The 55,612-nt window shown below is 63.7% G+C and carries 59 protein-coding genes, 1 tRNA gene and 1 pseudogene (1 of these 61 running past the window's edge); 45 read left to right on the top strand and 16 right to left on the bottom strand.

The window, feature by feature from the left end; translation table 11 throughout:
• Positions 1-142 carry the 3' portion of a CheR family methyltransferase gene (locus IVB01_RS27920; RefSeq protein ID WP_247495043.1) on the top strand. Its footprint begins 3,005 nt before the window's first position, so the window shows 142 of its 3,147 coding nt (coding positions 3,006-3,147); its start codon lies off the left edge, out of view; the stop codon is at positions 140-142.
• A gap of 430 nt (positions 143-572) precedes the next feature.
• On the top strand, positions 573-1,352 hold the full coding sequence (locus IVB01_RS27915; RefSeq protein WP_247495042.1) for a Crp/Fnr family transcriptional regulator: 780 nt from the start codon (positions 573-575) through the stop codon (positions 1,350-1,352).
• 4 nt (positions 1,353-1,356) lie between these two features.
• Here the strand turns inward: IVB01_RS27915 and IVB01_RS27910 are convergent, their stop codons facing one another.
• Positions 1,357-2,274: a hypothetical protein gene (locus tag IVB01_RS27910; protein ID WP_247495041.1), complete on the bottom strand. Its 918-nt coding sequence runs from the start codon at positions 2,272-2,274 to the stop codon at positions 1,357-1,359.
• A 25-nt stretch (positions 2,275-2,299) separates the two neighbouring features.
• Positions 2,300-2,596 (bottom strand): hypothetical protein, encoded by a 297-nt coding sequence (locus tag IVB01_RS27905; RefSeq protein ID WP_247495068.1) that lies wholly within the window; start codon positions 2,594-2,596, stop codon positions 2,300-2,302.
• A gap of 336 nt (positions 2,597-2,932) precedes the next feature.
• Here IVB01_RS27905 and IVB01_RS27900 point away from each other — a divergent pair, with 336 nt between their 5' ends.
• The 15 genes from IVB01_RS27900 (at position 2,933) to IVB01_RS27830 (ending at position 18,618) form a co-directional block, all read left to right on the top strand.
• The gene (locus IVB01_RS27900) at positions 2,933-4,033 is read left to right on the top strand and encodes an inositol-3-phosphate synthase (RefSeq protein WP_247495040.1); all 1,101 of its coding nucleotides are present in this window, start codon (positions 2,933-2,935) and stop codon (positions 4,031-4,033) included.
• Positions 4,033-4,629 carry a histidine phosphatase family protein gene (locus tag IVB01_RS27895; protein WP_247495039.1) on the top strand — a complete coding sequence of 199 codons (597 nt, stop codon included), beginning with the start codon at positions 4,033-4,035 and terminating at the stop codon, positions 4,627-4,629. Before IVB01_RS27900 ends, IVB01_RS27895 begins: the two co-directional genes overlap by 1 nt.
• Positions 4,626-5,726: a glycosyltransferase gene (locus IVB01_RS27890; RefSeq protein ID WP_247495038.1), complete on the top strand. Its 1,101-nt coding sequence runs from the start codon at positions 4,626-4,628 to the stop codon at positions 5,724-5,726. The genes IVB01_RS27895 and IVB01_RS27890 overlap by 4 nt, the downstream gene beginning before the upstream one ends.
• 3 nt (positions 5,727-5,729) lie before the next feature.
• Entirely contained in the window at positions 5,730-6,539 is an 810-nt protein-coding gene (locus tag IVB01_RS27885; RefSeq protein WP_247495037.1) for a nucleotidyltransferase family protein, read from the top strand.
• Complete coding sequence (locus tag IVB01_RS27880; protein ID WP_247495036.1) at positions 6,536-7,300, top strand: TIGR04290 family methyltransferase; 765 nt, start codon at positions 6,536-6,538, stop codon at positions 7,298-7,300. The genes IVB01_RS27885 and IVB01_RS27880 overlap by 4 nt, the downstream gene beginning before the upstream one ends.
• On the top strand, positions 7,300-8,250 hold the full coding sequence (locus IVB01_RS27875) for a beta-xylosidase (RefSeq protein WP_247495035.1): 951 nt from the start codon (positions 7,300-7,302) through the stop codon (positions 8,248-8,250). Before IVB01_RS27880 ends, IVB01_RS27875 begins: the two co-directional genes overlap by 1 nt.
• The gene (locus tag IVB01_RS27870; protein WP_247495034.1) at positions 8,238-9,443 is read left to right on the top strand and encodes a phosphopentomutase; all 1,206 of its coding nucleotides are present in this window, start codon (positions 8,238-8,240) and stop codon (positions 9,441-9,443) included. The genes IVB01_RS27875 and IVB01_RS27870 overlap by 13 nt, the downstream gene beginning before the upstream one ends.
• 205 nt (positions 9,444-9,648) lie before the next feature.
• Complete coding sequence (locus IVB01_RS27865; RefSeq protein WP_247495033.1) at positions 9,649-10,761, top strand: NAD-dependent epimerase/dehydratase family protein; 1,113 nt, start codon at positions 9,649-9,651, stop codon at positions 10,759-10,761.
• Positions 10,761-11,819: an NAD-dependent epimerase/dehydratase family protein gene (locus IVB01_RS27860; RefSeq protein ID WP_247495031.1), complete on the top strand. Its 1,059-nt coding sequence runs from the start codon at positions 10,761-10,763 to the stop codon at positions 11,817-11,819. The genes IVB01_RS27865 and IVB01_RS27860 overlap by 1 nt, the downstream gene beginning before the upstream one ends.
• Positions 11,816-13,102: a TIGR04295 family B12-binding domain-containing radical SAM protein gene (locus IVB01_RS27855; RefSeq protein ID WP_247495030.1), complete on the top strand. Its 1,287-nt coding sequence runs from the start codon at positions 11,816-11,818 to the stop codon at positions 13,100-13,102. Before IVB01_RS27860 ends, IVB01_RS27855 begins: the two co-directional genes overlap by 4 nt.
• Positions 13,099-14,211, top strand: a complete 1,113-nt coding sequence (locus tag IVB01_RS27850) for a glycosyltransferase family 4 protein (RefSeq protein ID WP_247495029.1) — start codon at positions 13,099-13,101, stop codon at positions 14,209-14,211. Before IVB01_RS27855 ends, IVB01_RS27850 begins: the two co-directional genes overlap by 4 nt.
• Positions 14,208-15,335 (top strand): glycosyltransferase, encoded by a 1,128-nt coding sequence (locus IVB01_RS27845; RefSeq protein WP_247495028.1) that lies wholly within the window; start codon positions 14,208-14,210, stop codon positions 15,333-15,335. Before IVB01_RS27850 ends, IVB01_RS27845 begins: the two co-directional genes overlap by 4 nt.
• Entirely contained in the window at positions 15,332-16,420 is a 1,089-nt protein-coding gene (locus tag IVB01_RS27840; RefSeq protein ID WP_247495027.1) for a glycosyltransferase, read from the top strand. The genes IVB01_RS27845 and IVB01_RS27840 overlap by 4 nt, the downstream gene beginning before the upstream one ends.
• Positions 16,417-17,541 (top strand): glycosyltransferase, encoded by a 1,125-nt coding sequence (locus IVB01_RS27835; RefSeq protein WP_247495026.1) that lies wholly within the window; start codon positions 16,417-16,419, stop codon positions 17,539-17,541. The genes IVB01_RS27840 and IVB01_RS27835 overlap by 4 nt, the downstream gene beginning before the upstream one ends.
• 12 nt (positions 17,542-17,553) lie before the next feature.
• Entirely contained in the window at positions 17,554-18,618 is a 1,065-nt protein-coding gene (locus tag IVB01_RS27830; RefSeq protein ID WP_247495025.1) for a UDP-glucuronic acid decarboxylase family protein, read from the top strand.
• A gap of 199 nt (positions 18,619-18,817) precedes the next feature.
• On the opposite strand, the pseudogene IVB01_RS27825 reads toward IVB01_RS27830, so the two are convergent.
• A pseudogene (locus IVB01_RS27825) lies at positions 18,818-19,280 on the bottom strand (metallophosphoesterase family protein).
• 40 nt (positions 19,281-19,320) lie between these two features.
• Positions 19,321-19,539: a hypothetical protein gene (locus tag IVB01_RS27820; protein WP_247495067.1), complete on the bottom strand. Its 219-nt coding sequence runs from the start codon at positions 19,537-19,539 to the stop codon at positions 19,321-19,323.
• Between the two features lie 146 nt (positions 19,540-19,685).
• Here IVB01_RS27820 and IVB01_RS35525 point away from each other — a divergent pair, with 146 nt between their 5' ends.
• The 12 genes from IVB01_RS35525 to IVB01_RS27765 all read left to right on the top strand — a co-directional run bounded on the left by IVB01_RS35525 (position 19,686) and on the right by IVB01_RS27765 (position 31,712).
• Positions 19,686-19,808, top strand: a complete 123-nt coding sequence (locus tag IVB01_RS35525; RefSeq protein ID WP_256464874.1) for a hypothetical protein — start codon at positions 19,686-19,688, stop codon at positions 19,806-19,808.
• Positions 19,809-19,877: 69 nt separating this feature from the next.
• Positions 19,878-20,888 (top strand): cytochrome c oxidase subunit II, encoded by a 1,011-nt coding sequence (gene coxB, locus IVB01_RS27815; RefSeq protein WP_247495024.1) that lies wholly within the window; start codon positions 19,878-19,880, stop codon positions 20,886-20,888.
• 2 nt (positions 20,889-20,890) lie between these two features.
• Entirely contained in the window at positions 20,891-22,798 is a 1,908-nt protein-coding gene (gene ctaD / locus IVB01_RS27810) for a cytochrome c oxidase subunit I (protein WP_247495023.1), read from the top strand.
• Entirely contained in the window at positions 22,795-23,394 is a 600-nt protein-coding gene (locus IVB01_RS27805; RefSeq protein WP_247495022.1) for a cytochrome c oxidase subunit 3, read from the top strand. The genes ctaD and IVB01_RS27805 overlap by 4 nt, the downstream gene beginning before the upstream one ends.
• Complete coding sequence (locus IVB01_RS27800; RefSeq protein WP_247495021.1) at positions 23,391-23,744, top strand: hypothetical protein; 354 nt, start codon at positions 23,391-23,393, stop codon at positions 23,742-23,744. The genes IVB01_RS27805 and IVB01_RS27800 overlap by 4 nt, the downstream gene beginning before the upstream one ends.
• On the top strand, positions 23,732-24,655 hold the full coding sequence (locus IVB01_RS27795; protein WP_247495020.1) for a cytochrome c oxidase assembly protein: 924 nt from the start codon (positions 23,732-23,734) through the stop codon (positions 24,653-24,655). Before IVB01_RS27800 ends, IVB01_RS27795 begins: the two co-directional genes overlap by 13 nt.
• 131 nt (positions 24,656-24,786) lie before the next feature.
• Positions 24,787-25,524, top strand: coding sequence for a heme-binding protein (locus IVB01_RS27790; RefSeq protein ID WP_247495066.1), 738 nt, complete (start codon positions 24,787-24,789; stop codon positions 25,522-25,524).
• 103 nt (positions 25,525-25,627) lie between these two features.
• Positions 25,628-27,475: a PQQ-dependent dehydrogenase, methanol/ethanol family gene (locus IVB01_RS27785; protein ID WP_256464873.1), complete on the top strand. Its 1,848-nt coding sequence runs from the start codon at positions 25,628-25,630 to the stop codon at positions 27,473-27,475.
• Positions 27,459-28,295: a substrate-binding domain-containing protein gene (locus IVB01_RS27780; protein WP_247495019.1), complete on the top strand. Its 837-nt coding sequence runs from the start codon at positions 27,459-27,461 to the stop codon at positions 28,293-28,295. The genes IVB01_RS27785 and IVB01_RS27780 overlap by 17 nt, the downstream gene beginning before the upstream one ends.
• Positions 28,295-28,918 (top strand): cytochrome c, encoded by a 624-nt coding sequence (locus IVB01_RS27775; RefSeq protein ID WP_247495018.1) that lies wholly within the window; start codon positions 28,295-28,297, stop codon positions 28,916-28,918. Before IVB01_RS27780 ends, IVB01_RS27775 begins: the two co-directional genes overlap by 1 nt.
• 17 nt (positions 28,919-28,935) lie before the next feature.
• A complete protein-coding gene (locus IVB01_RS27770; RefSeq protein WP_247495017.1) occupies positions 28,936-29,313 on the top strand; it encodes a c-type cytochrome in 378 nt (125 codons plus the stop codon).
• 5 nt (positions 29,314-29,318) lie between these two features.
• Positions 29,319-31,712 carry a glucose/quinate/shikimate family membrane-bound PQQ-dependent dehydrogenase gene (locus tag IVB01_RS27765; protein WP_247495016.1) on the top strand — a complete coding sequence of 798 codons (2,394 nt, stop codon included), beginning with the start codon at positions 29,319-29,321 and terminating at the stop codon, positions 31,710-31,712.
• Here IVB01_RS27765 and IVB01_RS27760 read toward each other — a convergent pair whose 3' ends face one another.
• Together IVB01_RS27760 and IVB01_RS27755 are read right to left on the bottom strand one after the other, a co-directional pair.
• On the bottom strand, positions 31,713-33,479 hold the full coding sequence (locus tag IVB01_RS27760) for an SDR family oxidoreductase (RefSeq protein WP_247495015.1): 1,767 nt from the start codon (positions 33,477-33,479) through the stop codon (positions 31,713-31,715).
• A 72-nt stretch (positions 33,480-33,551) separates the two neighbouring features.
• Positions 33,552-33,761, bottom strand: coding sequence for a hypothetical protein (locus IVB01_RS27755; RefSeq protein WP_247495014.1), 210 nt, complete (start codon positions 33,759-33,761; stop codon positions 33,552-33,554).
• 964 nt (positions 33,762-34,725) lie between these two features.
• Between IVB01_RS27755 and IVB01_RS27745 the strand changes: the two genes are divergently transcribed.
• Positions 34,726-35,976, top strand: a complete 1,251-nt coding sequence (locus IVB01_RS27745) for a hypothetical protein (RefSeq protein WP_247495013.1) — start codon at positions 34,726-34,728, stop codon at positions 35,974-35,976.
• Here the strand turns inward: IVB01_RS27745 and IVB01_RS27740 are convergent.
• The 4 genes from IVB01_RS27740 to IVB01_RS27725 all read right to left on the bottom strand — a co-directional run bounded on the left by IVB01_RS27740 (position 35,973) and on the right by IVB01_RS27725 (position 38,382).
• Positions 35,973-36,467, bottom strand: coding sequence for a GNAT family N-acetyltransferase (locus IVB01_RS27740; RefSeq protein WP_346659352.1), 495 nt, complete (start codon positions 36,465-36,467; stop codon positions 35,973-35,975). The genes IVB01_RS27745 and IVB01_RS27740 overlap by 4 nt on opposite strands.
• Positions 36,467-37,069, bottom strand: a complete 603-nt coding sequence (locus IVB01_RS27735; RefSeq protein ID WP_247495011.1) for a hypothetical protein — start codon at positions 37,067-37,069, stop codon at positions 36,467-36,469. Before IVB01_RS27735 ends, IVB01_RS27740 begins: the two co-directional genes overlap by 1 nt.
• Positions 37,051-38,133, bottom strand: a complete 1,083-nt coding sequence (locus IVB01_RS27730; protein ID WP_247495010.1) for a hypothetical protein — start codon at positions 38,131-38,133, stop codon at positions 37,051-37,053. The genes IVB01_RS27735 and IVB01_RS27730 overlap by 19 nt, the downstream gene beginning before the upstream one ends.
• 172 nt (positions 38,134-38,305) lie before the next feature.
• Positions 38,306-38,382, bottom strand: a tRNA-Pro gene (locus IVB01_RS27725).
• 68 nt (positions 38,383-38,450) lie between these two features.
• Between IVB01_RS27725 and IVB01_RS27720 the strand changes: the two genes are divergently transcribed.
• The 6 genes from IVB01_RS27720 (at position 38,451) to IVB01_RS27695 (ending at position 44,446) form a co-directional block, all read left to right on the top strand.
• A complete protein-coding gene (locus tag IVB01_RS27720) occupies positions 38,451-39,440 on the top strand; it encodes an L-threonylcarbamoyladenylate synthase (protein ID WP_247280327.1) in 990 nt (329 codons plus the stop codon).
• 101 nt (positions 39,441-39,541) lie between these two features.
• Positions 39,542-40,969, top strand: coding sequence for an FAD-binding oxidoreductase (locus IVB01_RS27715; RefSeq protein ID WP_247280326.1), 1,428 nt, complete (start codon positions 39,542-39,544; stop codon positions 40,967-40,969).
• Positions 40,966-41,409 (top strand): GNAT family acetyltransferase, encoded by a 444-nt coding sequence (locus IVB01_RS27710; RefSeq protein WP_247280325.1) that lies wholly within the window; start codon positions 40,966-40,968, stop codon positions 41,407-41,409. The genes IVB01_RS27715 and IVB01_RS27710 overlap by 4 nt, the downstream gene beginning before the upstream one ends.
• 9 nt (positions 41,410-41,418) lie before the next feature.
• Positions 41,419-42,000, top strand: a complete 582-nt coding sequence (locus IVB01_RS27705) for an NUDIX domain-containing protein (protein ID WP_247280324.1) — start codon at positions 41,419-41,421, stop codon at positions 41,998-42,000.
• Between the two features lie 286 nt (positions 42,001-42,286).
• Positions 42,287-43,216, top strand: coding sequence for a glycine reductase (locus IVB01_RS27700; protein WP_247495009.1), 930 nt, complete (start codon positions 42,287-42,289; stop codon positions 43,214-43,216).
• 39 nt (positions 43,217-43,255) lie between these two features.
• Complete coding sequence (locus IVB01_RS27695; protein ID WP_247280322.1) at positions 43,256-44,446, top strand: CoA transferase; 1,191 nt, start codon at positions 43,256-43,258, stop codon at positions 44,444-44,446.
• Positions 44,447-44,571: 125 nt separating this feature from the next.
• Here the strand turns inward: IVB01_RS27695 and IVB01_RS27690 are convergent, their stop codons facing one another.
• Entirely contained in the window at positions 44,572-45,330 is a 759-nt protein-coding gene (locus IVB01_RS27690; protein WP_247280321.1) for an SOS response-associated peptidase, read from the bottom strand.
• A 63-nt stretch (positions 45,331-45,393) separates the two neighbouring features.
• Here IVB01_RS27690 and IVB01_RS27685 point away from each other — a divergent pair, with 63 nt between their 5' ends.
• The 4 genes from IVB01_RS27685 (at position 45,394) to IVB01_RS27670 (ending at position 47,202) form a co-directional block, all read left to right on the top strand.
• Positions 45,394-45,894 carry a hypothetical protein gene (locus IVB01_RS27685; protein ID WP_247280320.1) on the top strand — a complete coding sequence of 167 codons (501 nt, stop codon included), beginning with the start codon at positions 45,394-45,396 and terminating at the stop codon, positions 45,892-45,894.
• 3 nt (positions 45,895-45,897) lie between these two features.
• Positions 45,898-46,332, top strand: a complete 435-nt coding sequence (locus IVB01_RS27680) for an NUDIX hydrolase (protein ID WP_247280319.1) — start codon at positions 45,898-45,900, stop codon at positions 46,330-46,332.
• Between the two features lie 46 nt (positions 46,333-46,378).
• Positions 46,379-46,756, top strand: a complete 378-nt coding sequence (locus IVB01_RS27675; RefSeq protein ID WP_247280318.1) for a TIGR02301 family protein — start codon at positions 46,379-46,381, stop codon at positions 46,754-46,756.
• Positions 46,757-46,935: 179 nt separating this feature from the next.
• A complete protein-coding gene (locus IVB01_RS27670) occupies positions 46,936-47,202 on the top strand; it encodes a hypothetical protein (protein ID WP_024341552.1) in 267 nt (88 codons plus the stop codon).
• A gap of 177 nt (positions 47,203-47,379) precedes the next feature.
• On the opposite strand, the gene IVB01_RS27665 is transcribed toward IVB01_RS27670, so the two are convergent.
• The 5 genes from IVB01_RS27665 to IVB01_RS27645 form a co-directional block, all read right to left on the bottom strand.
• The gene (locus IVB01_RS27665; RefSeq protein WP_247280317.1) at positions 47,380-47,700 is read right to left on the bottom strand and encodes a cupredoxin family copper-binding protein; all 321 of its coding nucleotides are present in this window, start codon (positions 47,698-47,700) and stop codon (positions 47,380-47,382) included.
• Between the two features lie 9 nt (positions 47,701-47,709).
• Positions 47,710-48,243 carry a DUF4142 domain-containing protein gene (locus IVB01_RS27660; RefSeq protein WP_247280316.1) on the bottom strand — a complete coding sequence of 178 codons (534 nt, stop codon included), beginning with the start codon at positions 48,241-48,243 and terminating at the stop codon, positions 47,710-47,712.
• 91 nt (positions 48,244-48,334) lie between these two features.
• A complete protein-coding gene (locus IVB01_RS27655) occupies positions 48,335-49,027 on the bottom strand; it encodes an RNA polymerase sigma factor (protein ID WP_247280315.1) in 693 nt (230 codons plus the stop codon).
• 107 nt (positions 49,028-49,134) lie between these two features.
• Positions 49,135-50,004, bottom strand: coding sequence for a sulfurtransferase (locus IVB01_RS27650; protein ID WP_247280314.1), 870 nt, complete (start codon positions 50,002-50,004; stop codon positions 49,135-49,137).
• A gap of 170 nt (positions 50,005-50,174) precedes the next feature.
• Positions 50,175-51,509 carry a dihydroorotase gene (locus IVB01_RS27645; RefSeq protein ID WP_247280313.1) on the bottom strand — a complete coding sequence of 445 codons (1,335 nt, stop codon included), beginning with the start codon at positions 51,507-51,509 and terminating at the stop codon, positions 50,175-50,177.
• Positions 51,510-51,610: 101 nt separating this feature from the next.
• On the opposite strand from IVB01_RS27645, the gene IVB01_RS27640 reads away from it, so the two are divergent.
• The 5 genes from IVB01_RS27640 to IVB01_RS27620 all read left to right on the top strand — a co-directional run bounded on the left by IVB01_RS27640 (position 51,611) and on the right by IVB01_RS27620 (position 55,606).
• Positions 51,611-52,492: a folate-binding protein gene (locus IVB01_RS27640; protein WP_247280312.1), complete on the top strand. Its 882-nt coding sequence runs from the start codon at positions 51,611-51,613 to the stop codon at positions 52,490-52,492.
• Positions 52,489-53,115 (top strand): DNA-3-methyladenine glycosylase I, encoded by a 627-nt coding sequence (locus tag IVB01_RS27635; protein WP_247280311.1) that lies wholly within the window; start codon positions 52,489-52,491, stop codon positions 53,113-53,115. The genes IVB01_RS27640 and IVB01_RS27635 overlap by 4 nt, the downstream gene beginning before the upstream one ends.
• The gene (locus IVB01_RS27630) at positions 53,112-53,726 is read left to right on the top strand and encodes an HD family hydrolase (protein WP_247280310.1); all 615 of its coding nucleotides are present in this window, start codon (positions 53,112-53,114) and stop codon (positions 53,724-53,726) included. Before IVB01_RS27635 ends, IVB01_RS27630 begins: the two co-directional genes overlap by 4 nt.
• 176 nt (positions 53,727-53,902) lie before the next feature.
• Complete coding sequence (locus IVB01_RS27625) at positions 53,903-54,409, top strand: protein tyrosine phosphatase (protein WP_247280309.1); 507 nt, start codon at positions 53,903-53,905, stop codon at positions 54,407-54,409.
• Positions 54,410-54,637: 228 nt separating this feature from the next.
• Positions 54,638-55,606 (top strand): NAD regulator, encoded by a 969-nt coding sequence (locus IVB01_RS27620; protein ID WP_247280308.1) that lies wholly within the window; start codon positions 54,638-54,640, stop codon positions 55,604-55,606.
• The last annotated feature ends 6 nt before the right edge of the window (positions 55,607-55,612 follow it).

Genomic DNA, 55,612 nt, shown 5'->3' with positions numbered 1-55,612 from the left:
CAACCTGATCGAGCGGGCGCTCGCACGCAGCTCGGGCGCAAAGATCGAATTTCGCTTCGGCGAAGACGGAATTTTGTGCCAGATCGAACTCCCGCTGTCGGGAGCAACTGATTTCGCCGCGAACCAGGAAGCGGGCGAATGACACCAGAAGCCGCAAGGCTTCTCGGGGCGGGCTGTCCGTCAGCGGCGCGCCTGTTATGTGATCATCATCCAAACGATCGCGATGACATCACCAGAAAGCCCGCGACCGCAGTGCCGATGAAGATGCATTCCCACGCGGTCCATGCCGCTGCTCCCCCGCTCTAGGCCGAGAGCTTTGACAGCTTGCGAGGAGTGAACATTAATATATGTGAATCGGCCGCTTCATTTTGAATCCGCGGAGATGAGATACGCATCCTACTGCCGTTCAGGTTCCGTGACTGCAGCAACGGATTTGTGAACCGATCGACAAATGTTGGATCGCCGATTACCTGCGACAGAGAGCGCCGCCGCCGGCAGACTTTAGCAAACGTTAATGTAAGTTTCGTCCGGCGTCCGCCAAATGGAAAGAGACAACATGTAATGGACACGCAATGCAAGCAGGGTTCGCTTTCTCCAAGCTCGCAGACCGATTGGCGAGTCTTACCGATCTGACCGCCCAAGATCTCGAGCAGCTGGCGGATATGCCGAGTGCCATTGCGCACGTTGGAGCTCATCAGGCGGTTCTGCGGCGCCATGACGAAACGGACAGTTGTTGTCTCGTGCTTCAAGGCTACCTCGCGTGGTACCTTGCCGAAGGCCAGCAAGGACAAATTACGTCCATACATGTTCCCGGCGACATTCCCGATCTGCACACGCTTTATCAACCGCATGCCGAAGGCAATCTTGTCGCGCTCGGATCTGCCGTCGTTGCCTTGGTTCCACACAGCTTCTTTCATGAGCTGTCCGCGAGATCCGCAGCAATGTCTCGCGCGCTGCTTCTCATGCAGCTCACTGATCTCGCGATCCAGCGAGACTGGACGTTGAACCTCGGCAGCCGCAATGCTCTCGCGCGTGTCGCCCATCTGATCTGCGAAATCACCGAGCGTCTCCAGGCCGTCGGACTTGCGAGAGACCTCAGTCTCGCATCGCCGTTCACACAGTCCGACCTCGCTGCAGCATGCGGCATATCTCCGGTGCACGCAAATCGCACCGTTCAGGAACTGCGGCGCCGCAACTTGCTGCGATGGCATGGAAAAATCATGACGATCGTGGACTTGCCGGGCCTGGTCCGTCTCGCGGGCTTCGATCCGGCCTATTTGCGGACCCGACCTCTCGCCGACAGACCGCCTTCGCAATGCGAGCCGGTATCGACAGCCGTCGCGGTCGCATGACTGATCATCCAGCCCGCCGCGTCAGTTCCGCGCGGGCGAGCAGCATCTGCCGCACCTCTTCGATAACGTCGTCCCAATTGCCTTGGGTCCTCTGGTGGAAAAGGCGCAAGCTCGGGTACCAGAACGTGCGAGGGCCGGAGATCGGCCAGCGCCAATCGCAGTCGGCATGCAGCAGCACCCATGCTTCACATCCCAGCGCCCCCGCGAGATGCGCGACCATGGTGTCAACGCAAATGACGAGGTCGAGCTGGCGGATCAGATGACCAAGAGCCACGATGTCGGGCGTGCTGATATCCCGCGCGATCGTCTCGGGGAGCGGCTCAGCCCCTCCTCCTCGCTGAAGCGAATATAAAGTTCTGCCGGCACCGGCAAGGCGTCTCAGCAGCGTCGGCGGAATGGCACGCCGCTTGTCCCAGGCACCAACCTCCCAGACCAGACCTGCGGCAACCTTCTGGAAATGGTGAAGTCGCCCCGCGGCTGCACCGCCCGGAGGCAGCGTCAGATAGGGCGCGCGCATCTCGACCGTTCCCCGCCCCGCCCTGATCGCGTGCGGAACCTCCATGATCTCGATATCCACATCGAACTCGGTGTCCGGTGTGCCGTCATGAAGTGGAATGGCGAGACTGACGCCTTCGACCCGCTCGACCAGAGGCAATAGCTCAGCCTGGCACCAGACCGTCACGCTGCGCGCTATCATCCTGAGCGCGGGCATGAAGCGCAGGAACTGCATGGTGTCGCCGAGCCCGTGATAGCAGCGGACCAGCAGGCGTTTGTTCGCCAGTTCCTCGCCGCGCCATATCCGTTGCAGATGGCGCGGACCAGTGTGCTTGGGGGTAGCGGCAAGCGCCGCCAGATCGCGATCGGCAATGGCCCAGGCGCGAGCGAAATCCCCCGCACGCATCGCCTCCGTCCAGCTGTTCATGCTGCCCACGTCGAGGGCATCCCTCCTAAGCTCTCACGAATTTATGAAAGCGACTGAGTTCGCCATCATTGGTCCGGTCCTGATGAAGGAACGCGATGCCGGCTTCATCGAACTTCTCGAAGAACTCGTCCCAGCTGATCCGGTCGAGGCCTTTATCGGGCGGATCGAAATCGATCCGCAGGATTCCGGCATGTCCATTCTCTTCCGTCGCCTTCACGGTTGCCGGGTTGCCGCCGCGTTCCTCCGCCCATTTTCGAATGACGTCATGGTCGGTCGTCTGCTGGGCTTCGCTGCTGTGCGTCTTTGCCTGACTTGAACTCATTTGACACCTTTTCTCGTTGGCGCTGGAACTCGACACGAAATCGAGCACGTCCGCTTTCGCTGAACGTCGGCCGGCATGATTTGTTCTTATTGCGATCGCCAGGCGCGGCGGGGCGGCACCATGGCCTTCATCTTCTTCTTGTTCTTCAACCAGGAAGAAGATCGTTCCTTGAAAACGTCGCCAGATTCTAATCCAGGTTAGTCTTATCGCTTTTTCTCGGCCCCCTGCGCCGATCATCCTGCTGCAAGCATGATCCGCACAGGAACGAACATACCTTCCGCACGTTCGCCGATCTACTTACGTTGACCGCGCTGCTTTTCCGGAGGGCATCAGTTCATGCATTCACGTCTTCAAGACAGGCAACGCGTGCGCGTCGGCATCGTCGGTGTCGGCAATTGTGCGAGCTCCCTGGTGCAGGGGCTGACCTACTACCGGAATGCGAAGTCGAACGAGCCGGTGCCCGGATTGATGAACGCCGACGTCGGCGGCTATCACATCAGCGACGTCCAGGTAGCGTCGGCATTCGACGTGAACGCCAACAAGGTCGGGCGCGACGTCGCCGAGGCGATCTGGGCGAGACCGAACAACACCCACCGCTTCGCCGACGTCGCCGCTACCGGCGTGATCGTGCAGCGCGGGCCGGTCATGGATGGCGTGGGCCGCTATCTGCGAGATGACATTCCAGTTTCCGATGCGCCCGAGGCGGACGTGGCGGAGGTGCTGGCGACGTCGCGAACCGACGTGCTGGTGTCCTATCTTCCGGTCGGCTCGCAGCAGGCCAGCGAATGGTATGCCGCCCGCGCGATCGAGGCAGGTTGCGGCTATGTCAACTGCATCCCGGTTTTCATCGCCTCCAATCCGGATTGGCGAGCCCGGTTCGAACAGGCCGGCCTGCCGATCATCGGCGACGACATCAAGAGCCAGGTCGGCGCCACGATCCTTCACCGCGTGCTCGCCAATCTGTTCCGCGACCGAGGCGTCCGCCTCGATCGCACCTATCAGCTCAACGTCGGCGGCAACACCGATTTCAAGAACATGCTCGAGCGCGAGCGACTGACGTCCAAGAAGATCTCGAAGACCCAGGCGGTCACGAGCCAGTTCGACGTCCCCATGGACGCCGACAACATCCATGTCGGGCCGAGCGATCATGTCCCGTGGCTCACCGACCGGAAACTCGCCTATATCCGGCTGGAGGGCACCACCTTTGGGGGCGTTCCCCTGAGCGCCGAGGTGAAGCTCGAGGTCTGGGATTCTCCAAATTCGGCGGGTGTCGTCATCGACGCGGTGCGTTGCGCCAAGCTCGCCATGGACCGCGGCACGGCCGGCGCACTGACCGGGCCTTCGAGCTACTTCATGAAATCGCCGCCGCAACAGTTCACCGACGAGGAAGCCGGGCGCCGAACCCGCGCCTTCATCGACGACAAGGCCTACGCGTAATGGCGAGAATCATTCATCTCGTGCGTCATGGTCATCACCCCCTGCTCGGCCGCACGCTGTGCGGCCGGATGAAGGGCGTCGCGCTCGACGAGCTCGGCTGCGAGGAGATCGCGCGCTGCGCCGATGTGATCAGCCCCCAGCCGACCCTCGTTCAATCGAGCCCACAGCGCCGCTGCCTGCAGTCAGCCTGCATCCTGGCCAGGCATTACAGTCTCGCGGTCGAGATCGTCCCCGCGCTCGATGAACTGGATTACGGCGATTGGACCGGGCGATCGTTTGACGACCTCGCCCGGGATCCGCGATGGTCGGTCTGGAACACGCAGCGCGGCACGAGTCGGCCACCCGGCGGCGAGAGCATGCGAGCTCTTCAGCGACGCGTCGTCGACCATCTCGAGCATCTGCGGAGCGACCCCGGCAGCGACTCTGTGGTCGTCGTCAGTCATGCAGAGCCGATCCGTGCCGCGCTCCTGCACTATCAGGGCATTGAACTCGACGACTTTCTCTCCGTCGAGATCGAACCGGGCAGCCTCAGCACGCTCACTGCCGATCACAACAAGATCAAGATCACCGGAATCAATCAGCGGGTAAGAGCGTGAGGATCGTCATATTCGGTCTGACTATCTCCTCCTCCTGGGGCAACGGTCACGCAACCTTGTGGCGGGGCCTCTGCAAGCACCTGGTGCAATTGGGGCACACCATCGTGTTTTTCGAGCGCGACACGCCGTATTATGCCGGCGCTCGGGATCTACACGAGCTGCCGGGTGGTCAGTTGAAGTTGTTTTCGGATTGGGAGTCCGTCCGCCCGGTCGCCAAGCAACATCTCCGCGATGCGGACGTCGCGATCGTCACGTCCTATTGCCCGGATGCAATCGCGGCGACCGACTTGATCCTCGAAGGACGCGCGATTCCGGTATTCTACGACCTCGACACTCCGGTGACGCTGTCGAGGATCGTGGCGGGAGAGGCAGTGCCGTATATCGGTCCGCGCGGCCTCAGGGATTTCGATCTGGTCCTGAGCTTCACCGGCGGCCCAGGCATCTCTCATGAATTCCGCTCGAGGCTCGGCGCGCGCCACATCGAGCCGCTCTATGGTCACGTCGATACCGACATTCATCGGCCGGTCGCACCGCAACCGCATTACGGTGCGGATCTGTCCTATCTCGGCACCTACTCCGATGATCGTCAGGGGACGCTCGAAGCGCTGTTCGTTGCGCCCGCGCGTAACAGGCACGATCTGCGCTTTCTGATCGGCGGCGCCCAGTATCCGGACGATTTTCCGTGGTCCCCGAACATCTATTTCGTCCGGCATCTGCCGCCGTCCGAACATGCCGCGTTCTTCGCTTCGTCCCGCCTGACGCTCAATGTCACGCGCCGGCCGATGGCCGAGATGGGGTGGTGCCCCTCCGGCCGTCTGTTCGAGGCCGCAGCCTGCGGAGTTCCTTTGCTCAGCGACGGTTGGGCAGGCATTGATACGTTCTTCGTCCCCGGCGACGAAATCCTGCTTGCGAAGACTGAAGACGATACGCAGGCCGCCTTGGCGATGCCTGATGCCGAGTTGCAACGCATCGCGCGACGGGGACGCGAGCGGACCATGGACCAGCACACATCGGACAAGCGAGCCAATGAACTTGTTGCGCTACTCGAACGCGCAGCGTCCGGCCGCATGTGCCAGCGGCAAACCGAGGAGGCCTAGACCATGTGGGGAATCGTCCCGGCTGCCGGTCGCGGCAGCCGCATCCAGCCGCTCGCCTTTTCAAAAGAACTGCTTCCCGTCGGCAGCCGCGGCGATGACGGCACCGCACGTCCTTGCGCGGTGTCCGAGTATCTCCTCGAGCGCTTGATCCTGGGCGGAGCCGACAAGATCTGCTTCGTCATTTCGCCGGGCAAGTCCGACATTCTCGAATATTTCGGCGACCATTACGGCACCGCCCAGCTCGCCTATGTCGTGCAGCCGGAGCCCCTTGGCTTGTGCGACGCCGTGTTCAGGGCGAGTACGGTTGTCGGCAGAGACGAGGACGTGATTGTCGGGCTGCCCGACACCGTCTGGTTTCCCGCCGCCGCCCTGCGCGCGCTGCCGGGCGCTGATCTGTCGTTCCTGCTGTTTCCCGTAGAACATCCGGAATTCTTCGACGCCGTGGTGCTTGATGGCGATCGTGTGACCGAAATCCAGGTCAAGCAACGCAACGCGAGCTCCAAATGGATCTGGGGCGCCTTCCGAATGTCCGCACGCGGGTTTCGCGAGCTGCAGGCTTTGTGGAATGAGCGCGACCGCTGCGATGAATATTTCGGAACGTTGGTCAATGCTTACCTCGCCGCCGGCGGCCACGGCACCGGGGTCAAAGCCGGCGAGTCCTATGTCGATGTCGGCACGATCGATGGCTATCGCACCGCGATGGCGCTGCTTGCCGAGACCAGCGCCGGCAATGGTCGTGCGCGCCTGTGGGCCGGCGCATCGGCGGAAACAACCCCGGCAGCACCCATGACAAACAACGGAGTGATCGCATGACCCGACCGGCCCTTTCCCGTGACGAAATCCGCCGGCGCGTCGATGCACTCGGTCCATGGTTTCACAATCTCGATCTCGATGGCGTCCCGACGGCGCCCACGCATTTTCTCGGCGACTATCCGAACGTCAAATGGCGACGGTTCTCCGGTGTCATTCCCGACCGGCTCGAAGGCAAGACCGTGCTGGACATCGGCTGCAACGCCGGCTTCTACGCGATGGAAATGAAGCGGCGTGGTGCCGAGCGCGTGCTCGGCCTCGACACCGACGAAGAGTATCTGGCGCAGGCCCGCTTCGCTGCGGAAGTCAACGGGCTGCGCATCGAATTCCGCAAGATGTCCGCCTACGACGTCGGGCAGCTCCGCGAAAAGTTCGACCTCGTGATCTTCATGGGTGTGCTCTATCACCTGCGGCATCCCCTGCTAGCGCTTGACCTGATCCACGAGCATGTCGCCGGCGATCTCCTGCTGTTCCAGTCGATGCTTCGCGGCGACAGCCAGGTCGAGCCGATCGAAAAGAACTATGACTTCTGGACCACGGATCAATTCGACGCTCCGGGTTATCCCAAGCTTCACTTCGTCGAGCACAAATATGCGGACGATCCCACCAACTGGTGGATTCCCAATCGTGCCTGCGTGGAAGCCATGCTTCGCAGCTCCGGCTTTGCCATCACGGCGCATCCTGAAGGCGAGGTCTATCTCTGCAGACGAACGGAGCGGCCGCAGACCGATGGCCCCGTTTATCCGTCGCGGAAGGTGGGCTGATGATCGAAGCTGCCAAGATCTGGAACGAGCCGAATAACAAATCGCATTGGGACCTCCTGATCGACCCGGACTGGGCGATGTTTGCCGACACCGCGATCGCCGCGGGCAAGGCTATCCGCACGGCACATCCGACCTTGCCGCGCGTGCTGGGCGGCATATCGCCGATCGATCCATCCTTCATCCGCAACATGCAGGCGCGCGGCGTTCTCGATCATGTCGATGCGGTGGCGGTGCATGGCTTTCCACTCGACTGGAATCTCTGGCAGATCGGGGAATGGCCGAACAAGCTCGAGGATATCAGGGCGGCGACTTCGCTCCCCGTCTGGGTCACCGAAGTCGGCGTTTCATCGTTCGGTGCTGAAGAGGTCCAGGCTTGGGGCCTGTCGCGCACCGCCGAGCTCCTGATCGGCTACGCACCGCGGATCCACTGGTACAGCCTTTACGACCTGCCCGCCGCCTGGGAGGCAACGACCCGGCACAAGGAAGCCGAAGGGTCCTCCTACTACCGGCATTTCCATATGGGGCTGCTACGGGAAGATGGCAGACCAAAACTCGCGCTGGACAAGTTCGGCCAATACGCGCGTGACCTCGGACTTTGCCAGTGGTTTCACTTTGAGGATCATCGCCTGCATCAGGCAGCCGAATGGATGCGCCGTCTTGGCGTGATCCATCTCCGGACGGGGCTCTCCTGGGCCGACAGTTTCCGTCCCAATGCCCTTGATTGGTTCGACCGCCAGATGGACGCCCTGGCCGAATTCCAGGTCACCGTGACATTCTGCTTCACGCCGGAACATCGCGGGATCGCGCCCCACCACACCAGCCCGCCCAAGGACGCGAACGAGTTCGCCGACTTCTGCGCCCTGATGGTCGAACGTTATTGCACGAGGACCGGGTTGGCACAGGCGGCCTCACCGCAACCGGCCGCGACGGAGCCGACATGCGTGCCCTGATCCTGGTGATGGATTCCGTCGGCATCGGCGCTGCGCCCGACGCTGCACGCTATGGCGATGAGGGCGCAGATACGGTCGGCCACATCGCCGAAGCCTGCCTCGCCGGCAAAGCCGACAATGCGAGCAGGGAGGGGCCGCTCCGTGTTCCCAACCTGCTCGCGCTCGGCCTTGGCCAAGCCTGCCAATTGGCCACCGGGCGCACACCGCCGGGCCTCGATGTTCGCGCCACGACATCGCAATTCGGATGTGCGACCGAGCTATCGAAAGGCAAGGACACCCCTTCAGGACATTGGGAAATCGCCGGCGTACCCGTCCCCTTCGAGTGGGGGTATTTTCCGAGAACCGTGCCCTGCTTTCCCGCCGACCTGATGCGGCGCCTGTGCGCGCAGGCCGATTTGCCCGGGATTCTCGGAAACTGCCATGCATCGGGGACACAGATCATCGCCGACTTTGGCGAGCGCCACATGCAGAGCGGCGAGCCGATCTGCTACACTTCCGCCGACAGTGTGTTCCAGATCGCGGCGCATGAGGACACCTTTGGGCTCGGACGCCTCTACGATGTCTGCCTGACCGCACGCAGACTGGTCGATCCCCTGAATATCGGTCGCGTCATTGCGCGGCCGTTCGTCGGCACTCCCAGCACCGGATTCAGGCGAACCGCGCACCGCCGTGATTTTTCCGTTCCTCCCCCGGAACGCACGATCCTGGACATCGCCGAAAGTGACGGTCGCGACATAGTATCCATCGGCAAAATCGACGACATCTTCGCGCACCGCGGAACCGGACGGAACACGCGAGGTGATGGCAACGATGCCCTCTTTGATGCCACCCTTGACGGACTGGACGGCCTGGCGGAGGGCGGACTCTTGTTTGCCAACTTCGTCGATTTCGATATGGCCTACGGCCATCGCAGGGACGTCGCCGGATATGCCGCCGCGCTCGAAGCGTTCGACGCAAGACTGCTGCAATTGCTCGACCGGCTGCGAAACGATGATCTCCTGATCATCACCGCGGATCACGGCTGCGATCCTACCTGGGCCGGCACTGATCACACGCGCGAACAGGTGCCTATTCTCGTGGCCAACGCCAAACGCGCTCATCGCATCGGTCGGCGGACTGGCTTTGCCGATATTGGAGCAACTGTCGCGAGGCATCTCGACCTACCGGCCCCGTTTCACGGCGTCGGTTTTTAAAAAGCTCGCTCAGCGATTCACCCAGGTTATTGACCCAGGTTAGAGAAATTTTCGTTTGTACATTTTGCAGGAACCAACATTCCTTGCACCGCTTCTAACTTCGAACGTGACTGGCGCGCGGGTCGCCCGACCGAGAGCAAAGCGCGCTTCCACACTCATCCGGGTCGATCCCGCAGGATCGGTCTCCATGCGCACGGAGCGGTGAATGACGCGAGTATTGATCACGGGTGGCGCGGGATTCATCGGATCGCATGTGGCCGACAGCCTTTTGGCCGCTGGCTACGAGGTCAGACTGCTCGACAATCTTTCGCCACAGGTCCACGGCGGCAACCGTCAGCGCCCCTCCTATCTCGCCGCCGACGCGGAGCTCATCATCGGAGACGTGACCGATGCCGACGCTGTCGAACGCGCTCTGCGAGGGACCGACATGGTCCTGCACCTCGCCTCCGCGGTCGGCGTCGGCCAGAGCATGTACGACATCGAGCCCTATGTCAGGACCAATGAGGTGGGCACCGCCGTGCTGCTGCAGGCGCTGTCAAAGCGTCCCGTCGAACGGCTGGTGGTGGCCTCCTCGATGAGCATCTATGGCGAAGGCCTCTATCGCAGCGCCGATCAAAGCGTGATCGCTTGTGACGAACGGCCGATCGAACAACTCCGCAACGGCGACTGGGAATTGCGCGACAAGGCCGGCAGTCCCCTTGAGCCTGTTCCCACTCCCGAGACGAAGCAGCCTTCGCTGAGCTCGATCTATGCGTTGAACAAATATGCGCAGGAGCGGATGTGCCTGATCACGGGCAAGGCGTACGGTATTCCGACCTTGGCGCTGCGCTTCTTCAACGTGTTCGGTCCTCGCCAGGCCCTCTCCAATCCCTACACCGGGGTGCTCGCGATCTTTGCCGCCCGGCTACTCAATGGACGACCGCCGCTGGTGTTCGAGGACGGCCTGCAGCGCCGCGATTTCGTTCATGTGCACGACGTGGCTCGTGCGTGCCGCATGGCACTCGAGGCTGATCACGCCCAGGACGTCTTCAACGTCGGTTCGGGCCAGAGCCGTAATATCTTATCGGTTGCCCAGGACCTAGCGGACGTCATGGGGCGGCCCGACGTCGAGCCCGAGATCACCCGAAAATACCGTGCAGGCGACATTCGACACTGCTTTGCCGATATCGGAAAATCTCGCGACGTGCTCGGTTTCGTTCCGCACATCCACTTCAAGGACGGCCTTGAAGAGCTGGCAGAATACCTTGCCGACCAGATCGCCGACGATCAAGCCGAGCGGGCTACCCGCGAGTTGCTGCAACGAGGATTGGTTGCGTGATGACTGACAACAGACCTGTTCTGATCACCGGAGGCTGCGGCTTCATCGGCTGCAATCTTGCCGACCGGCTCGCCGAACGGGGCGATAACGTGCTGGTACTCGACAACCTTGCCCGCGCTGGCGTGCGAGAGAATGCTCAGTGGCTGAAGTCGAGGCACCGAGACCGGGTGGCGGTGACCATCGCCGACATCCGCGAGCCAATTCCCGTCATCGATGCCGTCCGCGAAGCCCGTGCGGTTCTGCACCTGGCCGCGCAGGTCGCCGTCACCGACAGCGTGAGCGATCCCGCTTCCGATTTCGAGATCAATGCCCGCGGCACGCTGAACGTGCTTGAAGCCGTTCGCCTGCACAATCCGCCGGCGCCTGTCATCTTCGCCTCGACCAACAAGGTCTACGGTCGTCTGATCGACGACAGCGCGATCACGCTGTCCGGCCGGCGCTATGTGCCGACGAGTGACGGTCTGGCTGGCGGTGTTTCCGAAGAGACGCCGCTCGATTTCTATAGCCCCTACGGTTGCTCCAAGGGCACTGCGGACCAGTACGTTCACGATTACGCCCGCGTGTTCGGACTTCGTACGGTCGTGATGCGCATGAGCTGCATCTACGGCCCGCGTCAGTTCGGCACCGAGGACCAAGGCTGGATTGCACACTTTTTGCTGAGCGCGATTCGAGGAAATCCGCTCACGATCTATGGCGACGGCAAGCAGGTTCGCGACGCGCTCCACGTCTCGGATGCGGTCAATGCCTGGCTAGCAGCGCTTGATCGCATCGAGCTAGTCCGCGGACGGGTCTTCAATCTCGGTGGCGGTCCGCGCAATGCGATCAGTCTGCTAGAATTGATCGACCAGATTGGTGAGCTAACAGGCCGGGACGTCGCCTACAGTTTCGCTGACTGGCGTCCGGGCGATCAGCCCTGGTACGTCACGGATACAAGCGCCTCGTCCGCGGCGCTTGGCTGGGCGCCGCAGGTTGGGCTCGCGGAAGGACTTCGCTCGCTCCACACCTGGCTGTACAGCCGCTTCGGATCATCAGATAGCAGCCGCGAGGCCTTGGCATGACCCGGGTCGCCCTCATCAATCCCAACTGGGAGTTCGGCGGCAGCATTTATTTCGGCTGCCGATCGCCTCACCTGCCGCTGGAGCTCGGCATATCCGAACACCACCTGAAGGCGGCTGGACACGAGACGCTGCTGATTGACGCCCACATGTTCGACCTGTCGCTTACCGACATCGAAGCCGAGCTGCGCGCGTTCGATCCGGATCTGGTCGCCATCACCACAGCCCCGACCTATCTGTTCTGGCGTTGCGCCCCCCCTGAGCTCCGTGTGCCGCAGCAGCTCGCGCTTACGGTTCGGGACCTCGCACCTGTCCTGGTCGCGGTCGGCCCTCACGGCTCGACCACACCAAAGGCGGCGCTGAAAAAGCTCGGTGCCGACATCGTCATCATGGGCGAATGCGAGATCTCGTTGCTCCGCCTGGCCAACGGCGAACGCGACTTTGCTGGCCTGTGCCTTCGGGACGGAGCTTCCGTCCAGGTCAATGGTGGCCCCCAGGCTGCCCGCTTTACGGATCAGCCGCCGCTGCACTGGCCCGACGAGATGATTCGCCGGCATCACCATCACCATCATCGCTTTGAAGCCGAGCCGCTTGCACCTGGTGCCGAGGTCGAGGCCTCGCGAGGTTGTCCTTACAGCTGCACGTTCTGCGCCAAGGACAACTTCCGCAACGCCTATCGCAAGCGTCCGCCCGCTATCATTCTCGATGAGATCGACGGCCTCCGTAGCCAGGGCATCGAATATGTCTACTTCATCGACGAGATCTTTCTCCCGAACGCCGAGCTGCTGCAGGAGCTGACGACGCGGGATCTGAAATTCGGCGTGCAGACCCGGATCGACCTTTGGAAACCGGACATGCTCGCCCTGCTCGGCCGCGCCGGTTGCGTTTCGATCGAGGCCGGGATCGAGAGCCTGACAGTTGAGGGGCGCGCTGCGCTTGCCAAGAACTGCAGAATGAGCACCGATCAGCTGGCAGAGCGGCTGTCCGAAGCGCGTCGTCACGTTCCCTTCGTGCAGGCCAATTTGATTGAAATGCCCGAGGACGACGATCCGGTCGTGCAGCGCTGGCGTCGCCAGATGCAGGACGCCGGCGTCTGGGCCAATGACCCAGTCCCTCTCTATCCCTACCCGGGATCGCCGGACTACCGCAAATTATGGGGCGAGCCCGACGACTTCGCCTGGGAGCGCGCCCATCAGCATTATCTCGCGATGTTCGACCGGTTCAGCGACGTCCAGAACGATCGCCCCGTTCCGCTCGATGCACTCGAACTCCAGGTGGCGCCATGAGCCGCAGTTCGCACATCAGGCTGCTGATGACCACCGACACCGTGGGGGGCGTGTGGACCTATTCCTGCGGTCTCGCCTCCGATCTCGCAAACGCTGGTGTCAACGTCGTCCTGGTCACGATGGGTCCTCGCGCGCGGACAGACGAGCGGGAGCGCCTGCAGCGGTCCCGCGTGCGTCTGATCGAGACGGATCTTGCGCTCGAGTGGCAGGACCCTGAAGGCGCCGATGTGGCCGACGCGAGCCGCGTGCTCGCCAGCCTCGAAGCCAAGCTCAGGCCGGATGTCGTTCACCTCAATAGCTTCCGCGAAGCAGGTTTCGGCTGGCATGCGCCGACGGTGCTGGTGGCGCATTCCTGCGTCAATTCCTGGGCGCAAGCGTGCCGGGACACGACGTGGCTTGAGGAGCCGCGGTGGCGCCGCTACACCGAACGCGTTGCCGCGGCTCTCGACCAGGCGCAGGCCTGGGTGTGCCCGAGCCAATCCTTTCACGACACGATTGATGATATCTATGGTCCTCGTTCCAGAGGCACAGTGATCTGGAACGGGATCGCGCCGGGCGATTTCGTCGGACGAAAACAGGAGCTGATCTTCGCGGCCGGACGGCTTTGGGACCGCGCCAAGAACATCCAAGCTCTTGCGACCGCGGCGCGTGGATTGGCTTGGCCTGTCGAAGTCGCAGGTGCCGCCGATGCGAGCCCCTCCCCTTCGGTCACCTGGCTGGGCCACCTGTCGCCGGAAGCCCTGCACGCCCGCCTTCGGCATGGAGCAATTTTTGTGAGTCCGGCGCTCTATGAGCCGTTCGGCCTTTCGGTGCTGGAGGCCGCGGCAGCCGGCTGCGCGCTCGTCCTGTCCGACATCTCGACGTTCAGGGAGCTCTGGAACGGAGCCGCCATCTTCGTCGATCCGGCCGACACCGACGCGCTGTATCATGTCCTCGCGGATCTTTGCGCGGACGCGCGCGAGCGCTCGCGGCTCCAGCGCGCTGCCTACGAGCATTCGCTGACCTATTCGCGGGCGCGAATGACCAGCGCTTATTTGAGACTCTACGAAAGCTTGATCGCGACGCAGTCTGTCGCGACCAGAGAAGACCGGATCGAGGTGCGGGCATGAAATGCGTTCTGTTCTACCATGCGTTCACCTCGTGCTGGAACAATGGCAACGCACACTTTCTCCGCGGCTACGCGCGCGAGTTGCATGCGCTGGGTCATGAGGTCGTCGTCTTCGAGCCGATCGATGGCTGGAGCCGATTGAATGCGATACGAGAAGGCGGTCCGCATGCACTCGACGACATCCCGGCGCTGCTGCCCGGGATCGACATTCGCCGCTATGATGCCTTCCCCGACCTCGACCGTGCCATTGACGGCGCAAATCTTGTGATCGTCCACGAGTGGAATTCCCCCGGTCTGATCGCGCAGCTCGGACGCAGGCGCGCGCAAGGGGCTCCCTACACGCTGCTGTTTCACGATACCCACCACCGCGCGGTCAGCGCGCCAGACGAATTGGCACAGTTCGACCTCGATGGCTTCGACGGCGTGCTTGCCTTCGGCGAGGTGCTTCGGCAGATCTACCTGAAGCTTGGATGGGCGGACCGCGTCTTCACTTGGCACGAGGCGGCGGATACCGCCTTGTACCACCCGCTGCCGGACATCGCGCGCACCGACGATCTGATCTGGATCGGCAATTGGGGCGACGGCGAGCGCGGCGCCGAGCTCAACGAGTTCCTCGTCGAGCCGGTCGCCGACTTGAAGCTCCGGGCCAGCATCTATGGCGTCCGGTACTCGGACGCGGCTCTCGAGACGATTCGAGCGGCCGGTATCCGATACGGCGGCTGGCTGCCGGCACATTGGGCTCCCGCGGCCTTTGCCAGCGCACGTGCGACGGTGCATGTGCCACGGGCGCCCTATGTCCGTTCTCTTCCGGGCATACCCACCATCCGCGTCTTCGAAGCGATGGCCTGCGGCATTCCCCTGGTCTCCGCACCCTGGTCGGATGCGGAGGGCCTATTCCCCGAGGGCGCCTATCTCGGGGTTGCCGATGGCGCACAGATGAAACAGGCATTGCGCGCCCTCCTGGATGACCACGAGATGTCGTCAGCGATGGTGCAAACAGGGTTCCGTGTGATCCGCGAAAAGCACACCTGCCGCCATCGCGCGCACCAGCTCCTTGAAATCGTCGAGGGCATCCGGGCCACGGGCCAGTCGCAGCGCAAGTCAACCATCGGAGCGGTCGCATGAGGATCTGTTTCTTCGGATCGAGCCTCGTATCGTCCTACTGGAACGGCGCTGCGACCTACTATCGCGGCATGCTGAAGGAAATTGCGACGCTCGGACACGAGGTCACCTTCTTCGAGCCGGACGCGTTCGAACGACAGGCGCATCGCGACATCGACGACCCCGACTGGGCGCGGGTGGTCGTCTATCCGGCAACGTCGGACGGCTGGCGCGGCAGCCTGGAAGCCGCCGCCAAGTCTGCCGACATGCTGATCAAGGCCAGCGGCGTCGGGGTCTTCGACGAGGAGCTTGAGATTGCGGCCGCGACCATCCCCTCGAGAGCCATGCGCATCTACTGGGATGTCGACGCGCCGGCGACGCTCGAAGCGATCGATCAGAGCCCGCAGCATCATTTGCGCAGCGTCATCGCGTCCTATGACATGGTGCTGACCTATGGCGGCGGCGAGCCGGTCGTGTCCGCATACCGCGCCAGGGGTGCTCGCGATTGCATACCGATCTACAATGCGCTGGATCCAGCAACCCACTTCCCCGCACCGCGGATCGCGCGCTACGCCTGCGATCTCAGTCTGCTGGCGAACCGGCTCCCCGATCGCGAGCAGCGCGTCGAGCGCTTCTTCATCGAGGTCGCGCGTCACTTGCCGGAAAAGAGCTTCGTGCTCGGCGGCTCCGGCTGGGAGACCAAGCAGACGCCGGCCAATCTGCGCAAAGTCGGACACGTCGGCACCGCCGATCACAACGGCTTCTTCGGCTCGGCTCTCGCCACGCTCAACGTCAATCGCGACAGCATGGCGCGCTACGGCTTCTCGCCGCCGACACGCGTGTTCGAGGCCGTCGGCGCCGGCGCCTGCCTGATTACCGATCAATGGGAAGGAATCGATTATTTTCTGGAGCCCGACCACGAGGTTCTGGTCGCGGCGACCGCAGCGGAGGTGGCCGGCCACATCAACGCTTTGACCCCCGATCGCGCCCGGGCCATCGCCGGCCGCGCCCGCGCGCGCATCCTCAATCACCACACCTACCGGCATCGCGCGCGCCAGTTCAACGAACTCTTTGTCGGAAGCAGCTCACGCATAGAGGCAGCAGAATGAACCTCAACATCGTCGTCATCGGTCTTTCGGTCACATCCTCATGGGGCAACGGTCATGCCACGACCTACCGCGCCCTGATCGAAGCCCTGGCACAGCGAGGCCACCGCGTCAGCTTCCTTGAGCGCGACGTCGCCTGGTATCGGAATCATCGCGATCTGGTCAATCCCTCCGCGTGGAACGTCCACCTCTATCAATCGCTCAGCGACATCCCATCCCGCTTCGGATCGCTCATCCGCGCTGCCGATCTGGTGATGGTCGGCTCGTACGTGCCTGACGGCATCGCGATCTCTGACTGGGTGACGAGCCATGCTCAGGGAATTACCGCCTTCTACGACATCGATACGCCGGTCACGCTGTCTCGCCTCGAGCAAGGCCTCGATTACATTTCTGCGGCAATGATTCCGCGTTTTGATTTGTATCTGTCCTTTACCGGCGGTCCGGTCCCGCAGATGATCGAGGAGAACTACGGCAGCCCGCTGGCGCGAGCGCTTTATTGCAGCGCTGATACGAATCTGTATGCACCCAGGCCAGCGAAGCCAAAATGGTCGCTGGGTTACCTCGGAACGTACAGCGGCGACAGGCAGCCTGTTCTCGAGGAGTTGCTTCTGGCGCCTGCCCGCGCCTTGCCGGCTGAGCAATTTGTGGTCGCAGGGGCACAATACCCCGAGCACATCAGTTGGCCCGCCAATGTGACCCGGATCGAGCATCTCACGCCGCAGCAGCATCCGACGTTCTATTCCGAACAGCGCTTCACCCTGAATGCGACGCGGAGCGACATGCGCGCGCTTGGCTTCTCACCCAGCGTTCGCCTGTTCGAGGCGGCGGCCTGCGGAACACCGATTATTTCGGACCGATGGCCAGGCCTTGAAACGATATTCGAGCCGTCCTCCGAAATCCTCATCGTCTCCGAGCCAAAGGAGGTGATCGAGATCCTGCGGGACATCCCTGAAGAACGCCGACGACAGATTGCGGAGAACGCGAGACGGCGGGTTCTTGCTGATCACACGTCGGAGCATCGGGCGCAGCAGCTGGAGACCTTCTATCTGGAGGCTTCCGCGCGGCGGCGTCGGAAATCCAAGCGACTGCCTGAAATCCGGCCGGTGCAGGTCGCCGAACTCTAAAGGGAGACGACCATGACGTTTCAGACTCGCATTCGTGCCCCGCGCCCGACCCCGACCACGTTGGTCGCCGGTGGCGCCGGGTTTATCGGCTCGCATCTGTGCGACGCGCTCCTGCAGCACGGACACAGGGTGATTTGTCTCGACAACCTGTTCACCGGCACGATGGCAAACATCCGGCCACTGCTCAACCATCCGAATTTCCGCTTCATCGACCAGGACGTGCGTGAGCCGCTGGACATCGACGAACCCGTCGATCGGATCTACAGCCTGGCCTGCCCGGCCTCGCCGCGCAGTTACCAGAAGGATCCGATCGGCACGATGAACACCTGCGTGATCGGCACCATGAACATGCTCGAGCTTGCGCGCCGGAAGTCGGCGCGCGTGCTCCAGGCATCTACCAGCGAGGTGTATGGCGACCCTGAAATCCACCCCCAGCCGGAATCCTACCTCGGCAACGTCAATCCAATCGGTCCGCGCGCCTGTTACGACGAGGGCAAGCGCGCCGCAGAAACACTGATGTTCGACTACCACCGGCAGCACGGGGTCGAGATCAAGGTCGCGCGCATTTTCAATACCTATGGACCACGCATGCTCGAGAACGACGGGCGGGTCGTGTCGAACTTCATCGTACAGGCCTTGCGCGGCGAACCGATCACCATCTACGGCCGTGGGACCCAGACCAGAAGCTTCTGCTTCGTCGACGATCTCGTGCGCGGATTGCAGCTTCTGATGGAGAGCCCGGCCGAGGTCACTGGCCCGTGCAACCTGGGCAACCCGCATGAGGTCACGATCGAAGCCATCGCCCGCGAAGTCCTGTCGTACACCCGTTCGACGTCCCCGCTTCGCTTCGAGGCGCTGCCCACGGACGATCCCAAGCGTCGCAAGCCCGTCATCGACATCGCCGAACGGTCACTGGGATGGCGCCCGCGCGTGCCGCTGAAAGACGGCCTGCAGGCGACCATTGCCTATTTCGCGCTTCGCATCGCGACCGATGCCCCGGCGCTGACGCCGGCAATCGCCGCAGGCAGGACGGGCCGTACGGCCCGCGGACGACTAACCCTTGCGGAGCGCACGTGATGACGTTCTAAAACGCGAAAACAACCCCATGCACAGTAGCCGGGCCAAGCAAAATCAATAACTTAGCGTGCGTCGCGTGATGTTGCGGATTTTACGAACTCCTGGTTGCGACGTCGGGCAAATCAGGGGCATGATGTCATCCTCGCGCGCCGCCGTTTGGAAGCCGGCCGATGCTTCATTCTCGGCCGGCCCGGCCCCGTCAAACGTGGTCGAGGTCGTGGATGACGGGGCGGAGGGGACCGTCCTCGTCCCATTCGAGCGTTGCCAGTGTGATCGGCAGCTTGAACCTGCGTCGCCCGGCGCTTCGAGGTAAAGCACGCCGTCCCGAGTGCTGATCTGCAAGTGATGGGAATGGCCCGACACCACGACATCGATGCCGAGATCAGCCGGGACAATGCTCAGGGCGTTGAGGTCATGCAGAATGTAAAAGCAGCGCCCGCCAAGGGCAGGGTTTCAGTCTCAGGATAGGATCTTGCCCACGCGCCGCTGTCGACATTTCCCCTGATCGCTGTGACCGGTGCAATTCGGCGAAGTCTCTCAACGACCTCGGCAGCGCCGATGTCGCCGGCATGAATGATATGGGATACGCCGGCCAAGCGGCGCTCCGCCTCCGGCCGCAGCAGGCCGTGCGTGTCGGAGATCACGCCGATGGTCAACGACATCTCACATCAAACCTTTCGGAGAGCCTTGCCGAACCAGACCTCAGTGCAGGAGGTCCAAGGGCACCCGGCCAATCTCGTCGCCTTCCTGGTTGGTCACAAGGATCGCGAAGTGACGGCCTCGTAGCTCGGGACGCTCCTTGGAGAGGCGTCTTGCAATCTCTTCAGCGACATCGAGCGCCTGAATGTCGTCCGCCAACTCGGCACCACCCTCGTCGGTCACCGTCCTGGAATCCACCAAATCAAAATGATAGCGCGGCACGTTCAACCCGTCGAGTTTTCTGTCAAGAAAGCCCGCTAGCGCGGCTTCGTTCCGGCGTGGTCGTGACGGTGACGGTCAAACCACGTCAGAACAGGAACCTCCCGGTCGCCGCAACATTGCAGAAGCGATCGAGCGAGGAGCGATACATGCTGGAAGAGCTGCGCGTGCTCGCCCAACCAGGCGCCATGATCGCTGTCCTTGCCATCCTGCTGCTGATGGCGGCTGGGGACGCAGCCATCTTCGTCGCCGCCAGAGGTTGGCCGTTCTAGCGCCGCGATTAGGAACCTTTGTAGGATTGGTCGGTTCCGCCCCTGAAGCGGGAGTTCGGCGAAGCGTCTATGCCAGTCTGGGTGCGAACGGTTCTGATACTGTGCACGACCTGGCCGCTGGCCGCCTGTGCGGGTCGGCAGTCAGCGCTCGACCCGCAGGGGCTGCAATCCGACCAGGTCCGGTCCACGCTTTTCATTTTCCTCGCCGTCTCGGCGATCGTCTGGATCGCAGTTGTCCTCGTCCTCGCCGTTGGAATGCTGCGCCGGAAGCGTGCCACCCATACGCCGCTCGACCTCCACGAGGGCTTCGAGCAACGTGCAGGCCGCCTCGTCCTGGGGCTCGGCGTGGCAACAACCGTGATCGTGCTCGGGCTCTCCTTTGTCAGCTATGCCGGCCAGCGTAACGTCTTCGCCAAGGACGAGCACGCCCTCACACTCAAGATCATCGGCCACCAATGGTGGTGGGAGGTTCACTATGAAGCCGACAGTCCGCACCAGAGCTTCGTGACTGCGAACGAGATCCGGATCCCCACCGGTCAACCGATCAAAGTCGAGCTGGAATCGGCCGATGTGATCCACAGCTTCTGGGTGCCCAGCCTGACCGGCAAGATGGACCTCATCACCGGCCAAAAAAACGAGCTGCAGTTCACGGCGAAGAATGCCGGGGTCTATCGCGGACAATGCGCCGAGTTCTGCGGCCTCCAGCATGCCCACATGGCTTTTGATATCATCGCCTTGCCGCCGGACGAATTCGGCCGCTGGCGCGATCACCAGAACCAGAGCGCGCAAAGCCCTGCGGATCAGCTCGGCAGGCAGGGCGAGGCGTTGTTCCGCGCGCGGGGCTGCGCGCTGTGCCACAACATTAGCGGCACGCTGGCCGGCGGGCAGCTTGGCCCCGATCTCACGCATGTCGGCAGCCGCACGACCATCGCGGCGGGAACGCTGCCGAACAATCCAGCGACGCTCGGTGCGTGGATCTCCGACCCTCAGCATATCAAGCCGGGCAATCTCATGCCGAAGATGCCGCTGCAATCGAACGAGCTCATTGCGATCCTTCACTATCTGGAGCAGCTCAAGTGAGCATGGCCGCTGAAAAAAACCAGCTGCGCGACGACGTCCTGAACGGCTTCCAGCTCTCCCAGCAACTCGAGCGGATCTGGCGCACACCATCGGGGCTGCCCGGCGCGCTCATGTCGGTGGATCACAAGGTCGTGGGGCGCCGCTACATCGTGACCGCCTTCGTCTTCCTGCTTCTCGGCGGCATTCTTGCGGTCCTGATGCGCATTCAACTCGCAGGCCCCGAGAACACTTTCCTGTCGGCGGACAAATACAACCAGATCTTCACGATGCACGGCTCGACCATGATGTTCCTGTTCGCCGTGCCGGTCATGGAGGCGTTCGCCGTCTACCTCGTGCCGCTGATGGTCGGCACGCGCAACATCGCCTTCCCACGCCTGAATGCCTTCAGCTACTGGATGTTCCTGTTCGGAGGCTGCTTCCTCTGGATCTCCTTCGCGCTCAATGTCGGTCCGGACGTGGGTTGGTTTGCCTACGTTCCGCTGTCCTCGTTGCAGTACACGCCGACGAAGCGCCCGGACGTCTGGGCGCAGATGATCACCTTCACCGAGGTCGCCGCGCTCGCCGTTGCCGTGGAGATCATCGTGACCGTGTTCAAGCAGCGCGCACCCGGCATGACGCTCGACCGCATTCCCCTCTTCGTCTGGGCGATGCTGGTCACGGCCTTCCTGGTGATGTTCGCAATGCCCTCGATCATGGTGGCATCGACGTCGCTGATCCTCGACCGCCTCGTCAATACGCGCTTCTACGACTCTTCCTCGGGGGGCCATCCCCTGCTCTGGCAGCATCTGTTCTGGTTCTTCGGCCATCCCGAGGTTTACATCATCTTCATTCCGGGCACCGGCATGGTCTCGGCAATCCTCGCGACGTTCGCCCGCCGGCCGGTGGTCGGCTATCCCGTCGTCATTCTCTCGCTGATCGCGACCGGCTTCCTGTCGTTCGGTCTGTGGGTCCACCACATGTTCGTGACGGGCCTGCCTCAACTTGGCGCCGGCCTGTTCACGGCGTCCAGCATGCTGATCGCAGTGCCGAGCGGCCTGCAGATCTTCTGCTGGCTGGCGACGCTCTGGGACGGACGGCCGGTCTACCGGACGCCGCTGCTGTTCGTGCTCGGCTTCATCGTGATCTTTGTGCTCGGCGGGCTGTCCGGCGTGATGGTCGCCTCGGTGCCGATCGACACCCAGGTGCACGACACCTATTTCGTTGTCGCCCACTTCCATTACGTGCTGATCGGCGGCGCCGTCTTCCCGCTGATCGGCGCGGTCTATTACTGGTTTCCCAAGATCACCGGGCGCATGCTGAGCGAAAGGCTCGGGCGCTGGAATTTCTGGCTGGCCTTCATCGGCTTCAACATCGCGTTTTTTCCGATGCATATTCTCGGACTGATCGGCATGCCGCGCCGGGTCTACACCTACACCGCCGACATGGACTGGGCGCATCTGAACCTGCTGTCCAGCGGCGGTGCGCTCATCTTCGCGCTCAGCTTCGCGCTGCTGCTCATCAACGTCGTTTACAGCGCGCGAAAGGGCACGCTCGCCGGTGACAATCCCTGGAACGCCTCGACGCTGGAATGGGCGACCGCCTCGCCGCCGCCGCCGCAGAACTTCGACCGCATTCCCGTCGTCAAGCACCGCGACCCGTTGTGGGCCGATGGCGAAAGCCTGCCCGTGGTCGCGGGCCTCAGTGCAGAGCGGCGGGAGGTGCTGCTGACGTCGCTTGCGGAAGCCGAGCCGCAGGTCCGCGAGGCTTCGCCCGAGCCGAGCATCTGGCCGCTGCTCGCGGCGATCGCGACGACGATCTTCTTCATCGGATCGATCTTCACGCCCTGGGCCGTGCTGTGGGGCACGCCGCCGATGGCCATCGCCCTGATCGGCTGGTTCTGGCCGACGGGCAGCAAGGAGGACGAGGCGTGAGGCAGACCATCGTACGCGACGTCTCCGACCTGCCGACCTTCGGCTTCGGCCCGCGCAGCGGACCCTGGTGGGGCGCCATGGGCTTCATGGCCCTGGAGGGCATGGGCTTCGCGATCGCCGTCGGCGCCTATCTCTACCTCTATGCCATCAATGCGAGCTGGCCGATCGGTGCGTCACCGCCCGATCTCTGGCCCGGGACGGTCGAGGTTGTGCTCTATCTGCTGAGCATCATCCCCAACGAGTACACCAACCGCGCGGCCTATCGCTATGATCTGCCGAAAGTCCGTCTCGGCCTGATCGTGATGTCCCTGATCGGCATTGCGCTGCTGGTGCTCCGCGGCTTCGAGTTCGCGCATCTCAACACCCGCTGGGACAATTCGGCCTACGGGTCGATCGTCTGGCTCATCCTTGGATTGCACACCACGCATCTCGCGACGGACCTGGGCGACACCGTCGTGCTGGCAGTGCTGATGTTCACGCGGCACGCCAAGCCGCGTCGCTTCAGCGACGTGACCGACAACGTGTTCTACTGGAATTTCGTCGTGCTTGCCTGGTTGCCGCTCTATGTCCTGCTCGATTGGGTGCCGCGCCTATGACCGACACTGACGGACGCAGCAGACTGCTGTATTGGGCCGGCGTCGCCCTTGGGCCGCTGGCATGGGGAATCAATCTGCAAGGCATCTACGCGCTCGCGCATTTCTCTTGCGAGACCACCAGAACCTCCGGCGCGATCATGAGCGCTGCTCTGGCTATTATCGCCCTTTTGGGCACGGCCATTTCGGCCCGCGCGGTTCGGCGCAGAGCCGGGGCTGAATGGGCCGATGCACAAGGCGGCGGGCCGAGCACCTTCATGGCCTGGCTCGGCGTCGGCAGTGGCGTGCTGTTCGCGCTGGTCATTGCCAACCAGCTCGCTGCCTCCCTGATGATCAGCCCATGCCTGCGCTGAGGATTACGATATTGTTGTTGGCGCTGCTTGCGCAGCCGGCCCTTGCCCACGGCCTTTCGGATGTCGATACCGGATCGCTCTGGAGCTACGATCCCTGGCTGCTCGCTCCGCTCTACGCGGTCGGCATCGCCTTCTATATCGGGACGCAGCGTCTGTGGCGACAAGCGGGCGGAGGCCGGGGCGTCAGCTTCCGCCAGGTCGGCGCATTCTGGACCGGCTGGCTGATCACGGCGCTTGCCACGACTTCGCCGCTGCACTGGCTCGGCGAACGCCTCTTTACCGCCCACATGGTCGAGCACGAATTGCTCATGGTCGTCGCCGCTCCGCTGATGGCCTATGCACGGATCAACGGCCCTCTGCTGTGGAGCCTGCCGTCATCACTTCGACCGGCAGCCGGCCGGTTTCTCAATCTGCCGATATTGGCCGTGCCGTGGCATTTCATCAGCCATCCTGTCAGCGCAACAGCGCTTCATGGCGTAGCGCTGTGGGCCTGGCACGTCCCGCCTCTGTATGTCTGGGCCTTGGAAAATCCCGGGGTGCATCGTTTCCAGCACATCAGCTTCTTTGCGACGGCGCTGTTGTTCTGGTGGGTGCTGCTCTACGGCCGTGGACAGGATCGCAGCAGCCGCGTGCGCGACGGCATCGCGATCGGCTGCCTCTTCATCACCATCCTGCATTCCGGCCTGCTCGGCGCCCTGCTGACGGTGTCGCCGCGGCTCTGGATTCCGGCTCAGGGCGCATTGGCCGGTGAATTCGGCCTGTCGCCGCTTGAAGATCAGCAGCTCGCGGGCATCCTGATGTGGGTGCCGATGGGCATCCTGTACACGGGCGCGGCGTTGTTCTTTGCTCATCGGTGGCTGACGGCGAACGATGCGCATACGCGCCTGTCGCTCGCGCGGAATGCCGGCTGAGAGATGCGCTCTTTTCATAGGAACCGCAGGTTCGAGTCCGACGTTCGCCTGCCAAACATCAGATCCCCGGAGGCGATATGGGTAAACTCTCCGTCATGGCGGCAGCTGTAGTGGCAGCCGCCGCATCTTCGATGTCGGTAAGCTCCCTCGCACAGGACCAGCCCCATCCGGCACTGTCCTGCCCAGTCGACCATGATCAGCTCGCCGACACGCTCAAGAAGAACGTGAAGCCGGGCGGCGGGCCGAGCAATGGCGGATTGGACAACAACGAATGGGCTGCCGTCGTCAATCGGCAGGGCATTGTCTGCGCGGTCGCCTATAGCGGCGGCAAGGTCGACGACCAGTGGCTGGGCAGCCGGGCCATCGCGGCCGAGAAGGCCAACACGGCCAATGCATTCAGCCTCAAGGACAAGGCGATCGCGACGGCCAACCTCTATGCCGGCGCGCAGCCTGGCGGGTTCCTGTTCGGTGCGGCCCTCGGCAACCCGCCGTCCCCGGAGGTCCTGTACGCGGGAACACCGGAGCAATTCGGCACGTCCCACGATCCGATGGTGGGCAAGCCGATCGGCGGGACGATCGTGTTTGGCGGCGGCTTGGCCCTCTATGACGGCAACGGCATTGCCGGCGCGCTGGGCGTCAGTGGCGACAGCTCCTGCGCGGATCACAACGTGGCCTGGCGCGTGCGTCATCAGCTCGGGCTCGACCGCGTGCCGGCCGGCGTCAGCCCCAACATGAAAGACGCGATCATCTATGACATCGGGCTCGACGGCAAAAGCCCCTCGGGATTCGGGCATCCCAAGTGTAACGGCAAGGAAGATCAGATCGCAGTCGATCTCGGCGCCGGCGTATCCGGCAACGTGGTGAGATAGCCCGCCTCTGCTCTTGGAACCAAGCGGAGGCGCAACGTTTGTACGTTCGCAAACCGGCCTGCAACGCGGCACGGCCTCATCACTGCCGTGGAGATCTTTACATATGTTAGTGCGTGGTCTCACGCGTTTGCTGAAGCGGATTCCAGTTGTCCTCAGCGCTTGCTGTGCCGTGCTGTCGTCGGCGTCGGCCCAGAGCGATCTCGCCGGCCGCATGAAAGATCCGGGCCAATGGCCGATGGCGGCGCGCGACTACGCCAATACGCGCTACAGCGAGCTCGACCAGATCAACGCGTCCAACGCATCGCGCCTTCAGCTTGCCTGGACCTTCTCGGTCGGCGCCGACCGCGGCCAGGAGGCGGCGCCGCTGGTGGTCGACGGCACCATGTATGTGGTCGGCCCCTATGCAGGCCCCTACCCCAACCGCGTCTTCGCCCTCAACGCCACGACCGGCGAATTGAAATGGTCCTACGCGCCGAAGCCCGAGCCCGCGGCCGCAGGGGTTGCCTGCTGCGACGTGGTCAGTCGCGGGCTCGCGTTCGACAACGGCAAGATCTTCCTGAATACGCTCGACAACCACAGCGTCGCGCTCGACGCCAAGACCGGCAAAGAGCTGTGGCACACCAAGCTCGGGGAGATCAACAAGGGCGAGACCATCACGATGGCGCCCGTCGTGGTCAAGGGCAAGGTGCTCGTCGGCAACAGCGGCGGCGAGATGGGTGTGCGCGGCTGGGTCACCGCGCTCGATGAAGACACCGGCGCGATCGCGTGGCGCGCCTACGCCACAGGGCCGGACAAGGACGTGCTGATCGGCGACGACTTCAAGCCCTTCTATGACAATCTCAAGGGCAAGGATCTCGGCGTGAAGACGTGGCCCGCCGATCGCTGGCAGGTCGGCGGCGGCACGATGTGGGGATGGATCTCCTACGATCCCGAGCTCAATCTGATCTACTACGGCACCGCCAATCCGAGCCCGTGGAACGCCAACCAGCGCAGTGGTGACAATCTCTGGAGCACCACGATCTTCGCCCGCGACCCCGACACCGGCCGCGCCAAATGGGCCTACCAGATCAACCCGCACGACCTGTTCGACCACGACGAGATCAACGAGAACGTGCTGGTCGATCTCGAGCTCAACGGGCAGACGCGCAAGGTTCTCATCCACCCGGGCCGCAACGGCTACATGTACGTGATCGATCGCGCCACCGGTGAAGTGATCTCGGCGGACGCCTTTGACTTCATCAACGCCTATAAGGGCGTCGATCTCAAGACCGGCAAGATCATTCCGAACGAGGAGAAGACGCCACTCGCCGGTAAGACCGTCGAGAACATCTGCCCGGCCGCGCCGGGCGCCAAGGACTGGCAACCGACCGCATGGTCGCCGCGCACCAAGCTGCTCTATGTGCCGCACCAGCATCTCTGCATGAATTTCAAGGCATCGCAGGTCGGCTACATCGCTGGCACGCCCTATGTCGGCGCCGATGTCGACATGTATGCGGGGCCAGGCGGCCATCGCGGCGAGTTCATGGCGTGGGACCCTGTCGCACGCAAGAAGGTCTGGGAGATCCGCGAGAAGCTGCCGGTCTGGAGCGGCGCGCTGGTGACTGCCGGCGACGTCGCCTTCTACGGCACCATGGATCGCCTGTTCAAGGCCGTGGATGCCAAGGATGGGCATGTGCTCTGGCAATTCCGCGCCGGCTCCGGATTCATCGGCCAGCCGATTTCATATCGCGGCTCCGACGGACAGCAATACATCGCGATCCTCTCAGGTGTCGGCGGCTGGCCGGGCGTCGTCGCCAATGCGGAGGTTGATCAACGCGTGCGCAACGGCGCACTGGGCTTCACCGGCGCCATGCAGGACCTGCCGTTTTACACCGCAGGCGGCAGTGAGCTGCTGGTGTTCAAACTTGGCGGCGCGAATGGTGAGGACAGCAGCAATGCGCCCGCGAAATAAGCGCGCCACCATCATCGCCGGCTTTCTGACACTCGCGACGAGCGCAGCGGCAGCATCGGACGGCACGCTTCGGGTCTGCGCCGATCCGAACAATCTGCCGTTCTCGAACAGCGGCGAGGCGGGATTTGAGAACAAGCTGGCCGCCATGGTGGCCGCGGCTTTCGGCGAGCAGGTCTCCACCACGTGGTGGGCGCAGCGGCGCGGCTTCATCCGCAACACGCTGAAAGCCGGCCAATGCGACGTGGTGATGGGCGTGCCCGGCGGCTACGAACTCGTGGAGACGACCAGGCCCTATTATCGCTCGACCTATGTCTTCGTCACGCGCCAGGATCGTCAGCTCGATCTCTCCTCGCTGCTTGACCCGCGCCTGCACGATCTTACGATCGGCGTGCATCTGATCGGCGATGACGGCAACAATCCGCCGCCTGCCCAGGCGCTCGGCGACCACGGCATCGTCGACAATTTGCGCGGCTACTCGATCTTCGGCGATTATCGCGAGGCCAATCCGCCGGCGCGCTTGATCGAGGCCGTGGAGAGCGGCGAGATCGATGTCGCCGCCGCCTGGGGACCATTGGGGGGTTATTTCGCGCAGCGCTCCCCAGTGCCGCTGACGGTGACGCCGATCCGGGACACCGAGCGCTTTGCGCCTCAGCAATTCCAGTTCGCCATCGCGATGGGCGTGCGCAAAGGCGACCACGCCCTGCGCGACCGTCTCAATGCCTTCATCGACGAGCACCGGTCCGAGATCAACGCCTTGCTACGAAGCTATGGCGTGCCTCTGGTGGAGTTGCCCGTCACGGCCTCGGGAGGACATCAGTGATGTCGTTGCGCACAAGCATGCTGTCGTTGCTGCTGTTGTCCGCGAGCGGCACGACATTCGCCCAGCAGAGCCTGCCGCAATCCCAGGAGGCGCAGCAGCCAGTGCTGGGGCCGCGTCCCAATTTCGGCGGCAGCGTCGGCAACGGCAGGCCCGGCGTCTTCATGCAGGTTCCGGTGAGTCATCTTCACCCCGGCGCGCAGCCGGACCTGCCGCAGATCAAGAACCCCGCGCAAGGCGATCCGAACGCAGAGCAGCGCGGCATGACCTATTACGTCAACTTCAACTGCGTCGGCTGTCACGCGGCCAATGGCGGCGGCGGCATGGGACCGGCGCTGAGCAACAGCACCTTCACCTATGGTGCGCAGCCCGAGAACATCTATCTTTCGATTTACCAGGGACGGCCGAACGGAATGCCGGCCTGGGGCGGCGTGCTGCCTGACAGCGTGATCTGGGATCTCGTCACCTATATCGGCAAGCTCAGCAACGAGCCGACCCGGCAATGGGGCCGCACCTTCTCGGCCAACCCGCTGTCGCCCGAGGTCGAGCAAGTCCCGACCGAGCAGGTCTCGACGACCGATCCCTGGTCCGCCACCAAGGCCTTCAGTTTCGGCCAGAAGCCGTGAATTGACCGGAGATGCCGATGATGAGCACCCTCGCACGATTGCTCATTGCCGCAATACTGGCGCTGGTGGCCGCGTCTTGTGAACAAGGCAAGGCTGCGGGCCCGGACAATTTCATGGGCGATGCGCGTCGGGGTGCCGACCTCGTCAAGCAGTATCGGTGCGGCGGCTGTCACGATATTCCAGGCATCGCCGGTGCCGAAGGCAATGTCGGTCCGCCCCTGCATCGCATCGGGACGCGCACCTACATTGCCGGCTACATCCGGAACTCGCCGGACAACATGGCTGACTGGATCGAAGATCCGCAGCGTGCGTTGCCCGGCAACGCCATGCCGAGAATGGGTATCCCGCAGAAGGACGCGCGCGACATTGCGGCGTTTCTCTATACGCTGAAGTAGCTGACATGACCTATCGTTCGATGAACTGGTTCCGGGGCGCGCCGTGGCTCGCCGTCACCATCGTGGTTATCGCGATCATGGGCCTTGCTCTGGCGGGCGGCGGAGCCTGGCTCGCCGTGCTGGGCGGCTCTGTCTATTATGTGATCGCCGGCGCCATGCTCCTGCTCACGAGCTGGCTGCTCGCAATCCGCCGCGCCGAGGCCCTCTGGGTCTATGCTGCGCTGCTGCTCGGCACGATGGTGTGGGCGATCTTCGAAGTCGGCCTGGATTTCTGGACATTGGCGCCGCGCGGCGATGTGCTGGCGCCGCTGGGCGTGTGGCTGTTGCTGCCGTTCATCGCGGCTCATCTCGGCCCGCGCTGGCGGATCGCGCGACGGGCTCTCGGTGTGGTTCTGATCGGCGCGGCCGTCGTGCTGGCTGTCTCACTGACGAGAGATCGCCATGACCTTGCCGGCACGTTGCCGGAAAACGGGACGCCGGGCGCCGTTGCCGCCTCCGGGCCGGGCGTCCCCTCGGCTGCCGAGAACTGGACCGCCTATGGCGGCAGCGGCTTCGGCACGCGCTATTCGTCGCTGCGCGAGATCACCGCAGATAACGTGAAGAACCTCAAGCTCGCCTGGGAATTCCGCACCGGCGATCACAAGGGTCCTGACGATCCCGCCGAGATCACCAACCAGTCGACACCGCTCAAGGTCGGCGACCTGCTCTACACCTGCTCGCAACATCAGATCGTGTTCGCGCTCGAGAGCGCCAGCGGGAAACTGCGCTGGAAGTTCGATCCGCAGGTCCAGCACAACAAGGCCTTCCAGCACATGACCTGCCGCGGCGTGTCCTATCACGCCACCAAGGCAGGCGCAGTGACGGCTGACGGCACGGCGGCACCGGCCGAATGCGCCGAGCGCATTTTCCTGCCGACCAATGACGGACGGATGTTCGCGCTGGATGCGCAGAGCGGCAAGCCCTGCGAGAGTTTCGGCCAGCATGGCCAGATCGACCTCAAGGGGAGCGACATCCAGACGCCCGGCTTCTATGAGGGCACCTCGCCGCCCGTCGTCACCGACAAGGTGCTGATTGTCGGTGGCGCGGTGATCGACAATTATTCAGACCGTGTGCCGTCAGGCGTGATCCGCGGCTTCGACGTCTATTCCGGCCGGCTGATCTGGGCCTTCGATGCCGGCAATCCCGACCCGAACGAGATGCCCTCGACCTCGCATCATTTCACCGCCGGCTCGCCCAATTCCTGGAGCATCTCGGCCGTCGACGAGAGTCTCGGCCTCGTCTACGTGCCGCTCGGCTCGAGCTCGCCGGATATCTGGGGCGGCGGCCGCTCGGCGGAGAAGGAGCGCTACGATTCGGCGATGGTGGCGCTCGAGATCACGACCGGGAAGCTGCGCTGGTCCTTCCAGAACGTGCACCACGATCTCTGGGACATGGACATGCCTTCGCAGCCGAGCCTGGTCGATTTGCGGTCGGGCAGCGGCGTGACGCCGGCCATCTACATCCCGGCCAAGACCGGCGACATTTTCGTCCTCGACCGGCGCGACGGGCATCAACTGGTGCCGGCGCCGGAGAAGCCGGTGCCGCAAGGCGCTGCATCCGGTGACCGCCTCTCCGCCACCCAGCCGTTCTCCGATCTGAGTTTCCGTCCCCGCGCCATGCTGACGGACGCGCAGATGTGGGGCAGCACGATGTTCGACCAGCTCGTCTGCCGCATCAAGTTCAAGCGCCTGCGCTATGAGGGACCGTTCACTCCCCCATCGGAACAGGGCACGCTGGTCTTTCCCGGAGATTTCGGCATGTTCGAATGGGGCGGCATCGCCGTCGATCCGGAGCGCCAGATCGCCGTTGCCAATCCCCAATCGATTCCCTTCATCTCGCGCCTGGTGCCGCGCGGAAAAGACAATCCGGCGGCGCCGGACGCGGCGCATCCGCCCGGCACCGAACTCGGGGTCCAGCCGATGTACGGCGCCCCCTACGGCGTCGATCTCGGCATTTTCCTCTCGCCGCTGGGCATCCCCTGCCTCGCGCCGCCCTGGGGCAATATCGCCGCGATCGATCTCAGGACGCAAAAGGTGGTCTGGCAGCACCGCATCGGCACGATCCGCGACCAGGCTCCTCTCCCGCTGCCGTTCAAGCTCGGCATCCCCATGCTGGGCGGACCGATCGTGACGGCGGGCGGCGTCATCTTCATCACAGGAACGATGGACGATTACATCAGGGCCTTCGACGTTCGCGACGGCAAGAAGCTCTGGGAGGATCGGCTTCCAGCCGGCGGTCAGTCGACGCCGATGACGTACGAGGCCGGGGGCAAGCAATATGTCGTCACGGTGGACGGCGGCCACGGCTCGTTCGGCACCAAGCTCGGCGACTACGTCCGCGCCTATGCGCTGCCGAATTGATCACGCCCGCCGCCGCCTCATCCGCGCCGGCCTGCGGGGCGTGCGAAGAACCCGCGAGGCGGCGACGGCAACGCAAGCGGCAATCCCGAGCGCGGCGAGGCCCGTGCTGATCACGCCGGCGGGCGGAAGTTGCTTGCGCGCCAGCCAGCCGCCATCGACCGATCTGCCCTGCGGCCCGGCTTCGATCATGGTGCGCTCGGTGCTCTTTGCAGGACGCGCGCGGGACAGCAGGAACTGAAAGGCCGCGCCCAGGACATTCTCGGTAACCCGCGGAGCCATCGCGTAAGCGACCTGACCTGCACGCGCAGGCCAGCCGACGGCGACCTCGTCGCGCGGCGCGCGCACCATGCGAACGAATGTTTCGGCGACGTCATCCGGCTGGTACAGCAGCGGACCGGGATCAAGCGTGCGCCCGGACATGTTGGCGCCGTGGACGAAGCCCGGCGTATCGACGATGGCGGGAAAGACACCGCAGACGTGGATGCCCGGATGCGCGCGGAGCTCCTGGCGCAGGCTTGCGGTGAAGCCGCGCAGACCGAACTTGCTGGCCGTATAGGCCGCGGCGAACGGCGTCGGCGCCCAACCGCCCAGCGAAATGTTGTTGATCAGTATGCCGCGCCTCTGGCGGAGGAAGATCGGCAGCACCGCGTGGGCGCCATGCATGGTGCCGAGCAGATTGACCTCGATCGTCCGGCGATGAAGCGCGATATCCGCATTCTGGTACGCTCCGAACACGCCAGTGCCGGCGTTGTTGATCCAGACGTCGATGCCGCCGAAGGCGTCTTCGGCCTGCTTTGCCAATCGCTGCACCGCCGCGGCATCCGTGACATCGGTCGGCACCGCGAGCGCGCGGCCGCCCAGCGCCTCGCATTCCCTCGCGAGGCCGGTCAGGGTGTCGCCGCGGCGGGCCGCCAAGATCACGCTTGCACCTTTGCGGGCAAACGCCAGCGCCGTGGCACGGCCGATGCCGCTTGAGGCGCCGGTGATGACGACGCGCGTGCCGGTCATCCGGCCCTGCTCTCCCGCGGCCTCCGCGGAAACCAGCCAGCGCAGCGATTGCCGCAAGCGCGCGGTCCCATCCGTCTGGAACCAGTCGCCATGCGCGAAAATCACACGCTCGGGCGCCAGACTCAAAAGCCGCTCGGCCGCAGCCCGGACCGCGCGGCCGCCGAGGCGCAGCAGGAGACGAAGATAGACCGGCGCCTTGCCGTCCGGCCCGGAGATGCCGAGCAGACTTGCCGCAGCCTCGTTCGCAGGGCTGAGATGATCGGGATCGAGGTTCTGCACGAGATCTGTGAGGACCAGCGTTCGGCTGCGCTTGTCGAACAGCTCGATCTCGCAGAACATCGGGGCATTCACCGCGACGGTCTGGAAATCAGCGCTCCATTCCTCAGGCGTGACATCGCCCAGCTCGCGGTCGATGCGGATGCCCGCCGCGCGAACCTGCCTGCGCTGGGAGAGACCACGGGCGGCGAACGTCCTTGCCCGCGGCAGTGCCCGTTGCCAGTCGGCCAGGAACATCCAGTGGCCGATGTTCGGCGCCAGCAGATATTTTATTGCCCCCAACCGCTCCAACTCGTGATGCAGAGCTGGGGAATATCGCACTGGCGAATGCAGCACGAGATCACCGTTCGACAGCCGGAGGACGACCATGCGGATGGGCAGTTCCAGACCGGCGGCACTGATCGGCTGGTCATCAACAATCCAGACATCGTCTGTCACCCGGGACAAGGTGGCGAACGACGAAACGGCGTCGAGGCTTTGCATGGGCGGCTTCCAAAGCGAGACCTTGCTCAAACCGCCGGAGCGAAGCTCGTTCCTAGGGACCATGCGTCGGCGCTAGTCCGGCGAGCGCAGGCCGGGCGAGCGTATCCATTCCTCCAGGGCTGCCGTGGTTTCAGCCAGGTGCGCCTTGCGGATCATACTTTCGCGTTCCCTGCACGGCGCCATTTGCCGCGCCAGCGTCCGTGCCTGCTCCGCCGATTCCAGCAGCCGTTCCTTCAGCGTCAGGGTCTGCTTACGTCGATTGCGTCTTTTTATTTCTGTCATTGTACGCCTCCTGACTGCGCTGAACGCCTTTTTCCTTGGGTGACAGTTGCATCAGGGGGGAGCTCGCGCATTCGCATAAGTGAACCGGCCGTCCAGAATCCGGAAAAAACCTGAGGCCACACGGCGGCTGGTCGCACCGCTCGGCTACACCGCAGGTTTTCTCGTCGATGGCCGTTGTTGCACTCTTCTTCGTCCTGAGCGCCGCGGGCGAAGTCTACGGGACCTGCTGGGCCTCTGGGTCAATGACGTGTTCGGATGGAACGGCGCATGGATCGGTCTGTCACTTGCCACGTTCAGCGTGTGCCAGTCGCTGACTCGGGCTTTGCTGCATGGGCCCGCCGTCAAATTGCTCGGAACGCGCGGCGCATCTCGCGTGGGAGAAGAGCTCCACCCGCCGGAAGCTAGCTAGCCGCTGCGGTAACGCGCAGCCATCCCACCAATTCACAACTGAGAGTACGGAGAACGAACAAATTTTTCAAACCGGACGTCAAACTGAACAGTCCGTTCTGAGATGCACCGCTGTAAGTGCTTGATTTATATGGTGGGCGCACCAGGGCTCGAACCTGGGACCCGCTGATTAAGAGTTATGAAACGTCCGATTTGTGCTCTCAAGCCGTCGATTCCACTCCTTGTTGGTCATAATGGTCTGCCGCGAGCGATTTTCGAATAAGCAATAGGCCGAGTGGCTGGACAAGGGGTCTCGCCAATTTATTCCGGCGCGTTCGCAAATGCCCAGGCGTATGACCGACAAGCTAGCTCGCGCTAAATCACGGCCCGCTCCAGATCAATGGGACGAGGACGAAGTGATGACTCTAGCGGAGGCTATCGCTGTGTTTTTTCCTCACGGTCCATTGACAATATCATCGCTACGTGGGGCGGCCGCAGCTGGGACTCTTGAAATCGCCAAAGTTGCGGGCAAAGATCTGACAACTCCTCGTGCTATCCGCAAATTGGTCAAACCGTCATGTCGGGCCGCAAAGCCAAGCCGCCAAGACTCTGGTTCCGAGAAGACGAAGGCGTCTGGGTCATCCTCGACCGAGGCAAGCAAATCCGCACAGGCTGCCGCCGAGATGACCTTCAGGGCTCTGCGCAGGCGCTCGAAACGTACATCGGCGCCAAGCACTCAACTACCATCGGCGCGACCGACCCTCGTGTTCTCGCGATAGCTGATGTTCTGACGGCCTACGAGGCGACAAAACGACCCAAATCAAACGACGCACGCGCGATCGACCAGCACGAGCTGCTGTTGATCCGGCTGCTCGATCTCAATTGCTTTTTCGGGACCAAGACGGTCGGAGACATCAAGGGCCAGCTCTGCCGAGACTTCGTCGACTGGTCGACCGGCAAACCGAACGACAACAACAAGCGCGCTGGCATCGCGCCGCGCGCGACCACAGTGACGGATCAGACCGCGCGCCGGCGACTTGAAGATCTCAGGGCCGCGATCAACGCCTATCACGCCGAGCACGTGCTCAACTTCGTTCCGAAGGTCATCCTTCCGGAAAAGACCGAAGGCCGCCAGCGCTGGCTCACGCGCAATGAGGCAGCGCGGCTACTGGGTGCCGCACTGGGTTACGTCTGGGACGCCGAGCGAGGCTCCTGGAAGCGCCAGGACGGCCACCTGGTGCGCCGTGAACGATGGATCATCAGCCGACGCAGGCCAGCCGCACGCTTCATCCTGGTCGGCCTCTATTCCGCCAGGCGTGAGGAGACGATCCGGCGCACGCAATGGCTCGCAACCACAACGCATCCGTGGATGAACCTGGACGCGATGATCTATCAGGGCCGCGGGGCCGAGGAGCGCGCGACCAAGAAGCGCCGGCCGCCCGCAAGGATCGCGAACCGGCTGCGGCCACACCTGGTGCGCTGGCGCAAGATCGATGCTCAACGGTCTGCCGAGCTGCGCATCGCTGGCATCATGAAAACCGGCGAAGAGATCCGCTTCGTCGTCAATCGCATGCACGACGGCAAGCCGCTCTCCGGCAAGATCCGCTCGGCGTGGGAAGGCATCCTGGCAGATGCAGGACTCGGCGAAGATGTCGTGCGCCATTCGCTGCGGCACACCGCGGCGACTTGGCTGATGCAACAGGGCACCGATCGTTGGCAAGCCGCAGGGTGGCTTGGCATGACGCTGGAACAGCTCGAGAACGGGTACGGGCACCATCACCCGGATTTTCAAGAGGAGGCCGCGGAAGCGTTCGGGGGAAGGCGCTAATCCGCGCCGCGCGCGTCAGAACACTCCCATCGGAATGCCTTCTCTCGTTCGTCTGATTTTGTTTCGACGAACCCGGCCCGCTTCAATCGATCTGCCATGCCGGCTTGGTTTCCGTTCAGCACTTCAGCGGTGAGCGGTTCTCCCGCAGCCTTCATCTCCTTCAGCATAGCTGAGAAGATGCCGCGGCCTTGGGCTGCGCTGGCGACCCCGATATATCGCAGCGAACAGGCACCGTTGTCCCGGAAAAATCTCTCACCCCGGTCGGGCTTTGCAAGCACGAAGCCCACGACAGCTCCCTGTTCGTCGCAGGCGACGAGCGACTCTCCGCTCGCACAACACTCGATGATGATCTGTTTGATAGCGTCTTGCCGTTGAGAACCTTCCAGCGAGACGGGAATTTGCGGTGCCACCTGTTCAAGGACCGCCAGGATATCGGTGTGATCGTTATCGGTCGCCTTGCGCAGTGAGAAGCCCTGCGCGCCAACGGCCATCACGCACCCTTCCGATTTGCGACATCGGTCAGAAAATATAGCGACCACAGGACCGTCACTGACAAAAACGATAGCGACAACGACAACACTAGCGATCCCGCCGCCTGGACCATCATGCGAATGTGTGGCGCGCTAGCCGTCCAGGTCACTACGGCGTCCTTCATCAGGCCAGCCGTGACTACGCCGGCCAGCACGACCAAGCCCAAGAAACTGAGATAGCCGAGCAGGAAGCACAAGAATTGCCGCATCGTCAGCGGATCGTTGTCGAGCCAGAGCTCAGCGCCGATCGGCCGCCGGTCCAGGTTCGGACCAGGCGCGCCCATCGAAACTGCAGCCAGCGCACCGACCATGAAGGGCACGGCCATAACGAGAAGGTCGCGCGCGAAGCGAAGCAGCCCGGTATCTCCAAAGAGCGCCGGCCGCGGATCCAGTACCATGTACACAACCCATGCCACCACGCCGGCCGCAGCCGGAATGATGATGTCGTATTTGCGCTTCTCGGGATGCCGGATCTTCAAGTAGCGCAACGGCGCAAGCAGCCGAAGGCTGGACTGCTTCCCGCCTTCCTGCACATCGATAAGCTTTACTTGCCGCGTTCCCATAGCTGGTCCTTGTCCAGGAATGTGGCCATTTGCTCTTCGATTTCATCGTCGATCTCAGCATACCAGTCGCGCAAGGGATGCTTCAATGACATGAGTTCCTTTGGGCACATCACAAGATCGGCAGCGCCCGCCAACGCCTTGTGCACATTGCCGGACAGAATACCACCACTAGCGAGATGCCGAAAGGTCAGCTTCGTCTGGTAGCCGATCGATTCAAAATGCGACCGAATGCCAGACAACCAGGCGGCGCGTTCTTTCGGATCTTCAGGACCCTGCTTTGCATTCACGCGCAGCTCGACGTCCGCGATCAGTTCCTGCTGCTTGACGTGATGCTTTCCCCCTATTGATTGCTTTTCGGAGCGTTTGGAGAACGTCATATGCGCAAGCTCTTTGCCGCCCGTCCCTGCGAACGCCAGTGAACGACTAACATCGGCATGCAGCTCAAGCTTCGGGTGATACCGATACACCTTCGCATTCGCCCTTCCCTTCTTGTCGGGCGACTGCACCTCGTAGTTCAATTCATTTGCGTTCGCCCAACGCCGCAACTGCCGCGCGAAGAATGCCTCGATCATTCCGCGGTTGATGTGATGCGCAGACTCGATTGCGCAACGATAGATGCCATCATCGTGCTGCTTGATCGGAAGCCGCGCCATGACATGACAAGAAATCCCACCACGCTCGTTCTTGGCGCCTGTGATATCGCGGCCCTTGAGGCTACTGGTATCAACGACGGAGAAACTGGTCTTGGTCTGTTCAACGAACTCCAGAAGCATCGTCACATATCGATGCGCGCCCTCATCCGCGATCCGCATTTCGCGCATCCAGACGAAGTTCTTCCCTGCACCCCGCTTGATGCGAGCGGCGTCGGTCTCCTCCGCTTCGCGGCCAAGTTCTTCCAGACCGTGAAACTCGATCGCGACGCCACCTTGCTGACGCTCTTGCAGCATCTTAAAGGCTTCCTCGCCTTCAACGAGCGGCGGAGGAAACGCTTGCGGCGCGCGCGACACGGACCTGCTCACGATCCGGTTCAAGATCACAAATCGCTGAAATTCCTCGCCCGCCAAGAGTGCCTCCCCAATCGTGGTTCCCGACTAGATGGCACAACTTCTGAGCTACTCAAGCGATGATCGCCCGCAATACACGTAACTCTAGGATAGCCCGAGCCTTTGAAATTGGCATTTCATTGCGCATTTCGTTGCGCCGAATGCCCCCGGAAACTATAAGCTATTGAAATAATGGTCGGAGTGGCAGGATTCGAACCTGCGACCCCTGCGTCCCGAACGCAGTGCTCTACCGGGCTGAGCCACACTCCGACAAGAAGGCGGCTTATAGCGTTGGGTTTGGCGCACCGCAAGCGGCCGAGTTGAGGAATTTTATCCCTGTGAAAACGCGTCTTGAAACGCTGATTTTGCCGGCCGGAGAGGCTGCCGCCGCGGCCGCGGCCCGGGCGCTCGCGGCCGGCGGGCTGGTCGCGTTTCCGACCGAGACGGTCTATGGGCTCGGGGCGGATGCCGCCAATGCCGCTGCGATCGCCCATCTCTACGCCGCCAAGGGGCGGCCTGCGTTCAATCCGCTGATCGCCCATGTCGCCGACGTTGCCGCCGCAAAGCGGATCGGCCGGCTCGATGCGCGCGCCCTCAAGCTTGCGGAGGCGTTCTGGCCGGGGCCGCTGACCCTGGTGGTGCCGAAGACGGATAACTGCCCGGTGGCAGAGCTCGCCACCGCCGGCCTCGATACGGTCGCGATTCGCATCCCCGCCCATCCGGTGGCGCAGGCGATCCTGCACGCCTTTGGCGGGGCGGTGGTGGCGCCGTCCGCAAACATCTCGGGCCATGTCTCGCCGACGCTGGCCGACCATGTCAAAAGCGACCTTGCAGGGCGGATCGACCTGATCGTCGACGGCGGGCCAGTCGAGGTCGGCGTCGAGTCGACGATTGTCGGCTGCTTCGAGAGCTTGATGCTGCTCCGCCCCGGCGGGCTGTCGCGCGAGCGTATCGAGGCCGTGCTCGGCGCACCCTTGGCGCGGCCACCCGCGGAGACCGAGAGCGGGGACAGCCAGCCGCTGGCGCCAGGCATGCTGGCTTCGCATTACGCGCCGCGCGCCCATGTACGGCTCAATGCGTACGAGGTCGCACCGGGCGAAGCGCTGCTGGCATTCGGCCCGGGGCGCCTGCCCGGCGTTGAAGCCGCCGCCGCTATCATGAACTTGTCGCCCGCCGGCGATCTCGATGAAGCCGCTGCCAATCTGTTCGGCTATCTTCGCAGCCTCGATGCGAAGGGGCCGCGGGCGATCGCGGTGATGACGATTCCCGAAGAGGGACTTGGCGAAGCGATCAACGACCGGCTGCGCCGGGCGGCGGTTGCCCGATAGCGCATGATCCGGACTCTAAGGGACGCGTTAGCGAAAAGTGTGCGGCGGTTTTCCGATCAGATCATGCGCAAGGTATAAGTAGCGGAATGAAGGACGACCACATGAACATCAACACATCCGCCACCCCGCCGCTTGCGCCCGAGTTGATCGAACAATTCCGCAAGATCGTCGGCGAGCGCCACGCGATCACCGATGCCGCCGACATCGAGGCTTACGTCACCGAGGAACGCAATTTGTTTCACGGCCGCTCGCCGCTGGTGCTGCGTCCGGGCTCGACGGCGGAAGTCTCGGAGATCTGCAAGCTCGCCTCCGCGCACAGGATCGCGCTGGTGCCGCAGGGCGGCAATACCGGCCTCGTCGGCGGGCAGACGCCGCACAATGGCGAAGTGGTGGTGTCGCTGCGGCGGCTCGACAAGATCCGCGAGGTCGACACCGCCTCCAACATCATGACCTGCGAGGCCGGCGTCGTGCTGCAAATCGCGCAGCAGAAGGCGGCGGAGGTCGACCGGCTGTTTCCGCTCTCGTTAGGTGCCGAAGGCAGCTGCACCATCGGCGGCAATCTCTCGACCAATGCCGGCGGCACCGCCGCGCTCGCCTATGGCGTCGCGCGCGAGATGGCGCTGGGGCTCGAAGTGGTGCTGGCCGACGGGCGCGTGCTGAACGTGCTGTCGAAGCTGAAGAAGGACAACACCGGCTACAATCTGCACAACCTCTTCATCGGCGCGGAAGGCACGCTCGGCATCGTCACGGCGGCGACTTTAAAATTGTTTCCGAAGCCGCGGGCGGTCGAGACCGCCTTCGTCGGGCTGAAGTCGCCGGCCGCGGCGCTCAAACTGCTGACGATCGCGCAAGGCGAGGCCGCGAATGCGCTGACCAGCTTCGAGCTGCTGTCGCAGATGGCGGTCGACTTCTCCATCCGCCACGGCGTCGACGTGCGCGATCCGCTCGCAGAAAAGCATCCCTGGTACGTGCTGATGGAATTGTCTTCGCCGGGCGAGGATGCCCGCACGCCGCTGGAGACGATCCTGACCCGCGCCATGGAAGAGGAGATCGTCGACAACGCCGTGATCGCGGCCAATCTCACCCAGCGTGCCGGCTTCTGGAAGCTGCGCGATGAGATGTCGGCGGCGCAGAAGCCGGAAGGCGGCTCGATCAAGCACGACATCTCCGTCCCCGTCGCGGCCGTGCCCGCCTTCATCGCCGAGGCCGATGCCGCGGTGGTGAAGCTGATCCCCGGCGCGCGGCCGGTGCCGTTCGGTCACCTCGGCGACGGCAATCTGCACTACAACGTGAGCCAGCCGGTCGGCGCCAACACGGCAGACTTTCTGGCCCGCTGGCACGAGATGAACGCGGTGGTGTTCGAGATCGTGCTGCGCATGGGCGGCTCGATCTCGGCGGAGCACGGCATCGGCGTGCTCAAGCGCGACGAACTGCCCGAGGTGAAGGACAAGACCGCGATCGAGCTGATGCGCTCGATCAAGGCGATGCTCGATCCGCTGGGAATCATGAATCCGGGGAAGGTGCTGTGAGCGCTCTTGCGATCGACGCCATCGAGGACGCCGATGTCGAGCCCGTCGTGGCGCTGTGGCAGCGCTGCGGCCTGACCCGGCCGTGGAACGACCCGCGTGCCGACATCGCACTGGCGCGCCGCCGTGACAATTCCACGGTGCTGGTCGGCCGCGAGGGCGGCGCGATCGTCGCCACAATCATGGTCGGCCATGACGGTCATCGCGGCTGGGTCTATTACGTCGCGGTCGATCCTGATTGCCGCAAGCGCGGTTACGGCCGCATCATCATGGCAGCGGCCGAGGACTGGCTGCGCGCGGCCGGAATTCTCAAGCTCCAGCTCCTGGTCCGGCGCGAGAACGCGCAGGCCAATGCGTTCTACCAGTCACTGGGCTTTACGAAATCCACCTCGGTGATGTTCCAGAAGTGGCTCGACGGCCGCGAGACGACTCCAAGCAACTAAGACCGAGCCATGACCATTTCCGACCGTGTCCGCATCAAGGACGTCCGCGTGCTCTCGGACAACTGGACGCCGCTGAAGAACACCACGTTCGAGTACCGGCGCGCCAATGGCGAGTGGCAGACGCAGCACCGGGAGACCTATGAGCGCGACAACGCCGCGGCCGTGCTGCCGTATAATCGGGCGCGGCGCACCGTGATCCTGGTGCGCCAGTTCCGCCTGCCGGCGTTCATTCGCGGCTACGACGATCTGCTGATCGAAGCCGCCGCCGGCGTGCTGGATGACGCCGCCCCCGAGGTGCGCATTCGCGCCGAGGCCGAGGAGGAAACCGGCTATCGCCTGCACGATGTCCACAAGGTGTTCGAGGCCTTCATGAGCCCGGGCGCCATCACCGAGAAGCTCCATTTCTTCGTCGCCGAATACGAGCCGGAGATGCGGGTCAGCGACGGTGGCGGCCTCGCGCACGAGGGCGAGGACATCGAGGTGCTGGAGCTTGCCATCGACGAAGCGCTGGCGATGATCGCCGACGGCCGCATCATCGACGCCAAGGCGATCATGCTGCTGCAATATGTGGCGTTGCACGTGTTCAGGTGAGCTTGCGGCCGGCTTCTTCCCTTCTCCCCTTGTGCGAGAAGGTGGCGCGAAGCGCCGGATGAGGGGTATGCTTCCCCGAACTCCTGAGGGAGTTGGACTCGCGGAGAGATACCCCTCATCCGTCTCGCCGCGACGCGGCGAGCCACCCTCTCCCACAAGGGGAGAGGGAAGAGCGCGGCTCGCTCTATCGAGCCTGCAATTCTGTCCCGCGTCCTGCTCGCCCCCGTTGAGCGCCCCCAAATCTATCTCTAGTCTGGCCCCTAACCAAGAACCAGGAGATGCGCCCATGTCCGCTCCGCGCGACGACGAATTCGGCTTTGCGCCCGACTACGATTCTCCCGTCCCCTACATGCAGCGCACGCGCGACTATTACGCGGCGATCGGCTACACCACGCCGTATCGCTGGGCGCATTACACGGAGGCACCGTTCCAGCCGCTGAAGAAACCAATGGCGCAGTCGCGCGTGACGATCATCACCACGGCCGCACCGTTCGACCCGAGCAAGGGCGACCAGGGGCCGGGCGCGGCGTATAATGGCGGCGCGAAGTTTTACCAGGTCTATGACGGCGATACGTCGAAGCAGCACGATCTGCGCATCTCGCACATCGGCTACGACCGCAAGCACACCAGCGCGACCGACAGCGGCACCTGGTTTCCGCTGCCGCAGCTGCTGAAGGCCAGCGCCGCTGGCCGCATCGGCGAGGTCGCCCCGCGCTTCTTCGGCGCGCCGACCAACCGCAGCCATCGCGTCACGCTCGAGACCGACGCGCCGGAGATCCTGGCGCGCTGCCTCGCGGACGCGGTTGACGTCGCGCTGCTGGTGCCGAACTGCCCGGTCTGCCACCAGACCACCGCGCTGGTGGCGCGGCACCTGGAGCGGAACGGCATTGCCACCGTGATCATGGGCTGCGCCAAGGACATCGTCGAGCACGCCGCCGTGCCGCGCTTCCTCTTCTCGGATTTCCCGCTCGGCAATTCCGCCGGCAAGCCGCATGACATCGCCTCGCAGGCGCAGACGCTGGAGCTGGCGCTGCGGCTGCTGGAGACCGCCAGCGGCCCGCAGACGACGATGCAATCGCCGCTGCGCTGGAGCGAGGATGCCTCCTGGAAGCTCGACTACAACAACGTGGCGCAGCTTTCGCCGGAAGAGCTGGCGCGCCGCCGCGCCGAATTCGACAAGCAGAAGGAGATCGCGCGCGGCAACCGCGCCGCCTGACATCCTCCAATAAACGAAGACAAAAGGGAGAGCGACGTAATGCGACCGTTCGAGGGCGTGAAGATCCTGGACTTCACGCAAGTGCTGGCCGGCCCCTATGCGAGCTATCAGCTCGCGCTACTTGGCGCCGACGTCATCAAGGTCGAGCGGCGCGAGGGCGAGGACATGCGCCGCACGCCGCTCAGCCGCGAATGGGCCGAGCGCGGGCTGGCGCCGGCGTTCCAGGCCATCAACGGCAACAAACGCAGCCTGACGCTGGACCTGCAAAAGCCCGAGGCGAGCGCGATCGTGAAGAAGCTCGCGAGCCAGGTCGACGTCGTCATGGAAAATTTCCGTCCCGGCGTGATGGACAAGCTCGGCATCGGCTACGAGGCTCTATCCGCCATCAATCCGAAGCTGATCTATTGCGCGGTGTCAGGCTTCGGCCAGACCGGGCCGGACCGCCTACGGCCCGGCTATGACGGCAAGATGCAGGCGCTGTCCGGCATCATGGCGATCACCGGCCATCCCGAGACCGGACCGACGCGCGCGGGCTTTGCGGTATGCGACGTGCTGTCGGGCGCGACCGCGGCGTTCGGCGTGTCGAGCGCACTGTATCAGCGCGACCGCACCGGCAAGGGCCAGCTCATCGACGTCTCCATGCTGGAGGCGACGCTGGCGTTCCTCTCGGGCCAGATCGCGGATTGGTCCGTTGCCAGCCATCGTCAAACGCTCTCGGGCAACCAGGCGGTGAGCCGCAGGACCACGGCCAACCTGTTCAAATGCGGCGATGGTCACATCCTGCTCGCCGTCAACAACGAGAAGCAGTACCGCGCGCTCATGGTTGCGCTCGGCCGCGAGGACACGATGAGCGATCCGCGCTTCGCCGACTGGTTCTCCCGCAACGAGAACGAGGGCGCGCTTCGCGCCATCATCGAGGCCGCGCTGGCGGCACGGCCGGCGCGCGAATGGGAGACTATCCTGGAAGATGCCGGCGCACCCTGCGCCAGCATCTGGAAGGTCGAGGAGGTGATCGACCACCCGCAAATCAAGGCGCGCGGCGCGATCCAGGAGCTGGACACGCCTTATGGCCGCCTGCGCTTTGCCGGCAGCGGATTCAAGCTCGCCCATGGCGGCGGCAAGCTGGACCGCATGGCGCCGGAGCTTGGGGCGGATACGGACGCTGTGCTGGGCGAGCTGGGGTTCGATGCGGCGGAGATCGCGGAGCTGAGGGCGAAGGAGATTGTGTAAGCCGCGACATATGCCGCTGCCGTAGGGAGTGGGCAAAGGCGCAACGCGCCGTGCCCACCACCTGTCGATTTCTTGGCGCACGATGGTGGGCATGCTTCGCTTCGCCCACCCTACGGCATCGGCGATCAGAATAACGACCCCTGCCCGTCATCCACCGACCCAACCGCCGCCTTCCGCACTCCCTTCTTCGGCTTCACGACGTCCGCCTCCATCTCCTCGGCGCTGATCGGCAACAGCAACTGCTCGTCGTCATTGGCGACGCGGTTGACGCGGGTGGAGACCGGGTGCCAGGCGAATTCGCCAATGCGCGGAGCGGTCATCAGCGGCAGGATCGCATCGATCTCGTCGCTGCGGCAATCGAGCCAGCGCTCGAAATCGCGCGGGCTGATGGTGACGGGCACGCGGTCATGCAGCCCCGCGAGATCTTCGCCGGCCGCTGCCGTGACGATGGCGACCGTGTCGAGCTCCTCGCCATTCGGCCCGATCCAGGTCTCGAACAAAGCGGCAAAGCCGAGCGGCGCGCCATCGGCGCGATGGATGAAGAAGGGCTGCTTGCGGCCGCCCTCCACCTTCCACTCGAAATAGCCGTCCGCCGGGATCAGGCCGCGCCGGCGGCGAATCGCGTGTCTGAAGGCGGGCTTCTCCAGCACCGTCTCGCAGCGGGCGTTGATCAGGAGCGTAAACCCGCGAGGATCCTTGACCCAGCCCGGCAAAAACCCCCAACGCATCAGGCGGAAATGGCGCGCGCCGTTCTCGATCCATACGACCGGAATCGGCTGCGTCGGAGCCACGTTGTACCGGGGCGGAAAATTCGGCTGCTCGACATAGCCGAACAATTGCCGCAAAGCCGCGGGGGCCGAAGTTATGACAAAGCGTCCACACATCCCAGGGGGTCTATATAGGGTCCGTTCAGGTCCTTTTAACCCCGAACGTTAACACTGCGGCGAATGAGCTCAACGGCCTCCCAGCCCGCGCGGACGCATGTACAGACGGGCCCCGAGGCCGCCGCCTGGGCCGAGCGGCTGCGCGTCGCCAACATCAACCCGCGGACGGGGCTTGCCACCGACTATCTCAACCATTTCAATGAAGCCGTGATGCTGCTGGAAATGGTCCCTGACATGCCGGAATGCGCGGAAGATTTTCTGACCTGGACGCCGCTGTCCTATGCCGAGCATTTCACGGCGTCGAATTTTAAGGCGCGCGACCTCGCCATCGAGGCTTATGAGAAGGCGGATCCCAAGGTGCGGGCCCAGTTCGACCACATCACGGACACCATGACCTCGATCCTGACCGCGGTCGGCTCGGCCATGCGCGAGGTCGACAAGGACACGACGCGCGTTCGGCTCGCCGAGCAGGCCACGGCATGGGTCAAGCCGCTGATCGCGGCCTGCGGCGGCATCATCAATGGCGGCGCGGAAGCCGACATCGACAACATCATGGCGAACTGAACCGTGGCTTCCGCGGTCCAGCTGTCCCATCCCCAGATCGCGGTCAGTGCCGCGATTTTTCGCGACGGCAAGGTGCTTCTGACCCGCCGCGCCCGTTCGCCCGCAAAGGGGTTCTATTCGCTGCCCGGGGGTCGGGTCGAGTTCGGCGAATCGCTGCACCAGGCCCTGCTGCGCGAAGTCGACGAGGAGACCGGGCTTGCCATCGACATCATTGGCCTCGCCGGCTGGCGCGAGGTGCTGCCGGCGGCAGCCGGAGCCGGTCATTACCTGATCATGTCCTTTGCCGCCCGCTGGGTGGCCAAGGAACCGGCTCTGAACGACGAGCTCGACGACTACCGCTGGATCGCCCCGGATGCCATCGCCGGCCTCGGCGAGCTCAAGCTGACCGGGGGACTGGAGGAGGTCATCCAGTCCGCCGCACGCCTGATCGGAGACTGACGCCCCGCCTTGCGTGCAACGCCCCGAGGAGGCATACACCCCGCCAATGTCCATGCGACTTCTGGCCATTTTCGCCCTGATTCTCGCTTGCGCCTCTGCGCCCGGCCGGGCTCAGGACGTGGCGGCGCCGTTTGACGGCGATTTGCAGCGGCTGGCGGAGATCCTCGGCGGGCTGCATTATCTGCGCGGCATCTGCGGGTCCAACGAGGGCAACAAATGGCGCAGCGAGATGCAGGCGCTGATCGATGCCGAAACCCCCTCCGGCGAGCGCCGCACCCGCATGATCGCCGCCTTCAACCGCGGCTATAACGGCTTTCAGCAGACCTACCGGAGCTGCACGCCCGCGGCGACGGTGGCGATCCGCCGCTATATCGAGGAAGGCTCGAAGATCTCGCGCGATCTCACGGCGCGTTACGCGAACTGAGCTCTCCGTCCGGTTCGCACTGCGCGCGGCCGGAAATGACCCGGATGGAACTCTGTCATCGACTTTGTTCACAGGCGTTAACCGTTCTTAAAGATGTGGCCTAGCGGTCGTTAACGCCCGTGCTACACCTCTCGCACAGCGCATCGCCGTGGATCGCGCCCCAGCCCTGACCGAGTTTCATGAGCCAGCCGATTTCCTACGCCCCCGCCCGCGCGCCGCTGCCCGATCACGAGCAGAAGCAGGCTGCGCTGAGCTATCTCAACGAGGCCTGGGCCGAGGCGCGCCATGACGGCGTCGACGGCGATTGCCTGGCGCAGGCGAGCCTGTTCGCGGCGTTTGCCGAGCTCGTCGGCACCTATGGCGAGGACGCGGTGGCGAAGTTCGTCGAGGGCTTTCCTGGCCGCATTCGCAACGGCGAGTTCTCGGTCGGAATCTCCAGACAATAACTCCTGTTCCAAAAATGGCCCCGCCACGGACGGGGCCAGTTGACGGATGAATGACTTTGCGACGTGCTCGCGAAGTCTGCTGCGGATTTATCGCACAGAAGCGATTGAGCGCGGACGAGCTTAGTCTGACGATGACCGTGAGACATTCCCGATGCGATCGGGAATGCGCTCCTGGCGTCAGGGCTCGACTTTCAGAGTCGCCTTCATATTGGGATGATAGCGACAATAGTAATCGACCGTTCCCGCTTTCTTCACCACGAACGTCGCGGACTTCTTCGGCGGCAGAGCGACGTCGAAATCGCCGTTGGTCGCGGTGGCTGTGTGTGCGAAGATGTCCTTGTTGATCCACTCAACGATGTCACCGACTTTGGCCGACATTTCGGCCGGTGAGATCACGAGATTATCCATCGTGATTTGAATGGTCGCCGCACGCGCCGGGACGACCATGGACAGGAACATGACCGCAAGCGCGATCGAAGCGAGGCGTCCCGGCTTCATCGCACTCTCCTATTTTAGCTCGGCCGCGACGTGCTCGGCGTGCTGTTGATGACCCTGGAAGATCTTCAGGCCGGTCTGCAACAGGCTCTTCAGCTCGTTATTGCTCGCGGACGGAATGAGCTGGGTCTCCAGCGCGCCGTTGACCGCCTTGTGGTAGGCGACCTCGTTCTGGACATAGGCCTTGTCGAAGGCGGCGCCGCTCAGCTTGTCGAGCTCAGCCAGCTTGTCGCTCGCCTGCTTGGACAGCGCGCGGCTGGTGTCGTTGTCTTCAGGCGTGACGTTCAGCTTCTTGACCAGCGCGAGCGCCTGCTTGTTGACGGCCTCATGGTCGCGCACCATGTCCTCAGCAAACGCCTTGACGTCCTTGTTCTTGGCCTTCTTCATCGCGTGCTTCGCTGCGTTGATGTCGATCACGCCCGCGGTGTAGGCAATATGGGCGATCTGCGGATCGGTAGGCTTGTCGGCTGCACTCGCGCCTTGCAGCAGCGCAGGACTGGACAGCAGAACGGCTGCGGCGATCGCCGCGCTCGGTCGGAAGAACATGGCTTGATACTCCTGTGGTGCCGGACGTTTGGGCCGGCGCGTTGCTTCACAGGAATTGGATGGATATTTCGCGCAAACGTTCCCGAAAACTTTAGCCGCTGAAGCCGAGCCGCTTCAGCACTGATACGGTCAAGCGCTCACATCGCCATCCCGCGAACGGGAACGCATTCATCACCACTGGCCCGATCTCCTTCTCGACATTCTCGCGCAGCATGGTGCGGGCGCGGTGCAGTCGCGTCTTCACGGTTTCGGGCTTTACGCCGAGCAAATCGGCGGTCTCCTCGATGGTCATCCCCTCCATGACCCGGGCAACGAAGACCATGCGGAAGACATCCGGCAACTCGTCAATTGCGCGTTCGACCACGCGCTGGATTTCACGTTGGGCCATGGTCCTTTCCGGATCGCCTGCGGGAGAAACGGGAAACTTGATGATCTGCGCATCCAGCGCGGCATCATCTGGTATTGCGCCGAGCTCGACATCGGGCTTTCGGCTGCGCACCCGGCCGAGCGCCTCGTTGATGGCGATGCGCGACAGCCAGGTCGACAACCCGGCCTCGCCCCGAAAACCGTCGAGGTGGGTGAAGGCACGGACATACGTCTCCTGCACCACATCCTCGGCCTCGCTGTCGCTGCGCAGGATGCCGCGCGCGAGGCGGTAGAGCCTGCGGTTGTTGGCCTGCATGATCTCGCGCAAGGCGGCCTCGTCGCGACCCCTCGCCCGGTCGATCAGCTCTGCTTCCGCGGTTCTGACGCCGGCGGATAGGCCGGCTGCGGTCGGTTGCATTGCGGTTACCCATCTCCGTTCGATCTGGCTATTGGATGCAGCCTCTGAGGAAAGGTTCCCGAGTTTCTTAGGCGCCACTGGAGGCGAGAAGATAAGAAGCGCCTTCCTTAGTCCGTCTCGATCGGCAGGGCGGGATCCCTCGCCCATTCGCCCATCGAGGCGTCATAGAGCGTGAGCTTGTCGTAGCCGAGCTGGGTCAGCAGGAACAGGTCGATCGTCGCCGAGATGCCGCCGCCGCAATACAGGATCACATTCTTATCGCGCGTAACGCCTTGGGCGGTGAATTTGGCCTCGGCATCGGCCAGTGTCGTCAGCGTTTTGTCGGCATTGGTGAGCGTCGCGGCGGGAACGTTGACGCTGCCGGGAACGCGGCCTGGCCGGCCGTAGCGGCTCGGCTCGAGACCGCGGTGAAACTGCGGACCGAGCGCGTTGACGATCACCGTCGCGGGATCGCCGATCCGCGCCTTCACGATGTTCTTGTCGACGAAGTAGCCTGGGCGAGGTGCAGCCTGGAACGTCGTGGCCGGATAGCCCTTCGGTGCGCCCGATACGACCGGCCGCCCCTCGTCCTTCCATTTGTCGAAACCGCCGTCGAGCACAAGCGCATCGACGCCGAGCGAGCGCAGCATCCACCAGAACCGCGTCGACCACATCATCGTGCCGATACTGTAGAGCACGATGGTTTTGTTCGCGTCGAGTCCATGGCGGCCGAAGGCGGCCTCCAGCTGGGCCAGATCCGGCATCATGAAAAACTGTTGCGCGGAGGCGTCGGAGAACTCGCCTTGCAGATCGAGGAAATCGGCGCCCGGAATGTGGCCGGCCGCAAACGTCTTGTCGCCCGGCACCGCGCGATAAGGCAGGTCGCTGCCCGGTGGCACCGGCTCGTTGTAGGTCGTGCAGTCGTAGAGGCGAAGCTTGGGATTGTCGAGGATGGCTGCGAGTTGCTCGGTGGTGATGAGGGGTGTCCGCGGGGACATTACTCTCTCCCAATTGAACTTGCGCTTCCGGGCACTCTGTCATTGGCCGCGAAGGCGGGCAATCCAGTATTCCCGAGGCGGCAATCGTATCAGCCAAGTATCGCCGCGGAGTACTGGATGCCACGCCTTCGCGTGGCATGACAGCGGAAGGAGAGGCTTGACCGAGCTCTCTACGCCCTCAAGGTCTCCAGAAACCGCACCGGCTCGCCTTGCGAGGCCGTCACCAGCTCGCCTTGCCACATCACGCGGCGGCCGCGGATGAAGGTGCCGACGGGCCAGCCGGTGACGCGCAACCCGTCGTAGGGGGTCCAGCCGGCTTTGGACGCCACCCACTCGTTGGTGATTGTCTCGCTGCGCTTCAAGTCGACGATGGTGAAATCGGCATCGTAGCCGGCGGCGATGCGGCCCTTGCAGGCCATGTTGTAGAGCCGCGCGGGACCGGCGCTGGTGAGATCGACGAACCTCGCCAGCGACAGCCGGCCGGCATTGACGTGATCGAGCATAATAGGCACCAGCGTCTGCACGCCGGTCATGCCGGAGGGCGATGCCGGATAAGCCTTCTGCTTCTCTTCCAGCGTATGCGGGGCGTGGTCGGAGCCGAGCACATCGATGATGCCCTGCTCGATGCCGCGCCAGATGCCCGCGCGGTGATCTGCCCCGCGCACCGGAGGATTCATCTGCGCCAGCGTGCCGAGCCGCTCGTAGCATTCCGGCGCGACCAGCGTGAGATGATGCGGCGTCGCCTCGCAGGAGGCGACGTCCTTGTGATCGCGCAGGAACTCGATCTCTTCCTTGGTCGAGATGTGCAGCACGTGGATGCGCTTGCCGGTCTCGTGCGCGAGCTTGACGAGGCGCTGCGTCGCCATCAGCGCCGCGGTCTCGTCGCGCCAGATCGGATGCGAGCGCGCGTCGCCCTCGATGCGCAACGACTTGCGGTCGTTGAGGCGATACTCGTCCTCGGCGTGGAACGCGGCGCGGCGACGGATGACCTGAAAGATGCCGCGGAGGCTCTCGTCGTCCTCCACCAGCAGCGCGCCGGTTGAGGAGCCGATGAACACCTTGACGCCCGCGCAGCCGGGCGCGCGCTCAAGCACCGGCAGGTCCTGTACGTTCTCGCGGGTGCCGCCGATGAAGAAGGCGAAATCGCAATGCATGCGGTGATGGGCCCGCTTCACCTTGTCGGTGAATTCGGCTTCCGTTACCGTCAACGGAGAGGTGTTCGGCATCTCGAACACGGCGGTGACGCCGCCCATCACGGCGCTGCGCGAACCCGTCTCAAGGTCTTCCTTGTGGGTCAGCCCGGGCTCGCGGAAATGCACCTGCGTGTCCATCACGCCGGGCAGGATGTGCAGGCCCTGGCAGTCGATCACCTCCGCGGCGCTGCCTTGCGACAACGCGCCGATCTCGGCGATGCGGCCGCCCGTGATGCCGATGTCGCGCAAGCCCTCGCCGTCCTGGTTGACGACGGTGCCGCCTTTGAGGATCACGTCGAAACGCTGGGTCATGGCTAAGGGCCTCTCTCATCCCCAAGCGCAGGGCTCGAGGTCTTGTCGTTTGTGGCTTGCGGGCTTACGTTCCGCAGCAACATGTCGCAAGAGATTTTCGTATGAAATCAGCGTTTCTTCCCGACCGGGGCGTGGTCAAGGTCGCGGGCGAGGATGCGCGCAACTTCCTCAACGGCCTCGTCACCACCGATGTCGACAGGCTCAAGCCGGGCCTGGGGCGATTCGGTGCGCTGCTGACGCCGCAGGGCAAGATCATCGTCGATTTCCTGATCACGGAGGTGCCCGCCGGCCATGGCGGCGGGTTCCTGATCGATTGCCCTAAAGCGCTGGCCGAAGGCCTCGCCACCAAGCTGAAATTCTACAAGCTGCGCGCCAAGGTCACGGTGGAAAACCTCTCCGATGCGCTGGGCGTGCTCGCGGCGTGGGACGGCCAGCCTGCCGCTCAGCCCGACCTCGGCTTCGCCGATCCGCGCCATAGCGAGCTCGGCTATCGCATCCTGATCCCCGAGGATCTCAAGCAGAAGCTGTCCGATCTCATCGGCGCCGAGCTCGTCGATGCCAGCGAATACGACGCCTACCGTATCGCGCTCGGCGTGCCGCGCGGCGGGCTGGACTTCATGTACAGCGACGCGTTCCCACACGAGACCAACATGGACCGGCTTGCCGGCATTGATTTCGACAAGGGCTGCTACGTCGGCCAGGAGGTCGTCTCGCGCATGCAGCATCGCGGCACCGCGCGAACCCGCAGCGTAAAAGTGTTGCTCGAGGGCCCCTCGCCCGAGATTGGCGCCACCATTCTCGCCGGCGACAAGCCGGTCGGCACTATCGGCTCGACCGCCGGCGGCAAAGGCATCGCGCTGGTGCGCGTCGACCGAGTCGCCGATGCGCTCGATGCGGGCCAGCCCCTCACCGCGGGCGGCCTCGCGCTGACACTCGCCGAACCCGACATCGTGCGCATTCCAACGAAACAACCCATCGCATGAGCCGCGCCCCTCGCCTGCATCCCGACGGCCTGACACGCTGCCCCTGGCCCGGCGAAGATCCACTCTATGTCGCCTATCACGACACCGAATGGGGCGTGCCGGAATATGACGACCGCGCACTCTACGAAAAGCTGATGCTCGACGGCTTCCAGGCCGGCCTCTCCTGGATCACGATCCTGCGCAAGCGCGACAATTTCCGCAAAGCCTTCGATGATTTCCAGCCGGAGAAGATCGCGCGCTACACGCCCAAGAAGGTGCACGCGCTGATGAACGACGCCGGAATCGTCCGCAACAAGGCCAAGATCGACGGAGCGATCCTGAGCGCAAAGTCCTATCTCGAGATCATGGAGAAGGGGCCGGGCTTCTCGAAGCTCCTCTGGGACTTCATGGACGGAGAGCCCAAGGTCAACCATTTCAAGACCACCGCGAGCGTACCGGCCTCAACGCCGCTGTCGGTGCAGATCTCCAAGGAGCTGTCCGCGCGCGGCTTCAAGTTCGTCGGCCCGACCATCGTCTATGCCTTCATGCAGGCGACCGGCATGGTCAACGACCATCTGGTCGACTGCCATTGTCATGCAAGCTGCGGCAAGACGCAGCGCAAGCCGCGCCTCAAGGTCAAATGACGGCGAAGAAGACCGCGCGCGATGCGCAGTCCCGCGCCTGGCAGCGCATGCTGTCGGGACGGCGGCTCGACCTGCTCGATCCCTCCCCGCTCGATGTCGAGATCGCCGACATCGCGCATGGACTGGCGCGGGTGGCGCGCTGGAACGGGCAGACCGTTGGCGCCCATATCTTCTCGGTCGCGCAGCACACGCTACTGGTGGAGACGGTGATGCGGCACGAGATGCCGCGCGTGGATCAACGCATACGGCTGGCCGCGTTGCTGCATGACGCGCCCGAATATGTGATCGGCGACATGATCTCGCCGTTCAAGGCTGTGCTCGACGGCCATTACAAGGCGGTCGAAAAGCGCCTGCTCGGCGCCATCCACATCCGCTTCGGCTTGCCGCCGGTGCTGCCAGAGGAAATCACGCAAGCCATCAAAGCCGCCGATCGCGGCGCGGCCTATCTGGAGGCAACCGAGCTCGCCGGCTTCAGCGAAAACGAGGCAAGGCGCCTGTTCGGCCGCGATCCGGGCCTGCCCGACGGCGTCCAGCGCGACTATCTCACGCCCTGGACTGCGGCACGGGCCGAGAAGCAGTTTTTGGAGCGGTTCAACGCGGTGTTTGCGTAACACCATCCCTTCGTAGGGTAGGCAAAGCGACTTGTCCGCCGTAGCCCGCAGAGCGAAGGCGGGAGCGTGCCCACCAGCAAGGCGAGATGTACGCAGCGCGAAACGGTGGGCACGGCGCGATGTGCCTTTGCCCACCCTACGGCCGCTCGCTATAATCGGCGCCAAAAAGGTCCGCCATGATCCACGTCTGTTCCCTCGCCGCGCTTCCCGAAACCGTCCGCCTCACCGGCGCCAGCCACGTGCTGACGGTGATGGCCAATGTCGAGCAGGTGGCGCGGCCCGTGTCCGTGCTGCCGGCCAATCATCTCAAGGTGTCGATGGACGACATCATCGAGGAGATGGACGGCTTCGTCGCACCGTCAGAGACGCATATCGAGCAGGTGTTGACCTTCGTGCGCGGCTGGGACCGTAGCGCGCCGCTGGTGGTGCATTGCTACGCCGGCATCAGCCGCTCCACGGCGAGCGCGTTTGCAGCGGTATGCGCACTCAATCCGAACCGCGATGAGATCGAGATCGCCAGGAAGATCCGCGCAGCCTCGCCCATCGCCTCGCCGAACCGGCGCATCGTCGGCCTCGCCGACCGTGCATTGGGACGCGACGGCCGCATGCTGCGCGCGCTCGACGAGATGGGCCCGGGCGCGATGATGGTCGAGGGCCGTCCCTTCGTGATCGAGCTCGAATGAGGCGAGAGTCGAATAGCAGCGGCTATGGGACTGCGCCCCCTCTCCCGCTTGCGGGGGAGGGTTGGGGAGAGGGTGCTTCCGCATCGGGGTTCTCCCGGCTTGGAGAGAGCCCTCACCCGCGCCTTTGGCTCGACCTCTCCCGCAAGCGGGAGAGGTGCAGCGAGCTCGCGGCGAGATTTGTTCAATGAGCCGACATATCTTTTTCGCAACAGCCGCGACATCAGCCGCATGAGCGAGACGCTCCTGACGCCGATCGAGATTGGCCTGACCGCGGCCATCGTCGCGATCGAGGACCACGAGCCGCTGATCCTCACCGCGCGCGGCGGTGATGGGCTTGCCGGCCTGCCGTTCGGGCCGTTCGATGCGCTCGCCCATCGCACCTTCGAGATCGGCCTGCGCGCCTGGGTCGAGCAACAGACGGGCCTGCGGCTCGGCTATGTCGAGCAGCTCTACACCTTCGGCGATCGCGGCCGTCATGCCGGTGCCGGCGACACCGGCCCGCATATGGTGTCGATCGGCTATCTCGCGCTGACGCGCGCCGCCAGCGGCGAGCTCGCCGCGACCGGCGCGAGCTTCGAGCCATGGTATCGCTTCTTCCCCTGGGAAGACTGGCGCGAGCAGCCGCCAGAGATCATCGCCCGCGACATCATCCCGGCGCTGACGAAATGGGCCGAGGAGGAGACGCCGCAGACGACGCGGGCGCTGCCGCGAAAGGATCGCGTGCGGTTCTATTTCGGTCTCGACGGTGCGCCCTGGGACGAGGAGCGCGTGCTCGATCGCTATGAGCTCCTGTACGAGGCCGGGATGATCGAGGAGGCGCGGCGCGACGGCAGGCCTGCGGCATTAGCGCGCAAGAGGCTTCCCGCGCTTGGGACCTCGATGCGGTTCGATCACCGGCGCATCCTCGCCACAGCCATCGCGCGGCTACGCGCAAAACTGAAGTATCGTCCTGTTGTTTTTGAACTTTTGCCCGCCGAATTCACACTTACGGAATTGCAGCATACGGTGGAGGCCATCTCCGGCCGGCACCTGCACAAACAGAATTTCCGCCGCCTCGTCGAAATGGAAGCCCTGGTCGAACCGACCGGGGCGATGTCGACACAGACCGGGGGACGCCCGGCGGCACTCTATCGCTTCCGCCGCGAAGTACTCCAGGAGCGGCCCGCGCCGGGCTTGCGCGTACGCTCCCGGCGCTAGATTAAG

Source organism: Bradyrhizobium sp. 164 (assembly GCF_023073715.1).
GTDB lineage: Bacteria > Pseudomonadota > Alphaproteobacteria > Rhizobiales > Xanthobacteraceae > Bradyrhizobium.
The sequence above is the reverse complement of the archived record's forward strand: the minus strand, read 5'-3'. Positions and strand labels throughout refer to the sequence as shown.

Excerpts from the sequence above, each read along its gene's own strand:
- IVB01_RS27915 (WP_247495042.1), top strand. The coding sequence starts at position 573 with ATGCAAGCAGGGTTCGCTTTCTCCAAGCTCGCAGACCGATTGGCGAGT.
- IVB01_RS27910 (WP_247495041.1), bottom strand. The coding sequence starts at position 2,274 with ATGAACAGCTGGACGGAGGCGATGCGTGCGGGGGATTTCGCTCGCGCC.
- IVB01_RS27905 (WP_247495068.1), bottom strand. The coding sequence starts at position 2,596 with ATGAGTTCAAGTCAGGCAAAGACGCACAGCAGCGAAGCCCAGCAGACG.
- IVB01_RS27900 (WP_247495040.1), top strand. The coding sequence starts at position 2,933 with ATGCATTCACGTCTTCAAGACAGGCAACGCGTGCGCGTCGGCATCGTC.
- IVB01_RS27895 (WP_247495039.1), top strand. The coding sequence starts at position 4,033 with ATGGCGAGAATCATTCATCTCGTGCGTCATGGTCATCACCCCCTGCTC.
- IVB01_RS27885 (WP_247495037.1), top strand. The coding sequence starts at position 5,730 with ATGTGGGGAATCGTCCCGGCTGCCGGTCGCGGCAGCCGCATCCAGCCG.
- IVB01_RS27880 (WP_247495036.1), top strand. The coding sequence starts at position 6,536 with ATGACCCGACCGGCCCTTTCCCGTGACGAAATCCGCCGGCGCGTCGAT.
- IVB01_RS27875 (WP_247495035.1), top strand. The coding sequence starts at position 7,300 with ATGATCGAAGCTGCCAAGATCTGGAACGAGCCGAATAACAAATCGCAT.
- IVB01_RS27870 (WP_247495034.1), top strand. The coding sequence starts at position 8,238 with ATGCGTGCCCTGATCCTGGTGATGGATTCCGTCGGCATCGGCGCTGCG.
- IVB01_RS27865 (WP_247495033.1), top strand. The coding sequence starts at position 9,649 with ATGACGCGAGTATTGATCACGGGTGGCGCGGGATTCATCGGATCGCAT.
- IVB01_RS27860 (WP_247495031.1), top strand. The coding sequence starts at position 10,761 with ATGACTGACAACAGACCTGTTCTGATCACCGGAGGCTGCGGCTTCATC.
- IVB01_RS27855 (WP_247495030.1), top strand. The coding sequence starts at position 11,816 with ATGACCCGGGTCGCCCTCATCAATCCCAACTGGGAGTTCGGCGGCAGC.
- IVB01_RS27850 (WP_247495029.1), top strand. The coding sequence starts at position 13,099 with ATGAGCCGCAGTTCGCACATCAGGCTGCTGATGACCACCGACACCGTG.
- IVB01_RS27845 (WP_247495028.1), top strand. The coding sequence starts at position 14,208 with ATGAAATGCGTTCTGTTCTACCATGCGTTCACCTCGTGCTGGAACAAT.
- IVB01_RS27840 (WP_247495027.1), top strand. The coding sequence starts at position 15,332 with ATGAGGATCTGTTTCTTCGGATCGAGCCTCGTATCGTCCTACTGGAAC.
- IVB01_RS27835 (WP_247495026.1), top strand. The coding sequence starts at position 16,417 with ATGAACCTCAACATCGTCGTCATCGGTCTTTCGGTCACATCCTCATGG.
- IVB01_RS27830 (WP_247495025.1), top strand. The coding sequence starts at position 17,554 with ATGACGTTTCAGACTCGCATTCGTGCCCCGCGCCCGACCCCGACCACG.
- IVB01_RS35525 (WP_256464874.1), top strand. The coding sequence starts at position 19,686 with ATGCTGGAAGAGCTGCGCGTGCTCGCCCAACCAGGCGCCATGATCGCT.
- coxB (WP_247495024.1), top strand. The coding sequence starts at position 19,878 with ATGCCAGTCTGGGTGCGAACGGTTCTGATACTGTGCACGACCTGGCCG.
- ctaD (WP_247495023.1), top strand. The coding sequence starts at position 20,891 with ATGGCCGCTGAAAAAAACCAGCTGCGCGACGACGTCCTGAACGGCTTC.
- IVB01_RS27800 (WP_247495021.1), top strand. The coding sequence starts at position 23,391 with ATGACCGACACTGACGGACGCAGCAGACTGCTGTATTGGGCCGGCGTC.
- IVB01_RS27795 (WP_247495020.1), top strand. The coding sequence starts at position 23,732 with ATGCCTGCGCTGAGGATTACGATATTGTTGTTGGCGCTGCTTGCGCAG.
- IVB01_RS27790 (WP_247495066.1), top strand. The coding sequence starts at position 24,787 with ATGTCGGTAAGCTCCCTCGCACAGGACCAGCCCCATCCGGCACTGTCC.
- IVB01_RS27785 (WP_256464873.1), top strand. The coding sequence starts at position 25,628 with ATGTTAGTGCGTGGTCTCACGCGTTTGCTGAAGCGGATTCCAGTTGTC.
- IVB01_RS27780 (WP_247495019.1), top strand. The coding sequence starts at position 27,459 with ATGCGCCCGCGAAATAAGCGCGCCACCATCATCGCCGGCTTTCTGACA.
- IVB01_RS27775 (WP_247495018.1), top strand. The coding sequence starts at position 28,295 with ATGTCGTTGCGCACAAGCATGCTGTCGTTGCTGCTGTTGTCCGCGAGC.
- IVB01_RS27770 (WP_247495017.1), top strand. The coding sequence starts at position 28,936 with ATGATGAGCACCCTCGCACGATTGCTCATTGCCGCAATACTGGCGCTG.
- IVB01_RS27765 (WP_247495016.1), top strand. The coding sequence starts at position 29,319 with ATGACCTATCGTTCGATGAACTGGTTCCGGGGCGCGCCGTGGCTCGCC.
- IVB01_RS27760 (WP_247495015.1), bottom strand. The coding sequence starts at position 33,479 with ATGCAAAGCCTCGACGCCGTTTCGTCGTTCGCCACCTTGTCCCGGGTG.
- IVB01_RS27755 (WP_247495014.1), bottom strand. The coding sequence starts at position 33,761 with ATGACAGAAATAAAAAGACGCAATCGACGTAAGCAGACCCTGACGCTG.
- IVB01_RS27745 (WP_247495013.1), top strand. The coding sequence starts at position 34,726 with ATGTCGGGCCGCAAAGCCAAGCCGCCAAGACTCTGGTTCCGAGAAGAC.
- IVB01_RS27740 (WP_346659352.1), bottom strand. The coding sequence starts at position 36,467 with ATGGCCGTTGGCGCGCAGGGCTTCTCACTGCGCAAGGCGACCGATAAC.
- IVB01_RS27735 (WP_247495011.1), bottom strand. The coding sequence starts at position 37,069 with ATGGGAACGCGGCAAGTAAAGCTTATCGATGTGCAGGAAGGCGGGAAG.
- IVB01_RS27715 (WP_247280326.1), top strand. The coding sequence starts at position 39,542 with ATGAACATCAACACATCCGCCACCCCGCCGCTTGCGCCCGAGTTGATC.
- IVB01_RS27705 (WP_247280324.1), top strand. The coding sequence starts at position 41,419 with ATGACCATTTCCGACCGTGTCCGCATCAAGGACGTCCGCGTGCTCTCG.
- IVB01_RS27700 (WP_247495009.1), top strand. The coding sequence starts at position 42,287 with ATGTCCGCTCCGCGCGACGACGAATTCGGCTTTGCGCCCGACTACGAT.
- IVB01_RS27695 (WP_247280322.1), top strand. The coding sequence starts at position 43,256 with ATGCGACCGTTCGAGGGCGTGAAGATCCTGGACTTCACGCAAGTGCTG.
- IVB01_RS27690 (WP_247280321.1), bottom strand. The coding sequence starts at position 45,330 with ATGTGTGGACGCTTTGTCATAACTTCGGCCCCCGCGGCTTTGCGGCAA.
- IVB01_RS27685 (WP_247280320.1), top strand. The coding sequence starts at position 45,394 with ATGAGCTCAACGGCCTCCCAGCCCGCGCGGACGCATGTACAGACGGGC.
- IVB01_RS27675 (WP_247280318.1), top strand. The coding sequence starts at position 46,379 with ATGTCCATGCGACTTCTGGCCATTTTCGCCCTGATTCTCGCTTGCGCC.
- IVB01_RS27670 (WP_024341552.1), top strand. The coding sequence starts at position 46,936 with ATGAGCCAGCCGATTTCCTACGCCCCCGCCCGCGCGCCGCTGCCCGAT.
- IVB01_RS27665 (WP_247280317.1), bottom strand. The coding sequence starts at position 47,700 with ATGAAGCCGGGACGCCTCGCTTCGATCGCGCTTGCGGTCATGTTCCTG.
- IVB01_RS27660 (WP_247280316.1), bottom strand. The coding sequence starts at position 48,243 with ATGTTCTTCCGACCGAGCGCGGCGATCGCCGCAGCCGTTCTGCTGTCC.
- IVB01_RS27655 (WP_247280315.1), bottom strand. The coding sequence starts at position 49,027 with ATGCAACCGACCGCAGCCGGCCTATCCGCCGGCGTCAGAACCGCGGAA.
- IVB01_RS27650 (WP_247280314.1), bottom strand. The coding sequence starts at position 50,004 with ATGTCCCCGCGGACACCCCTCATCACCACCGAGCAACTCGCAGCCATC.
- IVB01_RS27645 (WP_247280313.1), bottom strand. The coding sequence starts at position 51,509 with ATGACCCAGCGTTTCGACGTGATCCTCAAAGGCGGCACCGTCGTCAAC.
- IVB01_RS27640 (WP_247280312.1), top strand. The coding sequence starts at position 51,611 with ATGAAATCAGCGTTTCTTCCCGACCGGGGCGTGGTCAAGGTCGCGGGC.
- IVB01_RS27635 (WP_247280311.1), top strand. The coding sequence starts at position 52,489 with ATGAGCCGCGCCCCTCGCCTGCATCCCGACGGCCTGACACGCTGCCCC.
- IVB01_RS27630 (WP_247280310.1), top strand. The coding sequence starts at position 53,112 with ATGACGGCGAAGAAGACCGCGCGCGATGCGCAGTCCCGCGCCTGGCAG.
- IVB01_RS27625 (WP_247280309.1), top strand. The coding sequence starts at position 53,903 with ATGATCCACGTCTGTTCCCTCGCCGCGCTTCCCGAAACCGTCCGCCTC.
- IVB01_RS27620 (WP_247280308.1), top strand. The coding sequence starts at position 54,638 with ATGAGCGAGACGCTCCTGACGCCGATCGAGATTGGCCTGACCGCGGCC.